This window comes from Actinomyces israelii DSM 43320 (genome assembly GCF_000711965.1).
GTDB lineage: Bacteria > Actinomycetota > Actinomycetes > Actinomycetales > Actinomycetaceae > Actinomyces > Actinomyces israelii.
The window spans coordinates 1-56,243 of record NZ_JONS01000020.1 but is presented as its reverse complement, the minus strand read 5'-3'; the positions used below and the strand labels follow the sequence as shown (position 1 = coordinate 56,243).

56 protein-coding genes, 2 pseudogenes and 1 riboswitch (1 of these 59 running past the window's edge) are annotated in these 56,243 nt (G+C 73.2%); of the genes and pseudogenes, 26 read left to right on the top strand and 32 right to left on the bottom strand.

Features of this window, described 5'->3' with window-relative positions; all coding sequences use genetic code 11:
* The 4 genes from O145_RS08660 to O145_RS08645 all read right to left on the bottom strand — a co-directional run.
* Positions 1–766, bottom strand: the 5' portion of a protein-coding gene (locus tag O145_RS08660) for an MsnO8 family LLM class oxidoreductase (RefSeq protein ID WP_043562276.1). The gene continues 317 nt to the left of window position 1, outside the view; the window shows 766 of its 1,083 coding nt (coding positions 1–766); the start codon lies at positions 764–766; the stop codon falls past the left edge of the window.
* Between the two features lie 62 nt (positions 767–828).
* Positions 829–1,848 (bottom strand): bile acid:sodium symporter family protein, encoded by a 1,020-nt coding sequence (locus O145_RS08655; RefSeq protein WP_052374882.1) that lies wholly within the window; start codon positions 1,846–1,848, stop codon positions 829–831.
* A gap of 139 nt (positions 1,849–1,987) precedes the next feature.
* Positions 1,988–2,590, bottom strand: coding sequence for a biotin transporter BioY (locus O145_RS08650; RefSeq protein WP_229118458.1), 603 nt, complete (start codon positions 2,588–2,590; stop codon positions 1,988–1,990).
* A 79-nt stretch (positions 2,591–2,669) separates the two neighbouring features.
* Positions 2,670–3,689, bottom strand: a complete 1,020-nt coding sequence (locus tag O145_RS08645) for an alpha/beta fold hydrolase (protein ID WP_043562274.1) — start codon at positions 3,687–3,689, stop codon at positions 2,670–2,672.
* A gap of 68 nt (positions 3,690–3,757) precedes the next feature.
* On the opposite strand from O145_RS08645, the gene O145_RS08640 reads away from it, so the two are divergent.
* The gene (locus tag O145_RS08640) at positions 3,758–4,837 is read left to right on the top strand and encodes a hypothetical protein (RefSeq protein ID WP_043562273.1); all 1,080 of its coding nucleotides are present in this window, start codon (positions 3,758–3,760) and stop codon (positions 4,835–4,837) included.
* A 42-nt stretch (positions 4,838–4,879) separates the two neighbouring features.
* The gene (locus O145_RS08635) at positions 4,880–5,398 is read left to right on the top strand and encodes an NUDIX hydrolase (RefSeq protein ID WP_043562272.1); all 519 of its coding nucleotides are present in this window, start codon (positions 4,880–4,882) and stop codon (positions 5,396–5,398) included.
* A gap of 79 nt (positions 5,399–5,477) precedes the next feature.
* Here O145_RS08635 and O145_RS08630 read toward each other — a convergent pair whose 3' ends face one another.
* Positions 5,478–6,422: a patatin-like phospholipase family protein gene (locus O145_RS08630; RefSeq protein WP_043562271.1), complete on the bottom strand. Its 945-nt coding sequence runs from the start codon at positions 6,420–6,422 to the stop codon at positions 5,478–5,480.
* A gap of 143 nt (positions 6,423–6,565) precedes the next feature.
* Between O145_RS08630 and O145_RS08625 the strand changes: the two genes are divergently transcribed.
* Positions 6,566–7,693 carry an oxidoreductase gene (locus O145_RS08625; RefSeq protein ID WP_043562270.1) on the top strand — a complete coding sequence of 376 codons (1,128 nt, stop codon included), beginning with the start codon at positions 6,566–6,568 and terminating at the stop codon, positions 7,691–7,693.
* Positions 7,694–7,823: 130 nt separating this feature from the next.
* On the opposite strand, the gene O145_RS08620 is transcribed toward O145_RS08625, so the two are convergent.
* Positions 7,824–9,152: a M18 family aminopeptidase gene (locus tag O145_RS08620; protein WP_043562269.1), complete on the bottom strand. Its 1,329-nt coding sequence runs from the start codon at positions 9,150–9,152 to the stop codon at positions 7,824–7,826.
* A 73-nt stretch (positions 9,153–9,225) separates the two neighbouring features.
* Positions 9,226–9,319, top strand: a riboswitch (TPP riboswitch).
* Here O145_RS08620 and O145_RS08615 point away from each other — a divergent pair.
* The 9 genes from O145_RS08615 (at position 9,310) to O145_RS08575 (ending at position 19,165) form a co-directional block, all read left to right on the top strand.
* Positions 9,310–10,887 carry a bifunctional hydroxymethylpyrimidine kinase/phosphomethylpyrimidine kinase gene (locus O145_RS08615; protein WP_043562268.1) on the top strand — a complete coding sequence of 526 codons (1,578 nt, stop codon included), beginning with the start codon at positions 9,310–9,312 and terminating at the stop codon, positions 10,885–10,887. (Overlaps the previous riboswitch by 10 nt.)
* Positions 10,884–12,323 (top strand): MFS transporter, encoded by a 1,440-nt coding sequence (locus O145_RS08610; protein WP_229118457.1) that lies wholly within the window; start codon positions 10,884–10,886, stop codon positions 12,321–12,323. Before O145_RS08615 ends, O145_RS08610 begins: the two co-directional genes overlap by 4 nt.
* Positions 12,320–13,099 (top strand): hydroxyethylthiazole kinase, encoded by a 780-nt coding sequence (gene thiM, locus O145_RS08605; protein ID WP_043562267.1) that lies wholly within the window; start codon positions 12,320–12,322, stop codon positions 13,097–13,099. The genes O145_RS08610 and thiM overlap by 4 nt, the downstream gene beginning before the upstream one ends.
* Positions 13,096–13,764, top strand: coding sequence for a thiamine phosphate synthase (locus O145_RS08600; RefSeq protein WP_043562266.1), 669 nt, complete (start codon positions 13,096–13,098; stop codon positions 13,762–13,764). Before thiM ends, O145_RS08600 begins: the two co-directional genes overlap by 4 nt.
* Positions 13,765–14,010: 246 nt before the next feature.
* A complete protein-coding gene (locus tag O145_RS08595) occupies positions 14,011–14,955 on the top strand; it encodes a dihydrodipicolinate synthase family protein (protein WP_043562265.1) in 945 nt (314 codons plus the stop codon).
* A gap of 168 nt (positions 14,956–15,123) precedes the next feature.
* Entirely contained in the window at positions 15,124–16,443 is a 1,320-nt protein-coding gene (locus O145_RS08590) for an anaerobic C4-dicarboxylate transporter family protein (RefSeq protein WP_043562264.1), read from the top strand.
* Positions 16,444–16,660: 217 nt separating this feature from the next.
* A complete protein-coding gene (locus tag O145_RS08585; protein ID WP_043562263.1) occupies positions 16,661–17,668 on the top strand; it encodes a LacI family DNA-binding transcriptional regulator in 1,008 nt (335 codons plus the stop codon).
* Positions 17,669–17,735: 67 nt separating this feature from the next.
* The gene (locus tag O145_RS08580; RefSeq protein ID WP_052374881.1) at positions 17,736–18,389 is read left to right on the top strand and encodes an HAD-IA family hydrolase; all 654 of its coding nucleotides are present in this window, start codon (positions 17,736–17,738) and stop codon (positions 18,387–18,389) included.
* A gap of 149 nt (positions 18,390–18,538) precedes the next feature.
* Positions 18,539–19,165 carry a GtrA family protein gene (locus O145_RS08575; protein WP_043562262.1) on the top strand — a complete coding sequence of 209 codons (627 nt, stop codon included), beginning with the start codon at positions 18,539–18,541 and terminating at the stop codon, positions 19,163–19,165.
* Positions 19,166–19,213: 48 nt separating this feature from the next.
* On the opposite strand, the gene O145_RS08570 is transcribed toward O145_RS08575, so the two are convergent.
* On the bottom strand, positions 19,214–19,960 hold the full coding sequence (locus O145_RS08570) for a peptidyl-tRNA hydrolase (RefSeq protein WP_043562261.1): 747 nt from the start codon (positions 19,958–19,960) through the stop codon (positions 19,214–19,216).
* 152 nt (positions 19,961–20,112) lie between these two features.
* On the opposite strand from O145_RS08570, the gene O145_RS08565 reads away from it, so the two are divergent.
* On the top strand, positions 20,113–21,291 hold the full coding sequence (locus O145_RS08565; RefSeq protein WP_084682481.1) for a M48 family metallopeptidase: 1,179 nt from the start codon (positions 20,113–20,115) through the stop codon (positions 21,289–21,291).
* Between the two features lie 34 nt (positions 21,292–21,325).
* On the opposite strand, the gene O145_RS08560 is transcribed toward O145_RS08565, so the two are convergent.
* The 4 genes from O145_RS08560 to O145_RS19145 form a co-directional block, all read right to left on the bottom strand.
* Entirely contained in the window at positions 21,326–21,952 is a 627-nt protein-coding gene (locus O145_RS08560; protein ID WP_043562295.1) for a GNAT family N-acetyltransferase, read from the bottom strand.
* Positions 21,953–21,978: 26 nt separating this feature from the next.
* Complete coding sequence (locus tag O145_RS08555; protein ID WP_043562260.1) at positions 21,979–22,926, bottom strand: CAP domain-containing protein; 948 nt, start codon at positions 22,924–22,926, stop codon at positions 21,979–21,981.
* A 1,162-nt stretch (positions 22,927–24,088) separates the two neighbouring features.
* Positions 24,089–24,610: a hypothetical protein gene (locus O145_RS19150; RefSeq protein WP_229118456.1), complete on the bottom strand. Its 522-nt coding sequence runs from the start codon at positions 24,608–24,610 to the stop codon at positions 24,089–24,091.
* 3 nt (positions 24,611–24,613) lie between these two features.
* Complete coding sequence (locus tag O145_RS19145) at positions 24,614–24,829, bottom strand: hypothetical protein (RefSeq protein WP_229118455.1); 216 nt, start codon at positions 24,827–24,829, stop codon at positions 24,614–24,616.
* Here O145_RS19145 and O145_RS19140 point away from each other — a divergent pair.
* Together O145_RS19140 and O145_RS08545 are read left to right on the top strand one after the other, a co-directional pair.
* A complete protein-coding gene (locus tag O145_RS19140) occupies positions 24,816–25,721 on the top strand; it encodes a MinD/ParA family ATP-binding protein (protein WP_229118454.1) in 906 nt (301 codons plus the stop codon). The genes O145_RS19145 and O145_RS19140 overlap by 14 nt on opposite strands.
* 678 nt (positions 25,722–26,399) lie before the next feature.
* Complete coding sequence (locus O145_RS08545) at positions 26,400–27,425, top strand: hypothetical protein (RefSeq protein WP_043562258.1); 1,026 nt, start codon at positions 26,400–26,402, stop codon at positions 27,423–27,425.
* On the opposite strand, the gene O145_RS08540 is transcribed toward O145_RS08545, so the two are convergent.
* The 3 genes and pseudogenes from O145_RS08540 to O145_RS08530 all read right to left on the bottom strand — a co-directional run bounded on the left by O145_RS08540 (position 27,407) and on the right by O145_RS08530 (position 30,212).
* Entirely contained in the window at positions 27,407–28,474 is a 1,068-nt protein-coding gene (locus O145_RS08540; RefSeq protein WP_043562257.1) for an LLM class flavin-dependent oxidoreductase, read from the bottom strand. The genes O145_RS08545 and O145_RS08540 overlap by 19 nt on opposite strands.
* A gap of 278 nt (positions 28,475–28,752) precedes the next feature.
* Positions 28,753–29,211: pseudogene (locus tag O145_RS19135) on the bottom strand (glutamine synthetase); the annotation flags it as partial.
* Between the two features lie 602 nt (positions 29,212–29,813).
* On the bottom strand, positions 29,814–30,212 hold the full coding sequence (locus tag O145_RS08530; RefSeq protein ID WP_043562256.1) for a PQQ-binding-like beta-propeller repeat protein: 399 nt from the start codon (positions 30,210–30,212) through the stop codon (positions 29,814–29,816).
* Positions 30,213–30,748: 536 nt separating this feature from the next.
* On the opposite strand from O145_RS08530, the gene O145_RS08520 reads away from it, so the two are divergent.
* Both O145_RS08520 and O145_RS16495 read left to right on the top strand, forming a co-directional pair.
* A complete protein-coding gene (locus O145_RS08520) occupies positions 30,749–31,996 on the top strand; it encodes a hypothetical protein (RefSeq protein WP_052374879.1) in 1,248 nt (415 codons plus the stop codon).
* Positions 31,997–33,055: 1,059 nt separating this feature from the next.
* The gene (locus O145_RS16495) at positions 33,056–33,571 is read left to right on the top strand and encodes a lipoprotein LpqH (RefSeq protein WP_052374878.1); all 516 of its coding nucleotides are present in this window, start codon (positions 33,056–33,058) and stop codon (positions 33,569–33,571) included.
* A 402-nt stretch (positions 33,572–33,973) separates the two neighbouring features.
* On the opposite strand, the gene O145_RS08510 is transcribed toward O145_RS16495, so the two are convergent.
* From O145_RS08510 to O145_RS08490, 5 genes are all read right to left on the bottom strand, one after another.
* A complete protein-coding gene (locus O145_RS08510) occupies positions 33,974–35,620 on the bottom strand; it encodes an MDR family MFS transporter (RefSeq protein ID WP_052374877.1) in 1,647 nt (548 codons plus the stop codon).
* A 62-nt stretch (positions 35,621–35,682) separates the two neighbouring features.
* Complete coding sequence (locus O145_RS08505; RefSeq protein WP_229118453.1) at positions 35,683–36,408, bottom strand: TetR/AcrR family transcriptional regulator; 726 nt, start codon at positions 36,406–36,408, stop codon at positions 35,683–35,685.
* 198 nt (positions 36,409–36,606) lie between these two features.
* A complete protein-coding gene (locus tag O145_RS08500; RefSeq protein ID WP_043562254.1) occupies positions 36,607–37,002 on the bottom strand; it encodes a type II toxin-antitoxin system VapC family toxin in 396 nt (131 codons plus the stop codon).
* The gene (locus O145_RS08495) at positions 36,999–37,226 is read right to left on the bottom strand and encodes a FitA-like ribbon-helix-helix domain-containing protein (protein WP_043562253.1); all 228 of its coding nucleotides are present in this window, start codon (positions 37,224–37,226) and stop codon (positions 36,999–37,001) included. The genes O145_RS08500 and O145_RS08495 overlap by 4 nt, the downstream gene beginning before the upstream one ends.
* A gap of 310 nt (positions 37,227–37,536) precedes the next feature.
* Positions 37,537–38,358: a class I SAM-dependent methyltransferase gene (locus tag O145_RS08490; RefSeq protein ID WP_043562252.1), complete on the bottom strand. Its 822-nt coding sequence runs from the start codon at positions 38,356–38,358 to the stop codon at positions 37,537–37,539.
* A 517-nt stretch (positions 38,359–38,875) separates the two neighbouring features.
* Between O145_RS08490 and O145_RS08485 the strand changes: the two genes are divergently transcribed.
* The 3 genes from O145_RS08485 (at position 38,876) to O145_RS08475 (ending at position 42,064) form a co-directional block, all read left to right on the top strand.
* Positions 38,876–40,483, top strand: coding sequence for a succinic semialdehyde dehydrogenase (locus tag O145_RS08485; RefSeq protein WP_084682478.1), 1,608 nt, complete (start codon positions 38,876–38,878; stop codon positions 40,481–40,483).
* Between the two features lie 147 nt (positions 40,484–40,630).
* The gene (locus O145_RS08480; protein WP_043562251.1) at positions 40,631–41,323 is read left to right on the top strand and encodes an MgtC/SapB family protein; all 693 of its coding nucleotides are present in this window, start codon (positions 40,631–40,633) and stop codon (positions 41,321–41,323) included.
* A gap of 114 nt (positions 41,324–41,437) precedes the next feature.
* Positions 41,438–42,064, top strand: coding sequence for an NAD(P)-dependent oxidoreductase (locus tag O145_RS08475; RefSeq protein WP_043562250.1), 627 nt, complete (start codon positions 41,438–41,440; stop codon positions 42,062–42,064).
* A 68-nt stretch (positions 42,065–42,132) separates the two neighbouring features.
* On the opposite strand, the gene O145_RS08470 is transcribed toward O145_RS08475, so the two are convergent.
* A complete protein-coding gene (locus O145_RS08470) occupies positions 42,133–42,528 on the bottom strand; it encodes a VOC family protein (protein ID WP_043562288.1) in 396 nt (131 codons plus the stop codon).
* Positions 42,529–43,168: 640 nt separating this feature from the next.
* Here O145_RS08470 and O145_RS08465 point away from each other — a divergent pair.
* The 3 genes from O145_RS08465 to O145_RS08455 are packed head-to-tail and all read left to right on the top strand — an operon-like array spanning position 43,169 to position 44,483.
* A complete protein-coding gene (locus tag O145_RS08465) occupies positions 43,169–43,723 on the top strand; it encodes a PEP-utilizing enzyme (RefSeq protein WP_043562249.1) in 555 nt (184 codons plus the stop codon).
* 58 nt (positions 43,724–43,781) lie between these two features.
* On the top strand, positions 43,782–44,057 hold the full coding sequence (locus O145_RS08460) for a type II toxin-antitoxin system Phd/YefM family antitoxin (protein ID WP_043562248.1): 276 nt from the start codon (positions 43,782–43,784) through the stop codon (positions 44,055–44,057).
* Positions 44,058–44,060: 3 nt separating this feature from the next.
* Positions 44,061–44,483: a type II toxin-antitoxin system VapC family toxin gene (locus tag O145_RS08455; protein WP_043562247.1), complete on the top strand. Its 423-nt coding sequence runs from the start codon at positions 44,061–44,063 to the stop codon at positions 44,481–44,483.
* Between the two features lie 206 nt (positions 44,484–44,689).
* Here the strand turns inward: O145_RS08455 and O145_RS08450 are convergent, their stop codons facing one another.
* The 7 genes from O145_RS08450 to O145_RS08420 all read right to left on the bottom strand — a co-directional run bounded on the left by O145_RS08450 (position 44,690) and on the right by O145_RS08420 (position 50,602).
* Positions 44,690–45,196, bottom strand: a complete 507-nt coding sequence (locus O145_RS08450) for a hypothetical protein (RefSeq protein ID WP_229118452.1) — start codon at positions 45,194–45,196, stop codon at positions 44,690–44,692.
* A gap of 103 nt (positions 45,197–45,299) precedes the next feature.
* Complete coding sequence (locus O145_RS19130) at positions 45,300–45,500, bottom strand: hypothetical protein (protein ID WP_043562246.1); 201 nt, start codon at positions 45,498–45,500, stop codon at positions 45,300–45,302.
* A 167-nt stretch (positions 45,501–45,667) separates the two neighbouring features.
* Positions 45,668–46,120, bottom strand: coding sequence for a hypothetical protein (locus tag O145_RS19125; protein WP_229118451.1), 453 nt, complete (start codon positions 46,118–46,120; stop codon positions 45,668–45,670).
* A gap of 859 nt (positions 46,121–46,979) precedes the next feature.
* The gene (locus O145_RS08435; protein WP_052374876.1) at positions 46,980–47,912 is read right to left on the bottom strand and encodes a metal ABC transporter permease; all 933 of its coding nucleotides are present in this window, start codon (positions 47,910–47,912) and stop codon (positions 46,980–46,982) included.
* Positions 47,912–48,871, bottom strand: a complete 960-nt coding sequence (locus tag O145_RS08430) for a metal ABC transporter permease (protein WP_229118450.1) — start codon at positions 48,869–48,871, stop codon at positions 47,912–47,914. Before O145_RS08430 ends, O145_RS08435 begins: the two co-directional genes overlap by 1 nt.
* The gene (locus O145_RS08425; RefSeq protein ID WP_229118449.1) at positions 48,868–49,653 is read right to left on the bottom strand and encodes a metal ABC transporter ATP-binding protein; all 786 of its coding nucleotides are present in this window, start codon (positions 49,651–49,653) and stop codon (positions 48,868–48,870) included. Before O145_RS08425 ends, O145_RS08430 begins: the two co-directional genes overlap by 4 nt.
* A 4-nt stretch (positions 49,654–49,657) precedes the next feature.
* Complete coding sequence (locus tag O145_RS08420) at positions 49,658–50,602, bottom strand: metal ABC transporter substrate-binding protein (RefSeq protein ID WP_043562244.1); 945 nt, start codon at positions 50,600–50,602, stop codon at positions 49,658–49,660.
* A gap of 288 nt (positions 50,603–50,890) precedes the next feature.
* Between O145_RS08420 and O145_RS18110 the strand changes: the two genes are divergently transcribed.
* On the top strand, positions 50,891–51,217 hold the full coding sequence (locus tag O145_RS18110; RefSeq protein WP_156966672.1) for a hypothetical protein: 327 nt from the start codon (positions 50,891–50,893) through the stop codon (positions 51,215–51,217).
* Between the two features lie 93 nt (positions 51,218–51,310).
* Here O145_RS18110 and O145_RS08415 read toward each other — a convergent pair whose 3' ends face one another.
* Together O145_RS08415 and O145_RS08410 are read right to left on the bottom strand one after the other, a co-directional pair.
* Positions 51,311–51,832 (bottom strand): hypothetical protein, encoded by a 522-nt coding sequence (locus O145_RS08415; RefSeq protein ID WP_156966671.1) that lies wholly within the window; start codon positions 51,830–51,832, stop codon positions 51,311–51,313.
* Positions 51,829–52,302, bottom strand: a complete 474-nt coding sequence (locus O145_RS08410) for a hypothetical protein (protein ID WP_043562242.1) — start codon at positions 52,300–52,302, stop codon at positions 51,829–51,831. The genes O145_RS08415 and O145_RS08410 overlap by 4 nt, the downstream gene beginning before the upstream one ends.
* 311 nt (positions 52,303–52,613) lie before the next feature.
* Here O145_RS08410 and O145_RS08405 point away from each other — a divergent pair, with 311 nt between their 5' ends.
* A complete protein-coding gene (locus O145_RS08405) occupies positions 52,614–53,990 on the top strand; it encodes a tetratricopeptide repeat protein (protein ID WP_043562241.1) in 1,377 nt (458 codons plus the stop codon).
* An 18-nt stretch (positions 53,991–54,008) separates the two neighbouring features.
* Positions 54,009–54,338 (top strand): annotated as a pseudogene (locus O145_RS08400) (tetratricopeptide repeat protein); the annotation flags it as partial.
* A gap of 150 nt (positions 54,339–54,488) precedes the next feature.
* On the opposite strand, the gene O145_RS08395 reads toward O145_RS08400, so the two are convergent.
* From O145_RS08395 to O145_RS19120, 3 genes are all read right to left on the bottom strand, one after another.
* Complete coding sequence (locus O145_RS08395; protein WP_156966670.1) at positions 54,489–54,956, bottom strand: tetratricopeptide repeat protein; 468 nt, start codon at positions 54,954–54,956, stop codon at positions 54,489–54,491.
* A complete protein-coding gene (locus tag O145_RS18105; RefSeq protein ID WP_156966669.1) occupies positions 54,949–55,113 on the bottom strand; it encodes a hypothetical protein in 165 nt (54 codons plus the stop codon). Before O145_RS18105 ends, O145_RS08395 begins: the two co-directional genes overlap by 8 nt.
* A gap of 559 nt (positions 55,114–55,672) precedes the next feature.
* A complete protein-coding gene (locus tag O145_RS19120) occupies positions 55,673–55,849 on the bottom strand; it encodes a hypothetical protein (protein ID WP_156966829.1) in 177 nt (58 codons plus the stop codon).
* Between the last annotated feature and the right edge of the window lie 394 nt (positions 55,850–56,243).

The following is a 56,243-nucleotide window of genomic DNA, read 5'->3' as shown; positions in this document are numbered from 1 at the left end:
CGACGGCGTTGACGCCCGCGGCCACGTGCGGCCTCCCGTCCCGGGACAGCGGGCGGGCGGCGGCGTCGCCCCCGAAGTGGCCGCGATAGGTGGTGATGGCGGCCTCCGCCTGGGCGGGCGCGAAGTGCGAGGCGACCGCGAAGGGCAGGCCGAGCGTGCCGGCGACGCGCGCGCCGTTGACCGACGAGCCGAGGATCCATGCGGCCGGGTCGGTGCCCTCGCCCGGGATGGCGCGCACGCGGGGCTCCGGGCCGGCGGGGCGGGCGGGCGCCGCCGGCCCGTCCCCGCCCGCGCCCGGGACCGGCGCCAGCGCGCGGTCGGGGATCGCGCCGAGATAGGCCAGGGTCTCCAGGACCTCGTCGGCGAAGCTGGCGGGATCGGCCCGGCGACGGCGCAGGGCCGCCGCGGTCATGCGGTCGGTGCGCGGCGCCCGCCCCAGCCCCAGGCACACCCGCCCGGGGTAGAGCGTGGCCAGCGTGCCGATCTGCTCGGCGATGGCCAGGGGCGCGTGGTTGGGCAGCATAATGCCGCCGCTGGCGACCCCGATGCGGCCGGTGGCGGCCAGGACCTGCCCCATGAGGATGGTGGTCGCCGAGGCGAGGTAGGTGGTGGAGCCGTGGTGCTCGGCGAGCCAGTAGCGGGCGTAGCCGGCCCCGTCGGCGGCGCGGGCCAGGTCCACCATCTCCCGCAGGGCGTCGGCGCGGGTGCGCCCGGCCGAGGCGGGCACGAGGTCGAGGACGGACAGCACGGGGCGCGCGGCGTTCATGGAGGCACTTTACGGCCCGTCGCGCGCGCCCCCGCCGGTCGCGGCCCGCCTTCCGCCCCGCCTCAGCGTCGCGAGGGCAGCGGGGCGGACAGCGCGCCCGCCCGGGCGGCCGCGGGCGACCGGCCGTCCAGGCGGCGGTAGATCGCGGCGAGCACGGCCCCGGACAGGTTGTGCCAGGTGGAGAAGACGGCGCCGGGCAGGGCGGCCGCGGGCGAGAAGTAGGCCACCGCCAGGGTGGCGGCCAGGCCCGAGTTCTGCATGCCGACCTCGATGGAGATGGTCCGGCACACCCGGGCGTCGCGGCCGAGCATCCGGCCGGCGCCGTAGCCGAGCAGGTAGCCCAGCACGTTGTGGCAGGCGACGACGAGGAGGATCAGCAGCCCGGCGGACAGGATCTTCTCGGCGGACTTGGACACGACGGCGAGCACCACGTAGCAGATGCCGAGCACCGAGACCCAGGGCATGGCCGGCAGGACCCTCTCCACCGCCCTGGCGAACAGGATGCGGACGACCAGGCCGCCGACGACGGGGACCAGGACCATCTTGACAATGCTCATGGTCATGGCCCCGGCGTCGACCGGCATGTACTGGCCGGCGAGCCAGCTGGTGAGCAGCGGCGTCATGAGCGGGGCGAGCAGGGTGGAGATGGAGGTCATGGTGACGCTGAGGGCGACATCGCCCTTGGCGAGGTAGGAGATGACGTTGGAGGAGGTGCCGCCCGGCGCGCAGCCGACGAGGATGACGCCGGCGGCGAGCGCCGGGTCGAGCCCGAAGACCTTGGCCAGGATCCAGGCGAGCGTCGGCATGATGACGAACTGGGCGACGACGCCGACCAGGACCGGCAGCGGCCGCCTGGCGACGAGCGCGAAGTCCGGCGGGGTCAGGGTCAGGCCCATGCCGAACATGATGATGCCCAGGGCGATGCTGGTCCACGCCGACAGCGGGGAGAGCCGCGCGGGCGCGACCAGGGAGACCGCGAACGCCGCCAGGATGAGGACGGGGAAGACGGTGACGGCGATGCGGGCGGAGCGGTCCTCGGCGCTCGGGGACTCGGGGGATGTCGGGGATGTCGGGGATGTCATGGCCCTGTCTTACTTCGCACGCCGCTCGCGCGGATGATCCGTCTTGGCAGTCGAACCTGTCGAACCTGTCGAGCCTGTCGGGCCGGCGGGGGCGGCCCGGGCGCGCGGCCGGCGGGGCCAGACTGCGCGCAGCCGCCGGTCAGCGGCGCGAGGGCAGCAGGGCGGCCACGAGCGACTTCAGGGCGTCGCCGACGATGAAGGGCGCCAGGCCCAGCGCGACGGCGGAGCCCCAGGCGACGCCGGTGGCGATCTTGAGCCAGACCAGGCCGGGGACGTAGACGGCCGCGGAGGCGAGCAGCATGAGGCCGATGCGCGCCGGGAGCGGGCGCCGGGCGCCGTCGGCGGTGCGGGTCAGGGCGTACCCGGCGATGACGGCGGCCAGGGCGTAGCCCAGCACGTACCCGAAGGACGCGGTCGCGCCGCTGCTCCACCCCGCCAGGACCGGCGCGCCGGCAGCGCCCGCGGCGGCGTACAGGGCGACCGACCCGAGTGCCCGGCGCGCGCCGAGCAGGCCGCCGACCCCGAGCGCGGCGAGGGTGCCGAGCGTGACCGGCACGGGCGTGAAGGGAAGCGGCAGCGAGATCTGGCCGATGAGGGTGAGCGCGAGGGCGCCTGCCGCGACGAGCCCGGCCTCGCGGGCGAGGGTCGCGGGGAGCGGGCGGGCCGCTGCGCCCGCGGTGCTCTCAGCGCCAGGGGCACTCTCGGCGTCCAGGTCAGCGAAGGAGGATGTGTTCATTGCCATGCCACAACCGTAGGTGAGCACCATCGCCGCAGCATCCCCGATGCGCGCCGGTTCCGGCTGACGGCTCTTGTAGGTTTCCTCAGAGGCGGGCGGAGATCCAGTCGAGCAGGTCCCGGGTGACCTCCTCGCGGTTGGTCTCGTTGAGCACCTCGTGGCGCGCGCCGGGGTACAGCCTCAGGACGACGTCGTGCACGCCCGCGCGCCGGTAGGCGTCGGCCACCTGGCGCGGCCCCCTCCCGGCCGCGCCGACCGGGTCCCGGTCCCCGGAGGCGACCAGGACGGGCAGGTCCCTCGGCGTCGCCCGGTAGACGGCGGGCCTGGCCGCCGCGCCCGGCCCGGCCGCGAGGTCGCGGAAGAAGGCGTTGGAGCACACGAAGCCGCACAGCGGGTCGGCCACGTAGGCGTCCACCTCGGCCTCGTCCCGGCTGAGCCAGTCGACCTCGGTGCGAGCCGGGGCGAAGGGCCTGTTGAACCCGCTGAATCCTCCGAAGGCCAGGGCGTGCAGCAGCCTGCCGGGGGTGGCGGGCCCTCGCAGGCGGCACAGCAGCGCGCCCAGTGCGCCTCCGAGCCGGCCGGCGGCTCCCGGGTCCCCGCCCGTGCCCATGACGATCAGTCCCGCCAGGTCCCGGCCCCGGCGCGCGGCGAGCAGCCGTACCAGGAAGGAGCCCCAGGAGTGGCCCAGCAGGACGACGGGCGCGCCGGGCCACGAGGCGCGCACCGCGTCGAGGACGGCGGATATGTCGGCCAGGACGCGCCCCCAGCCGCCGCGGTCGGCGACGTGCCCGAGGCCGCCGGGCGGGGCGGTCAGGCCGTGGCCGCGGTGGTCGTCGGCGACCACGCCGTAGCCGGCCGCAACCGCCGCGGTCGCGAGGCGCTCGTAGCGCGCCGAGTGCTCGGTCATGCCGTGGACGACCTGGATGACGACCCTCGGCGGCTCGCCGCGGGGCGGGTCCGCCGGCTCGGCGGGCGGCGAGCCGGCGCCCGCGCCGCCCCTGGCGCCGGCGTCCGTGCGCAGCCGGGCGGCGCCGTCGGGCAGCCAGGTGCGCACGGCCAGGCGGGCGCCGTCGTCGGCGGTCATGTGGGTCAGGGCGGTCTGCACGGCGCCAGGGTAGCGGGGAGCCGGGGCTCCGCGGCCCGGGGCCGGGCGGGCGCGGGTAGCCTGCCGGGGTGCGTACCTTCGTGGGCAACGGGAAGCAGGCCCTGGCGCTCATCGCCCGCGCGCTGCGGGCGGGCGGGGTCGGCACCGTCCTGGTGCCGCGCTACCGCTGCGAGACCATGGTGCTGCCCTTCGCGCTGGAGGGGATGAGGGCGCGCCCGGTCGACGTCGGCGCGGACCTGCTGGCCGACCCGCGCGCGCTGCGCGAGGCCCTGGCCCGGGAGCCCGGCGCGGCCGTGCTGCACTGCGAGACCTACGGCAACCGCGGCGGGCGGGAGCTGACGTCGGTGCTCGGCGCCGCCAGGGGGCTCGGCCACCCGGTGGTGCTGGACGCGACGCACTCGGTGGTGGACCGGCTGATCGGCGCCCCGCCCCCGGCCAACGGGTCGCCGGCCGGGGGCGGGGCGGGGCCGGGCGCCGGGGCCCCGGGCTGGGACGCCGTCGTGGCCAGCGCCCGCAAGCTGCTGCCCGTGCCCGACGGCGCCTGGCTGGCCTGGCCGGACGCCTCCCCGCTGGCGGCGCGCCTGGCGCGCGCCGTCGCGACCCTGCCCGGGCGGCGGCCGGCGGACGAGCGCGCCGCAGCGCTCGGGGCCGGGCTCGGCCGCACCCTGGAGGCCATGCGCGCCGCCCGCGGCGGGCGCCGCGAGGAGCTGCGCCTGGAGGCCTGCCGGATCGCCGCCCGGCACGAGGCGGCCATTGAGTCCGCGCTGACCCCCGTGCCCGCGAGCGCGCGGACGGTCGCGCTGCTGGAGGGGCTGGGACCGCGGGGCCTGCGACCGCGGGCGCGGGCGGCCCGCCGTCTGCGGGAGCGCCTGGGCGCGGGCCTGCGGGCGCGGGGCCTGCGGGTCGTCAACCCGGTGTCGGCGGGCTGCGTGGCCCTGGGTGCGGCGGGCCCGGACGGCGGGCCGGCGGGCGCGCTCGGCGCGGTCGAGGAGGCTCTGGCGCGCGCGGGGCTGTGGGGGCCGGTGAGCTGGTCCGACCCGGACGCGGGCGCTCGCGCGTGGCCGAGCGTCGTCACCGTGCCGACCGACGAGCCGGGGCGGGTCGAGGAGCTGGCCGGTCTGGTCGGCGCGGCGCTGGACGAGGACTGAGCCCGGCCCGGGGCACGGCGCGCGAGGCGCTAGCGTGGCCCCATGACCGCCGCCGCCTTCGCCCTCGTCCCGGCCGCCTACCTGCTCATGCTGCGTCACGTGCGGGAGGGCGGTCGGCGGCGCACCAGGGTGCTCCTCCAGCTGCGGCGCAACACCGGCTACATGGACGGCCACTGGGCCTGCGGGGCGGCCGGGCACGTCGAGGCCGGGGAGTCGGTGGTGCAGGCCGTCGTGCGCGAGGCGGCCGAGGAGGTCGGTGTCGGCGTCGCGCCCGGGGACCTGTGGCCGCTGACAGTTGTGCACCGCTCCAACGACGTCGGCGGGGCCGCCCTGGAGCAGCGGGTCGACTTCTTCTTCACGGCCCGCCGCTGGAGCGGGGAGCCGGCGGCGGCCGAGCCGGAGAGGAACGCGGGGCTGCGCTGGTTCGCGCTCGACGAGCTGCCTGAGCGGGTGCCCCCGCACGAGCGGGCCGTTATGGACCTGCTCGCCGCCCAGCTCGACGGCGGCCGGCCGGTCCCGGCGATCACGGCCTTCGGCTTCGCCCCTGCCTCGTCGGGATAGGCATTTTCGGGCGAGGAAGGCGGTGTCACCGTCTGTTTCGTCCGAAGATGTCTGTCCCGCGGACCGCGGCGCCCGGCGCTCAGAGGCCGAGGAAGTCCAGGATGCGCGGCAGCTCCCGGCGCGCCTGGACGAGTCCGGCCTCGTAGGCGCCCACGACCCGGTCGTAGCGCAGCTCGCCGTTGGCGATCGCCATGCGGTCGGGCTGGAAGAGGTGGACGCGGCCCTCGCTGCGCGCCGCCTCGAGCTCCTCCATGGTCCGGTTGTAGTTCGACGGGCGGGAGATGATCCCCTCGGCCACCGCCGGGTAGCGGCGGAAGAGCCGCCGGTAGGTGCCGGGGCGCTTCTCCTCGGGCTTGCGGTACCCGGCCGGGCGGGTGGAGACCACCAGCATGCGCTCGTATCCGTCCGCCGCGGCGGCGTCGGTGGCGAAGCCGCCCGTGGGCCCCAGGGCGCCGTCGAGGTAGGGGGCGCCGTCGATGTGGACGATCGGCATGAGCACGGGCATGGACGACGACGCCTGGCAGCGCGGCAGGAGATCGGCCATCTCGTCCATGTCCTCCAGCCCCCAGTAGACCTCCTCGCCGGTGTCGCAGCGGAAGGAGCCGATGCGCACGGTCGCCTCGGTGCTGCTGAAGGCGGGCCAGTCGAAGGGGATGGTCTCGTCGGGGGCGGAGGTGTGCCGGTAGATGTACTCGGAGTTGAAGTAGCCCTGGCGGCGGACGAAGCTGCCCCACCCGCCGGTGCGCGGGTCCGTGGTCAGCCCGACGAAGGCCTCGCGCGTGCGCCACAGGTCCCGCGAGACCATGTTGACGGTGTTGGTGCAGCCCGCCGAGATCCCGCCGACCCACGGGAAGAACAGGCCCGCCTCCAGCAGGACCTGGACGAGGGCGGCGGTGTAGGTCCCCCGCATGCCGCCCCCCTCGAAGACGAGGGCGACGCCGTTCACGCGGCGGGTGATCGGGGCCGGGGCGTGGCCGGGCTGTCCGTAGGGGACGGGGCGAAGGCGTAGCGGCGCGGTAGTCATGGTGGGCTCAGGCTATCGCCGCCGGCCCGGTCACGGCCGGGCCGTCCAGCACTCGTCGCCCCCGCGGACGGGCGCCGTCGTCGGCGGGGAGAAGGGGCGGCGCGGGGTACCGCGCGGGGCTCCCGGCGCGTAGCGTGCCTCTCATGACACCGTCAACGACGCCGACCATCCTGACGCCTCTGACCATGCGCGGCCTGACCGCGCGCAACCGCCTGTGGCTGCCACCCATGTGCATGTACTCCGTCGACGCCCGCGACGGCGTCGCCACCGACTGGCACGTCCTGCACTACGCCACGCGCGCCACGGGAGGCTTCGGCACCGTGATCGTGGAGGCCACGGCGGTGACCCCCAACGGCCGCCTGTCGCCCTTCGACCTGGGGCTGTGGGACGACGCTCAGGTCGCCGGGCACCGCCGCATCGTCGAGGCAGTCCACGCCGCCGGCGCCCTGGCCGGCGTCCAGCTCGGCCACGGCGGGCGCAAGGCGGGCACTCCCCCGTGGCGCCCCGGCGGCGGCTCGGGGGCGCGCACCGCCACCATCGAGGGCTGGGACCTGGTGGGCCCCAGCGCCATCGCCTACCCGAAGCACGCCGAGCCGCACGCGCTCACCGAGGAGGAGGTCCGCGCGACGACGGCCGCCTTCGCCGCGGCCGCGCGCCGCGCCGTCGCAGCCGGCTACGACGTCGTCGAGCTGCACGGGGCCCACGGCTACCTCATCCACGAGTTCCTCTCCCCGCTGTCCAACACCCGCGACGACGCCTACGGCGGGTCCGCCGAGGGCCGGCGCCGCTTCGCCCTCGAGACCGCGGCCGCCGTGCGCGAGGCGGTCGGGGAGGACGCGGTCCTGGACATCCGCCTGTCAGCGACCGACTGGACCGAGGGCGGCCTGACCGGCGAGGACACCGCCGCCCTCGCGCCCCTGCTCGTGGCAGCGGGCGTGGACGTTCTGCACGTCTCGAGCGGGGCGAACGTGCCGGCCCGGGTGCCCGTGGGGCCCGGCTACCAGGTGCCCCTGGCCGCGCAGGTCAAGGCGGCCGTGGCGGGGACGACGACACCGGGCGGCGGCGAGCCGGTGGTCGTGACGGTCGGCGTCATCACCGAGGCCGCCCAGGCCGAGCAGATCGTCGGCACCGGGCAGGCCGACGCCGTCGCCGTGGGCCGCCCGGCCCTGCGCGAGCCGTACCTGCCGGTGCGCTGGGCCCACGACCTGGGCGTCAACGACTGGAAGGCGGCCGGGCTGCCGGTGCAGTACTGGCGCGGCGCCTGGCGCTGACACCCGTCGCCCCCTTCGCCGAGATCGGTTCAGTTCCGCACTGAGATCGGTTCACGGACCGATCTCGAGCCGGAGTACGACCGATCTCGGCGAAGGGGGCCGAGGCGAGAACAGGGCGGGGAGGGCCGGCTCACGCCCCCAGCCAGAAGGCCCGCATGGCCCGGGCCAGCCAGGGGCCGTCGGCGACGCCGCACATCTCCCGCTGGGAGTGCATGGACAGCAGGGCCTGGCCGACGTCCACCGTGGTGATCCCCAGCCGCGTGGCGGTGATGGGGCCGATGGTCGTCCCGCAGGGGACGGCGTTGTTGGACACGAAGTTCTGCACGGGCACGCCTGCGGCGTCGCAGGCGCGAAGCCACACGGCGGTGCCGACGGCGTCGGTGGCGTAGCGCTGCTGGGCGTTGATCTTGATCAGCGGCCCCCGGTTGAGGGCGGGCCTGACCGCCGGGTCGTGCAGGTGGGGGTAGCCGGGGTGGACGGCGTGCCCGGCGTCGGCCGACACGCAGACCGAGCGGGCGAGCATAGCCGCCCGGGCGTCGCCGTCAACGCCGAGCGCCCCGGCCAGGCGCCCCAGGACCGTCTCGAGGAAGGGGCCGCCCGCCCCCGAGCGGGTCTGGGAGCCGACCTCCTCGTGGTCGTTGGCGACCAGGACGATCGGCTCGCCGGTCTCGCCGCCGCGGGCGACGGCCTCCAGGGCCGCCAGGGCCGCGTGGACGGAGGAGAGGTTGTCCAGCCGCGAGGAGGCGAGGAGCTCGCCGTGGCGCCCGAAGCGGGCGGGCGGCTCGGTGGGGAAGGTGAGGACGTCGTGGAAGGCGAGCTGGTCGGGGTCGATTCCGGCGAGCCCGCACAGGTAGCGCTCCGGGTCGTCGGGGCGGGCGCCGTCGTCGGCCAGGCCCCACAGCGGCAGCAGGTGGGCCTGCCTGTCGAGGCGGAGGGAGTCGTTGACGCTGCGGTCCAGGTGCGGGGCGACCTGGGCCACGCGCGCGACCGGGCCGGTGCGCACCAGGTGGACGGCGCCGTCGCGGGTGACCAGCCGCCCGGCCAGGCCGAGCTCGCGGTCCAGGAAGGAGTTGAGCAGCGGGCCGCCGTAGACCTCGACGTTGAGGACCTGGAGGCCGTCGCGCACCATGGCGGCCCCTGGCTTGAGCCTCAGGGCCGGGGAGTCGGTGTGGGCGCCGATGATCCGGAAGCCCGCACGCCCCCCGCACCGCTCGGGCAGGATCCAGGCGATGATCGCGCCGTCGCGCACGACGTAGCCGCGGCGCGGCGGCCCGGCGTCCCAGGGCCGGGTCTCGTCGACGGCGTCCAGGCCGACGGCGCCCAGGCGCGCAGCCGCCTCGGCGGCCGCGTGGTAGCTGGTCGGGGAGGCGGTGACGAAGTCAGCCAGGCCGGCGGTGTAGGCGTCGTCGTCGCACAGGGTGTCATCCGGGGCGGCGGGGCGGGGCGATGTGGTCGGCATGGGCCCAGTGTGGCACTCGGGCTCATGAGCCCGTCAGTCCCGCGCGCGAGCCCGCCCGGGTGTGCCACAATCGGCGGTGGACACGGGGTGCGCCGTCCGGCGCTGAGATCACACCCGTGGAACCTGATCTAGTTCGCACTAGCGAAGGGATGTCCGCATGACACCAACGCGCCCCGCCCTGCCCAGGGTCCTGTCCATCGCCGGCACCGACCCCTCCGGCGGCGCCGGAACCGCCGCCGACACCAAGTCGATCAGTGCCGCCGGCGGATTCGCCATGACCGCCGTGACCTGCCTGGTCGCCCAGAACACCACCGGGGTCCAGGCCATCCACACCCCGCCGGCCGACTTCCTGAGCCGGCAGCTGCGATCCGTGTCCGACGACGTCGAGCTCGACGCCGTCAAGACCGGCATGCTGGGCACCACCGAGATCATCGCGACGGTCTGCGCCTGGCTCGACGAGCACCCGCCGGCCGTGCTCGTCGTCGACCCCGTCATGGTGGCCACCTCCGGCGACCGCCTCCTGGAGCCCGAGGCCAAGGAGGCGATGCGCCGCTTCTGCGAGCGCGCCACCGTCATCACCCCCAACGTCCCCGAGCTGGCCGTGCTGCTGGACGCCGAGCAGGCCCGCACCCCGCAGGAGGCGGTCGACCAGGCCCTGGGGTGGGCGCGGCGCACGGGTGTGCCGGTCGTGGTCAAGACCGGCCACCTGGGCGGCGAGGAGGTCCTCAACATGTGGGTCGACGACGACGGCGTGCGCGCGACCGCGAGCGCGCCCCGGGTCCGGACCGCCTCCACCCACGGGACCGGGTGCTCCCTGGCCTCGGCGCTGGCCACCCGCCTGGGCGCCGGGGATAGCCCCGAGGACGCGCTGACCTGGACCACGCAGTGGCTCCACGAGGCCGTCGCCCACGGGGCCGCCCTGCGGGTCGGCGCCGGGCACGGCCCGGTCGACCACTTCCACCGCGCCCGCCGCCTGGCGGACGCCGGCCTGGCCGACCCCTGGGCGGAGGTCGGCGAGGTGCCGGCCGAGCTGCACAGCCCCGGGGACCTCGCGCCCGGGATCGTCCCGGCGCCGCTGCGCATCGCCGCCGCCGGGCCGTGGACCGAGGCGCTGTGGCGGGCCTCCAGCGACATCGCCCGGGACATCAGCGCCGGTGACTTCGTGGCGGGCCTGGTGGACGCCACCCTGCCGGTCGCCGCGTTCGACCACTACCTGGCCCAGGACGCCCTCTACCTGGAGGAGTACTCCCGGGCCCTGGCCCTGCTGGCCGCGCGCGCCCAGCGCACGCAGGACGCGATCTTCTGGGTCCGCGCCGCCGACACGGTCCTCAGCGCGGAGAGCGAGCTGCACCGCACCTGGCTGGCCGGGCGCCCCCGCGCCGAGGCCGGCCCGGTCACCCGCGCCTACACCGACTTCCTCGTCGCCCGCGCCGCCGTGTCCCCCTACGTGGTGGGCGCCGGCGCGGTACTCCCCTGCCACTGGCTGTACGCCGAGATCGGCGCCGCGGTGCCGCAGGTCGACCCCGGTCACCGGTTCGCAGCCTGGCTGTCGACCTACCACGACCCCGCCTTCGCCGCGGCCGCGGCACAGGCCGTTGCGGCGGTGGAGGCCGCGATGGAGGCGGCCACGCCCGCCGAGCGCGCCCGGGCGGCGCGGGCCTACCTGCTGGCGAGCCGGCACGAGCTGGAGTTCTTCGACCAGGCCCTGCGCCTGAGGGCGGGCGGCTCGCGGTGAGCGCCCGGGCCCCCGGCGCGACCAGCGCCGTCGTCGGGACCGGCACTACCGGCACCGCCGGTGCCGCCGATGCCGCCGGTGCCGCCGGCACCGCCAGCGCTGACGATGCTGACGACGTCGGGCCCGGTGCGCCCCCTGCGCACCTGCCGCCCGAGGGCCGCGCCGCGCTGCGGGCGGGCGTGGTGGGCAACTGGATCGACAACATCCACGTCTTCCTGCCGCTGGTCGCCCTGTCCCCGGCCCTGGAGAAGGTGGCGGGCCCGACGGCGGGAGCCTCCGCGGGGGCGCTCGTGGTCATCGCCATGCTCCTGGGGCGCCCCGTGGGCGGGGTGGTGCTCGGCAGGGTCGCCGACCGCCTGGGGCGCACCCGCACCACTCGCCTGGCCATCGCCGGGACGGCCGGGTGCAGCCTGGCCATCGCGTGCGTGCCCACCCATGAGGCGCTCGGCGCGGCGACCCTGGTTCTCATCCTGCTGCTGCGCCTGGCGGGCGGCGTGCTCGTGGCCGGGGAGTACTCGGCGGCGATCCCCCTGGCCATGGAGTGGTCCGCGCCCCGGCGACGGGGCCTGATGAGCGGGCTCATCCTGTCCATGGCTCCTCTAGCCCAGGCCTCCATCGCCTTCGGGACCATGGGCCTGCTGATCCTCCTGGGACCCGAGCGCTACGCCGCCTGGGGCTGGCGGGCGCTGTTCGCCCTCGGGGCCCTGCTGTCGGCGGGCATGCTCCTGTACTACTCCCGCCAGGTCGTCGACGCCCCCTGCTTCCACCGGCGTCGGAGCGCGGAGGCGGGCGGCCGGCGCCTGCGCTCCCTGCTGGCGGGGGCCTGGCGGCGCTCCTTCTGGCAGGCCTTCACCATGATGAGCGGGCTGTGGCTGCTCACCAGCGCCACCGTCCTCATCCTCACCGCGCGCCTGGCCTCCGACGCCGGCCTGCCGACCAGAACGGTCGGTCTGGTCATGGGGGTGGCCTCGCTGGCTCAGGCGGCCGCCATGGCCGGGGCCGGCCACCTGTCCACGCTGGTGGGGCGCCGTCGGCTCCTGATCGCGTGGGGGCTGGTGGCGGCCGCCGTCGCCCCCTGGGTGTGGCGGGCCGTCCTCGGCGCCCCCGGTGCCGGGCGAGCGGCGCTGCTGGCCGCGCTGCTCCAGGTGATCACGGTGTCCGCCTACGGCCCGGTGGCGGCCTACCTGTCCGAGCGCTTCCCCGTCCAGGTGCGCTCGACCGGCTACGGCAGCGCCTACAGCCTGTCCCTGGTGGCGCCGGCGCTCTACCCCTTCTACCTGCCGCTTCTGGAGCACCTGGCGGGTCGCACCGGAGCGGTGCTGGTCCTCGTGGTGTGCGGCGGCCTCCTGGTGGTCGTGGGGGCCGCCCTCGGCCCGGCCCTGGGGCCGGGCGCGGTGTCCCGTGAGCTCGACGACGTGGCGGGGGGCGGCCGGTGAGCAGTCCCGCGAATGATCCGGACCTGGAGCGGGTGCGCCCCGTCCTGGACGCCGTGCGTGGGCGCGCGCCGCTGGTCCACTGCCTGAGCGCGGCGGTGTCCATGGAGATCGTGGCCGACGGGCTGCTGGCGGCGGGGGCCCGCCCCATGATGACCGAGACGGCCGCCGAAGCGCCCCACATGGTGCCCCTGGCGGACGCCCTGCTGATCAACCTGGGCACCCTGTCCACCGACGGCGCGGAGGGCATCCCGGCAACCGTCGAGGCGGCACGGGGGCTCGGCCTGCCGTGGGTGCTGGACCCGGCCGCCGTCGGGGCCGCGCCGGTGCGCACCGCGCTGGCCCGCCGGCTGCTGGGGCGGCGGCCCGCCGTGGTGCGCGCCAACGCCTCGGAGGTGCTGTCCCTGGCGGGCGGGGCCGGCGGGCGCGGGGCGGACTCGACCGCCGCCCCCGAGGACGCGGCGCAGGCCGCTCGCCAGATCAGCGCCCTCACCGGTGGGGCCGTGGCGGTCTCCGGCGCCGCCGACCTGCTGCTCGACACCCGTCGCGAGCTGCGCGTGGCGCGCGGCACGCCGCTGCTGACCCGGGTGACCGGGACGGGCTGCCTGCTGGGCGCGCTGACGGCGGCCTGCCTGGGGGCCGGGTCGGCGCCCCTGGAGGCCGCCCGCGCTGCCGCCGTGTGGATGGGGGCGGCCGGTGAGCTCGCTGAGGAGCGGGCGCCGCGGCCCGGCAGCTTCCGGGTGGCGCTCGCCGACGCCCTGGACGAGGTGGGGCGGTGAGCGGCCCGCGGGCAGCCGGGGCGCTGGACCTGCGCTGCTACCTGGTGACCGCCGGGAGCTCGCGTCGCACGGTCGAGGTGGCGGCGGCAGCGGCGGGCGCAGGGGCGGGGATCGTGCAGGTGCGGGCCAAGGACCTCAGCGCCGCCGGCCTCCTGGAGCTGACCCTGGCGGTGGCGCGGGCGGTCGGGCGGGCGAGCGCGGCCACGCGCGTGGTCGTGGACGACCGCTGCGACATCGCCTTCGCGGCCATGCGCGCCGGGGCCAACGTCCACGGCGTGCACCTGGGCCAGGACGACCTGCCGGTGGCCGACGCGCGGGCCCTGCTCGGCCCGCGGGCCGTGATCGGGCTGACCACCGGGACCCTGGAGCTGGTGCGCGCCGCCCAGGAGGTCGCAGGCCTCATCGACTACGTGGGGGCCGGCCCCTTCCGCCCCACGCCGACGAAGGACTCGGGCCGCCCCGCCCTGGGCGCGGCGGGCTACCCGCCGCTGGTGGCGGCCACGAGCCTGCCCGTGGTGGCCATCGGTGACGTCAGGCCTGCGGACGCCCGGGCCCTGGCGGGTACCGGCGTCGCCGGGGTGGCGCTGGTGCGGGCCATTATGAACGCGCCGGACCCGGCCGGAGCGGTCCACGAGGTCCTCCGGGGCTTCGCCGCCCGCCCCTGACCGGGGGCGGGACGGGCCCGACGTCTCCCCTCGTCGAGATCGGTCGCATTCCGCGTCGAGATCGGTAGATCTCCGCGCCGAGATCGGTCGCGTCCCGCGCCGGCCGCACCCGTGCTCCCAACAACAAGGACCTGGGTCCTATGGACTGCCCAACGGATGCACCCTAGACTTGCAATCGTTCCCGGGAACGTTCGCACAACTTCTCGGACCCCGCACCGCCACCGATTGCAAGGAAGCGAGACAGCCATGACCGTCCCCGCCCCCGACCTCCGCGGCCTCAACCCGGCCCCCGTCACCCCCTTCACCCCCGACGGCGAGATCGACTTCGCCGCCATCAAGCGGCTGGGCTCCTGGCTCGGCACCTTCCCCGAGGTCACCTCCCTGGTCGTCCTCGGGCACGCAGGTGAGGGCACCTTCCTCACCCAGGCCGAGCAGGTCGCCGTCATCGAGGCCTTCGTCGCCTCGACCGACGGGCGCGTCCCCGTCGTCGCCGGCATCACCGGGGAAGGCACCCGGGTCGCCGTCGAGGAGGCCCAGCGCGCCGTCGACGCCGGCGCCACCGCCGGCCTCATCTACCCCTCGCACGGGTGGCTGCGCTTCGGCTTCCAGCCCGGCGCCCCGCAGGACCGCTACAGGGCGATCTACGAGGAGACCGGCCTCAACGAGATCCTCTTCCAGTACCCGGACGTCACCAAGTGCTCCTACGACCTGGACACCCAGCTCGCCATCGCCGCCCTGCCCGGCGTGCACTACACGAAGAACGGCGTGCGCAACATGAAGCGCTGGGACACCGAGATCCCCGCCCTGCGCGAGGCCTTCCCGGAGCTGACCATCATGAGCTGCCACGACGAGTACCTGCTCCACACCGTCTTCGACGTCGACGGCCTCCTGGTCGGCTACGGCAACATCGCCCCCGAGCTGCTCGTCAAGCTGCTCAAGGCGGGTCAGGCGCACGACTACGACGCCGCCCGGGCCGTCCACAACCAGCTCTTCCCGGTCACCAGGACCGTGTACCACCGCGGCTCGCACATGGAGGGCACCGTCGCCCTCAAGGAGGCGCTCGTCGCACGGGGCGTGCTGGACACCGCCACCGTCCGCTCTCCGCTGCGCCCGCTCGCCGCCGGCGCCCACGAGGAGATCGCCGCCGCCCTGGCCTCCGCCGGTCTGGGCGAGGCGCAGGTGCCCGCCTGACCCCGCCCGGGGCCGGTCCGGTCTCGCGGCCGCGGCCCGCACGCGGGCCCGCCCGGGGCGGCGCGCGAGGATCGCGCCGCCCCGCCGGGCCCGCGCCCCGGGACTCCGCAGTCGCGCGGGACCCGCCTCTCAACCACCTGACCACCACGCCCCACAACGGAGTCGGCCGTGATTCTCATCCAGTTCCTCGTCTTCCTCCTGTTCATCATTCTCGGAGCCCGTCTGGGCGGGATCGGCGTCGCCTTCGCGGGAGGCGCCGGGGTCGTCGTCCTCGGACTGCTGGGGGCCGCGCCCGGAGACCTGCCAATGCAGGTCATCGTCTTCATCATGGTGGTCATCTACGCCGCCTCGGCGATGCAGGTCGCGGGCGGCCTGGACCACCTCGTCAACCTCACCGACCGCCTCCTGCGCGCCCACCCCAAGTACCTCGCCGTCCTGGCCCCGCTGGTGACCTACCTGCTCACCCTGGCCGCCTCCACCGGCCAGGTCTCCTTCGCCACCATGCCGGTCATCGTCGAGGTCGCCAAGGAGAACAACATCCGCCCCACGCGCTCCCTGTCGGTGGGCGTGGCCGGGTCCCTCCTGGGCATCACCGCCTCGCCGATCTCGGCCGCCGTCGTCTTCCTGTCCACCGAGCTCGAGGAGGACGGCACCGGCTGGACCTTCATCGACCTGATCGCCGTGTCGATCCCCGCGACCTTCCTGGGAACCATGACGACCGCCGTGCTCTTCATGCTGTGGGACAAGGCCCGCGGCAACGACAGGCTGGACTCCGTCGAGGAGTACCGGCGGCGCCTGGACGCGGGAGAGGTCACGGCCCCCAGGCACGAGGTGCGCGAGCTGCGCCCGGGCGCCAGGCTCTCGGTCCTCATCTTCGTCATCGCCCTGCTGATCGTCCTGTCCTACTCGATCCTCACCTCGGAGAAGATCGGGGTCATCGCCGACCCGGTCATGGACGCCGGGCAGTGCCGCATCTCGGTCATGCTCGCCGCCGCCGGGGCGATCCTCGTCCTGTGCCGCGCCAGCCCCAAGGCCATCCCCTCCGCCTCGATCTTCAGGACCGGCATGAACGCCTGCGCCTGCATCCTGGGGGTCGCCTGGCTCAGCACGACCTTCATGACCGCCAACAAGGACTGGATCCAGGCCCACCTCGGCCAGGCCCTGTCCGGCAAGCCGTGGCTGTTCGCCATCCTGGTCGTCGTCGCCTCCTCCCTGCTGTACTCGCAGGCGGCCTCCACCAAGGCGCTGTTCCCGACGGCGCTGGCCATCGGCGTGGCCCCCGCCACTGTCATCGCCTGCTTCCCCGCCACCTCCGCCCTGTTCATACTGCCGACCTACCCGACCCTGCTGGCCGCCGTCGAGCTCGACGACACCGGCTCCACCCGGCTGGGCACGAGGTTCTTCGACCACCCCTTCCTCATCCCGGGCCTCGTGGCCACCGGGCTGAGCGTCGTCTTCGGCTTCCTCCTGGCGGCACTCCTCATGTGAGCGCACCGCCCCCACGGGAAGCGGTCCGGATAGTGAGGCGGAGCGATACCAGTACCTCGATCGGCACCACCCCCGCGGGAAGCGGTCCGGGTCCTCGGGCGCGGCGCGTCCGAGGACCCGGACCTCCGCCCGCGCCGCCTCCGGACGCAATCGCGCACTGCCGCACGATACAGTGCCGCCCGTGGACCGCCGCCGGTCCGGATGGAGGTGCTCGCCCGTGAAGGCCACGACGCTCAAGGACGTCGCCGCAGCGGCCGGTGTCTCGGTGTCCACGGCCTCGCGGGTCCTGGACGAGCGGCTCCCCGCCTCCCGGTCGGCTACCGCGGTGCGTGTGCGCGAGGCGGCCGCCAGGCTCGGCTACCGGCGGGACGCCGCGGCCTCGGCGCTGCGCCGCGGGGACACGGGCACGGTCGGGGTGCTCGTCCCCCGGCTGTCCGACACCGTCATGGCGATGCTCTTCGAGGCGGTCTTCGCCGACGCCGCCTCCCGCGGCCTGTTCGCCCTGGTGTCGGTGTGCGGCGACGACCCCGACCGGGAGCGCGCCGCCGTCGACTCCCTCCTGGCGCGGCGCGTCGACGGCCTGGTCCTGGCCACTGCCCGCCTGGACGACCCGCTGCCCGCCTCCCTGCGGGACCAGCAGGTCCCCCACGTCCTGGCCGTGCGCACCGACGCCGAGTCCCCCTCCTCGGTCTGCGACGACGAGCTCGGCGGCTACCTCGCCACCCGGCACCTGATCGACCTGGGCCACACCGAGATCGCCGTCATGCCCGGACCGGACTTCGCCTCGACCTCCCGGCGCCGCCTGGCCGGATTCGGCCGGGCCATGGCCGACGAGGGGCTGGAGGCGCCCGCGGACCGCATCCGCCACTGCGGCTTCGGCTTCCAGGAGGGGCGCCGCACCGCCTCCGAGATCCTGTCGGCCTCGCCGGGGACCACCGCGATCTTCGCCGCCAACGACCAGCTGGCCCTGGGCGCGCTGGCGGCGGCGGACGCGCTGGGCCGCCGCGTGCCGGAGGGCCTCAGCGTCGTCGGCTACAACGACACGCCCCTGGCCTCGCAGCTCCCCGTGCCCCTGACCACGGTCCGCGTGCCCTTCGACATCATCGCCTCTGGCGCGCTCGACCTGCTCGTCGCGCAGACGCAGGGCGCCGCACCGGCCAGGCCCGGCCCCCGCACGGCGATTCCCACGCTCATCCCCCGCCGCTCGGCGAGCAGGCAGCGCTGAGGGGCCCGGCGCGCCGCAGGAAGGCGGGCTGGGGCGCCGGCCGCCCGCAGTAGGGCAGGATGGGCGCGTGAGTACCGACGCCGCTTCCGAGCCCCCGCCCGCACCGCCCCTGCCGCCGTCGGGCACGACGGCGGTGCGCGCCGTGCTCCTGGACGCCGACGGCGTCCTCCAGCTCATCGGCACCCCCTGGTACCGGGCGCTGTCCGCCGGCGGCGGGGAGCCCTTCGCCAAGGCGCTCCTGTCCCGGGAGGGGCCGGCGCTGTCGGGCAGGGAGAGCCTGCGGGACCTGCTGGAACGGCTGGTCGTCGAGCTGGACCTGGCCAGGGGCGCTGACGAGCTCATGGCCCTGTGGCGCCAGGCGACGCCGGACCCGCCCGCCTGGCAGCTGGTCCGCGAGCTGCGGGCCGCGGGCTACCTCACCGTCCTGGCCACCAACCAGCACGAGGAGCGCCGCGAGTGGATGCGCACCGCGCTGGGATACGACGGCCTGTGCGACGTGGACGCCTACTCCTGCCTCCTGGGCGCGGCCAAGCCCGACCCGGATTACTTCCGCGCCGCCCTGGCGATGGCGGGCGTCAGCACCGGCGAGGCGCTCTTCGTGGACGACAGCGCCGAGAACATCGCCGCGGCCGCGGCGCTGGGCCTGCGCACCCTGCACCACCCCACCGACGCCGGCGGCCGGGTGCTGCGACGCGGGGTGGTCGAGGCGCTGAGCGCCTGACGGGACGGTCACCGGGCGCCGGCCTCCTTCTGAGGAAGGAGACCAACACGACGTCTTTCTCATCCTGTAGAAACTTGTACGGCACGTCTTGTCGCGAAAGACTCGACTCATAGGTGTACTCGACTCATAAGACACCCCGAGAGGACAATATGACCACACAGGATGCAGCTGGACCCGCAGCCCGGTTCTGCGCCCCGAAGCGCAGGGTCACAATGCCTGCACGCTCCGCCGCATCCGCCCGAGAACGCATCTCCGACAGGCTCGACGAGCGCTTCAACAACCCCTCGCGCCGCGCCCCGCGAGCCTTCCTCCACGTCATCAGCCGCATCCACAGGCTCCTCCCCCGCAGGCTGCGCGGACGCGTGCCCGTGACCTTCATCGGCTACGCCCTCATCAACGGCTCGGCCTTCCTCATCGACATCAGTTTCCTGTGGCTCTTCTTCGACAAGCTTCACTGGTTCTACCCGCTGGCCGTCACCCTGGGATACATGATCGCCGGGGCGTACTCGCTGCTGCTCAACCGGTGGCTGAACTTCCAGGCCCACGGCCATCTCGCCGCGCAGGGCTCGCGCTACATGATCGGGCTCGCGAGCCAGTACGTCATCTTCATCCTCGGCCTGTCCTCCTTCCTGCACTGGATCGGGGTGAACGCCGAGCTGGCCCGCGTCATCTCGGCCTGCTGCGAGGGCGTCTATCTCTACACCCTCATGAAGCTCTGGGTCTTCCGGGGCACTCCCGAGCCCGACGACGAGCCCGGAGCCCCCGAGCCCGCCTGAGCCCCGCCCGGGCGCGGACCGATCTCGGCACAACCGGCCGGCCCAGCCTCACCACCGGGCCCGCGCCGTCTCCCGCGGCCCGTCGAGCTCGGTGAAGCCGGCGTCCACGACCGAGACCGGCCGGGACGCGGCCTCCCAGGCCTCCGACGGCGGGAAGGAGACCCGTACCCGGTAGTCATGCGCCGCCCAGGCGGAGCGGACCGCCTCGGGCATGGCCGGGCTCTGCCAGGCGAGCTGGGCGGCGTGGGCGACCTGCGCGCACAGCTTGCCGCTGGTCATCTCCTCCAGGGACGTGACCTCGACCGTCACCAGCGCCGAGGAGGAGACGGACTCCCCGGTCAGCTCGATGCCCGTCGCCGCCCCATCGTCGCGGCGGGCGGCCTCGGCGATGGCGGCCGGCGGGGGCGGCAGCTCGTCGCCGTGGGGGAAGTGGGTGCCCTCGACCTGCGTCTTGGCCAGCGGCGGGGGCAGCGGCCGCACCGGGCCGGGGACGAAGGCGCGGGCGGCGGCAGTGCCCCAGCCGGCGGGGCCGTCCTGGAAGACGGTGACACCCGCCAGCTCCTGGACCTCCTCCCAGCGCCGCCCGCGGGCGCGGCGCACGAGCTTGCGGATGCGCCTGCTCCTCCAGCGCTCGACGGCGTCGTGCCAGGCCCCGCCGGGCGCGGCGGGCGGCGAGGCGAGCAGGGCGACGACGGCGCGGGCCGCGGCCTCGGCGACGTCGATGCGGCGCGGCGGGCGGACCTTGTCGTAGCGGACGGCGATCTGCATGCCCCAGGGGGTCTCGTGGTCGCTCACGCCCCGACCCTACCGACCCGCCCGGCCGTGCTCTCCGCGCCCACCGCCAAAGGCCGGCGACCCGGGCCTCATCCGCGGGGAGGAGCCGCCGGCCGGGGGCGTCATCCCTCCGACGCACGCCCGTCGCGGCCGGCACCCCTATGGTCGGGCCCATGACGTCTTCGCTCCCCGCCCCCGGGCGCCCCCGGCTGCTCAACGGCGCCACCGTCCACGGCCCGGCCGGCATACGCCGCCTGCGCCACCGCGCCGAGATGCCCCTGCTGTGGGCGAGCGCGGCCGTCAGCGCCGCGGCACTCGCCGCCTGGCTGGCGCTGGTGATCTGGCTCGCTGTCGTGCCCGCCCCGACCGGGGCGGCCAAGCAGGTGCGCGACTTCTTCGTCGGCGGGAACGCGATGACGGGCGCCCAGGTGCTGCTGGCCGTCCCGCTGCTGCCGCTGGGCGTGTGGGGCGCACGTGCGCTCCTGTACGCGCGGATGCGCGCCTCCTCGGTGCAGATGAGCCCGACCCAGTTCCCCGAGGGCTACCGGATGGTGGTGGAGGCCGCCGAGCGCTTCGGGCTGCGCCGCGTCCCCGACGCCTATGTGGTCCTGGGCAACGGCAGGATCAACGCCTTCGCCGCCGGGCACGGCTTCCGCCGCTTCGTGGCCGTCTACTCCGACCTGTTCGAGGTCGGCGGGTCGGCGCGCGACCCGGAGGCCCTGCGCTTCGTCATCTCCCACGAGGTCGGCCACCTCGCCGCCGGACACGTCTCCTTCTGGCGCGTCCTGGTCTTCCAGGTCGTCTACTCCGTGCCGCTGCTGGGCAAGGCGCTGTCGCGCGCCCAGGAGTACACGGCGGACAACCACGGCTACGACGCCGCCCCCGCCGGCGTGCCGGGCGTCATGGGGCTGCTCGGCGCCGGCAAGTACCTGGGCGCGCAGGTCAACCTGCACGCGACCGCGGACCGCGCCGCACACGAGAGGGGGCTCTGGGTGCACGCCGTGCAGTGGACCTCGACCCACCCGACCCTGACCTGGAGAGCGCACGCGCTGCGGGACCGCAGCCGCCCGGGGCGCCTCATGGTGCGCCCCAAGACGGCCTGGTACCCGCCGATCAGCCCGGTGGGCCGGGACCGCAGCCGGAGCTGGCCCGCCCCCGCCGAGGTGCTCGCCCGCATGGACGACGGCAGCGGCCTGCGGGTGCCGGGCGCCGAGGAGCAGTTCGGCCGATACCCAGGCCTGTCCTACGCCGTGGGCCGCGACGAGCTGCGCCTGGCGGACCCGACCCCGTCCGGGCCGCCCCGCCCCGGTCCCGCCGGGGCCGGGGCCGGGGCCGACGGACCGGTCGGCTGACGAGGGGCGGGCGGAGCGGTGACCCGCCGCCCGCTCACCCCGCCCGGCGCAGCAGGACGCCCCTCCCGCCCTCGAAGGTGACAGCGCCGAAGGCCCTCAGCTGAGCAACCTTCTCGAAGCCGACCACCAGGTGCAGGCCGATGGAGGCGTGGTTGGAGGCGTTGACGACGCTGTACAGGTCCGCGGCGGGCCCTCGGGCCCGCACGGCGCCGGCCACCGCGGTCAGGAGCACGCGCCCGACGCCACGACAGCGCGCCACGGAGTCGACGACGAGTCCCGAGACCATCCAAGCCTCAGTGTCATCGTCCGGCTCCGGCAGCGAGGCGCGCAGCCTCTCGGGCAGCGGGAAGGCGCCCGACAGCGCGACGGGCGCGAGCAGGTCGTCGTCGAGGTCCCCAGGGCCCGCCACCTGGCCGTGCGCGGGGCCCTCCTCGCCCGTAGGGCCCTCCTCGCCCGCGGCCTCCGCGGCGGGAAGGAGGGCCAGGAGGAGCACCGGGAGGGAGGCGATCATGTGGGGCGCCCGCTCCCGGGCCTCCTCCACCGAGGTTCCCCGCAGCGTCAGGAGCCGGGCGACGCGTGCGGCGTCGCCCGGCTCGGCCGGGCGGACGAGGACTCCAGCGGCAGACGCGCCGTGCGGCGGCGTGGGTGCGAAGTCGTTCACCGGCCCAGTCTTGCGCATGTGCGCGGTCAGCGGCGCCGCCGGCGCAGGAAGAGCAGCACCAGTCCGGCCACGATGGCGATCAGGGCGACCACGCCGCCGATCAGGCTGGCTCCGGTGACCGGCAGGGTCAGCAGGGCCGGCTTGGCGACGGCGGGCGTCGTCGCGGCGACCGCGATGACCGGGTCGGCGGCGGGGGCGCTCGCGTCCGCGGCGCCGGCGGGATCCTCCTCGGCCCCGGGCGCCGGGGCGGCCTCCTCGGAGGGGACGGCGGGATCGGCCTGCGGGGACTGCTCCTCGGCCCCCGGCTCGGCCGGGGCGGACGACGGCTCGACGGCCCCGTCGTTCGCGGCGGTCGGCGTGGGCGCGGCGGACTCACCGCCGGGCTGCGCGGACGGGGCCGGGCTCGCCGCGCCGTCCGTCGGGGTCAGGCCGACGGCGGCCGGGTCAGGGTAGACGGCGAAGTCCTGGGTGGCGTACCAGGAGCCCGTCTCCGAGTCGTAGGCGACGCCGATGCCCACGGCGTTGACGGCGGGCTCGACCATGTTGGCGTAGTGGCTCGGGGAGTCGCGCCACAGCGCGAACAGCTGGTCCCCGATGTCGCTGCCGTCGAGGTCGCCCAGCACGGCGACGTTCTCCGAGGCCGAGGTCCACCCGGCCGGGTACTGGTCGGCGAAGGCCGCGTTGTGGGTCATGGACCTTTGCGCCGCCATTTGCTCGGACCACCTCTGGGCGACCGAGTCGAGCTGGGTGTAGCGGGTCACGGGCGACAGGCCCTGCTGGGCCCGCAGCTCGTTGATCCTGCGCAGGATCGTGTCCGCGTAGCCGGCTCCCTCCGCGGTGGCCTCCGCCGGCGCCGCCACGACGGCGGGCTCCTGTGCAGCCCCGGCGGCCGCAGGGGCGGCCTGCGCGGCCGGCACGGCGACGAGGGGTATGACGGCGAGCATCACGAAGGCGAGGGAACGTGGGGTCTTCATGGAACTGTCTCCTGTCAGTCAGAGGCGTGACGACGCCTCCAACCTCATCACGGCACCCGAATCACGACTATGTAACTGCTCTCTTGTTCACTGAGAGCATATACCTATGTTAGAAATCGATTTGTCTTACATGCCGTGGATGCGGCGTACGACGACGGCCGTGCCGACTGCGTCGCCGGCGCCGGCAGCGCCCCGAATCGGCGCCGCTGCGCGCGGGCAGCAGGCCGATCAGCCCGGCGGCCAGACGAACCGGCCGCCGCGCCCGGTCGCCTCCGCCGCCGACGGGGGTGACTATCACCTCGCTCCCCCTCAGGGTCCGCGCAGGCTCGCGGGCGCGCGTCGACATCAGGCCCTCGAAGGTCCCGACGAGGATCTTTGCGCGGTGAGCTGGCGCCCGTCGGCCGCCGGGGCCCTGGCTGACCCCGACCGCCGCCCAGGGGTTTTCGGGCCGGGGCCCGTCGAAGCGCCGCAGCGAGGGGGACTGGGAGATGGCGTAGCCGGCCCCGGTGCCGGCGAGCGCAGTCATCTTGAGGGCGCCAACGCTCCTCCAGCCGGTCCGCACCCGCTTCCGACCGTCATCGGCCCGTCCGGGTGAGAGCACCGGAGTGCCGCAGGCCTCCGGCCGGGCGCCGCCCGGGACGATCATCGGAGCACCGGCGATCACCGGGCGCGACTAACCATTTCGATCGGGGCGCGCCGAGACTCGCGGGTGTCATCAAGGAGACAAAATCGTTACTTTTGTATTCCTCGCGGTACGCTCCACTCGTGACGACCGTGAGTAAGGGCAGGCGCAGGGTCCCCGCAGCGCTCCAGCACTGATCGGACCGCCGGGCGCCCGTCCTCGCTGCCGCGCCGTCGCAGCAAGGAACTCGGCTCCCCTGAGGCCTCCACAATCACGCACCATCACGCGCTTACAGGTAGCGCCCGCTACGAAGGACACGCACATGAGCACCGCAACAGAGTGGCCTCGAGCCGAGGTCTTGCTGAGCGCCGAGGGCCACGCGCACGTCATTTTCGAGGGCATCGAGGCGGACCTGAGCAAGTCGACCCCGAAAGAGGCCCGTGCCGCCGTTGTCACGCACCTGTCCCATCGCGCCAGGACGCTCGGGCACCCGATCTCCACCACCATCACCGAGCCCGCGGGAAGCTGGCGCATTGCCGTCTACCCGGACGGCACCATCATCACCGAGGGCGCGCTGACCCCGACTCCGACGCCGGCCCAGACGAGGGTCAGGCCGTCGGTCACGACGAGGTCCTCCTCCCCGCCGCCGGTGCGCCGCAGGCAGCGGGCCGCACCCGCTCCGGAGTCCGACACCCCCGCGACCGCGGGCATCCGGCTGCCCCCCGGGCTTCTGCCCCGGGCCGCCTCCGCCGAGGGCCGTACCGCGCCGCGCCGACACCGCGCCGCGCCTGCGCCCGAGCCGCCCGCGGTGTCGGCCCCGTCACCGGATGCGCCGGCCGAGTCCCCCTCGCCGCCGATCACGTCGCGCTCCCGAGCGGCCGCGCCCTCCGCGCGGCCCGTGGTGGCGCCCCTGCCGACGCGCTCGGCGCCCTCGCCCTCCCGGCCTGTGGCGCCCCCGCCGGCGCGGCCCGTGGTGGCGCCCCTGCCGACGCGCTCGGCGCCCTCGCCCTCGCCCCCCACCCGGTCGGAGACGTCGCCGTCGTCGTCCGCGATGCTGGACACGCCCTACTCCAATTTGGCCGTACCGCCGTCGCCCTCGATCGCTCCGCCGGAGACATCGGCGGTCTCACCCGAGACCCTGGCGACGCCGTACTCCGCATCGCTGGCGTCACCGGCATCGGCCGCGGCGGCCATGCAGCCCCCGATGGCGGCGACGCCGGCCTCGCCCTCCGCCGCACCACCGGACGCGCGCGGGCAGGCGCGCTCAATGTCGCTGCTCACCGAGGCCACCAATGAGGCGCCCGCCGCCACCGGCCTGCGCGGGGCCCTCAACCAGCTCGGGCTGCACCTGGCGCCCGCCTCGCGGGAGCGCGCCGAGCGGGCCGACGCCGCCGCCGTCGCCCAGCACTGGGCGGGGCCGCGCACCATCGCCGTCGTCAACGGCAAGGGCGGCGCCGGCAAGACGCCGACGGCGATCCTGCTGTCCGCGGTCTTCGCCCGCTACGGCGGCGCCGGGGTGGTCGCCTACGACAACAACTCCACGCGCGGCACGCTGGGGTGGCGCACCCAGCAGGGCCCGCACGACGCCACCGTCATCGACCTGCTGCCCCACGTGGACCACCTCCTGTCCCCCCAGGCCCAGGCCGCCGAGATATCCGGGTTCGTCCACCACCAGCGCGAGGACCGCTATGACGTCCTGCGCAGCCGGCCCGAGGTCCTCGCGGACGCCAAGCCCGGGGACGCGGACACCTTCGACGCCGTCCACGCAGTCCTGACCAAGTACTACCGCCTCGTGGTCGTCGACTCCGGCAACGACGAGTCCAGCCCGCAGTGGCGCGCCATGATCGCGCGGGCCGACGCTATTGTCGTGCCCACCACCACGCGCCCCGACCACGCCGAGTCCGCCCGCCTCCTGCTGGCCGAGCTCGCCGGCACCGACGACCACGCCGCCCTCCTGGCCGAGAACGCCCTGGTCGTCGTCTCCCAGGGCTCCAAGGCCGAGCCCTCTCCCGCCCATCTCGTCTCGACCTTCCAGGGGATCGCGCGCGCCGCTGTCGGCATCCCCTACGACCCCTCCATGGCCGGCAGGCCCCTCATCCTCGACTCGCTCAACCCGACCACCCGCCGCGCCTGGCTCAGGACGGGCACCGCCCTGGCCGCGGGGCTCGCCTAGATCCAGCTGCGAGACTGCGGGGAAAGAGGCGTAGCAAGCGCTGGGACACCAGATGAGTGATTCCAGGGGTGGTGGCTCTGTCCGGTCCTCATGCGGTTCTCATGTCCGTGCCGCCGGGGAGCGTCTTTTTCGTCGGACCGGTTCAAGGGGGCGGGCGGCCTCCCCCGTCGGCTCTCCGGGGACCTCGCGGGACTCTCGGGAGCCGCTGCCCTCCGCCGCGCCCACCCCTGAGCGGGAGATCCTGGGACGCGAGCTGGGCGACGCCGGTCGCACGAGCCCTCAGGGCCGACCGGGCCCCGCCGCTCCAGGCGCGGCCGTACAGAGACGAGCGCCCGGGCTCGATCATCCAGACGCTTGAGCCCGGGGGCGCGGGGCAGGTCGGGCCGATTGCGCGTCCGACTGCACCCGCTCGCGGCCCCGTCGGAATCAATCGTCCAGCAGGCGAGCAGTCCAGGCTGTGACGTCGAGATCGGTCCACGAACCGATCTCGACGAAAGGGGAAAGAGGACGGGGCCCGCGGCGCCTGCGGTCAGGAGCCTCTCCCGGGGCTCCACAGGGGCAGCTGGGCAGCCGTTGCCCACAGGACTCGAACCGCCTCGTCGCGCACCGAGCGGACCGGTCGTTAGCGTGCAATCACATGCTGCGCATCTGGTCGCGCAGCCCTGCCGAGGAGTCACCATGCCCACCACCAACCGCCGTCGTCCCCGTTCCCGCTCCCACCCCCGCCCGACCACCCCGGCCCAGAGGCTTCACACCGGCGCGGCCTTCGGGCCGGCCAACGCCCCCGGCGCCACGGAGAACACCTTCGAGGAGACCACCCTGCTCGAGATCGCCCTGGCGATGCGGGGCAAGCTCGCAGCCCGCGGAATCACCACCGAGCTGGCCGGCGGCGCGGCCGGCCCGGAGCTGCACGGCACCGGCGCCTACGAGGGCATGATCCTGTACCTGGACATGACGGCCTTCGAGCTGGCGAGTCACGACAGGTCGGCCTGGGACGAGATCCTGGACGTGCGGGTCGCCCAGGCGGTCACCATGACCAGCAGCGTCAAGAAGCCGCTGAGCACGCCCGAGGAGTGGCGCGCCGCCGTGCGCACCCGGCTGGTCGACCCGGCCAAGGCGTCCCCCTGGGGGGAGCCTGTCCAGCGCCCCTTCGCCGGGAACCTCGTCCTGGGCCTGTACCGGCGCTTCTCCCATGGGGTCGCGCCGATCTTCCCCGGGCTCCTGGAGGACTGCCCACTGAGTACCGACGAGCTGTTCGAGACCGGCCAGCGCAACACGGACGAGGCGCCGCTGGTCCACTCCGGTCCGATCGGCGCCGGGGCGTGGGCCCTGCACGGCGAGGGCTTCTTCACGGCGTCCAAGGCGGCGAACCTGGGAAGGGTCCTGGAGGAGATCGACGTCGACACGAGCGCCGGAGCGCTCTTCGCCGTCCCGCACAAGCACGCGCTGGGGCTGCACCCGGTGGACCGGCAGGACCCGGAGTGGGCGCTGCGGTCGATGGCGCTGTTCATCTACGACGAGGTCGCCCAGCACATCGATCCGCTGCTGTCCGCGTTCATCTTCTACCGCGCCCCCGACGGCGAGGTCGAGGCGGTCGCGCTGCCCGAGCTGGCCGAGGTGCCCGAGGACGGGACGCGAACGATCCTGTCCCTGCCGGCACCCCGTTTCGACGCGATCCTCGAGGCTCAGCCCTCCAGCGCGTAGCCCGTCACCGGCCCGGCTGTGCTGGGCTGCCAGCCCAGGGCCGGTGCGACGTGCTCGGCGAAGGACTGGAGGATGTGGAGGTTGTAGTCCACGCCGAGTTGGCTGGGGATGGTGAGCATGAGGGTATCGGCGGCCTGCAGGGCCTCGTCGTGCGCCAGCTGCTCGATGAGGACGTCGGGCTCGGCGGCGTAGGTGCGCCCGAAGGTCGACCGCAGGCCGTCGATGACGCCGACGTAGTCGCGGGAGTCCTTCCCACGCAGGGCGAAGAGCTTGCGGTCGGTCTCGGAGACGACCGGGAAGATCGAGCGGGAGACGCTCACGCGCGGGGTCCAGTCGTGGCCCGCCCGACGCCATGCCTCGCGGTAGCGGCGGATCTGCTCGGCCTGGAGCGCGGCCAGACCCTCGCCGGTGGCCTCGGTCAGCAGGGTGGAGCTCATGAGGTTCAGTCCCTGACGGGCCGTCCACTCGGCCGTCTCGCGCGATCCCGCCCCCCACCACAGACGGCGGTCCACGCCGGGCGAGTGCGGCTCGATACGCAGGCGGGCGGAGGCGCCTGGCGCCATCCCGTTGCTTGTGTCGAGGTCGGCCTGCGGGACGCCGCGCACGGCGTCGAGGAGCTGGGCGGTGTGGGCGTGGGCGAGGTCGGTCCCGCGCTCGTCGCTGCCGGCGGCGTAGCCGAAGGCCTCCCAGCCGCGCCTGGCCTGCTCCGGCGATCCGCGCGAGATGCCGATGGCGATGCGTCGGTCGGTGAGCAGGTCGAGGGAGGCGATCTCCTCGGCCAGGTGGAGCGGGTTCTCGTAGCGCATGTCGATGACGCCGGTGCCGACCTCGATGCGCCCGGTGCGGGCGCCGGCCGCCGCCAGCAGCGGCACGGGCGAGGCGGCCTGGCGGGCGAAGTGGTGGACGCGCCAGTAGGCGCCGTTGACGCCGATCTCGTCGGCGCCGACGGCGATCTCGACGGCGTCGTGGAGCGCTCGGCGCGCGTCCGGGTCGCCGGGACCGCGACCGTGCCCGTAGTGTCCGAAGCTGAGGAATCCAAATGCCTTCATACAGCGTTCAACTATCTGGGTGGCGCCAGCATTCCCGACGGCGGTGCGCGAGGCTCATCGCTCCTCCGGGTCCTCGGCAGCTCCGGCCGGGCGGCCCGTGGGCGGGCAGCGCCGCGGGGGCGGGTGATGGGGATGGCGGTGATCGAGGCGAGCAGCGGGTCCGTGGGCGGGCAGCGCCGCGGCCGCCGTCGGGAAAGGCCCGCATGGCCGGTGCGACCTCGACGGCGGGCAGGCTCCGCCGCGCAACCGCGTGCGCGAGCAGCAACCCGCCCACAGTCCAGCGGTACCCGCACCAGCACCGAGCGGTTGCCCCTCCCCCAGCAGATCGACGTCGGCGCCTCCTGGTGCGGGACCAGCCGCAGGAAGGAGACGGGCGCGGTGTTGCCGAAGGCGGTCAGCGACGCGGCGTGGGACAGGTAGCCGCCGATGACGCGGCGGGCGGTACCGGTCAGTCCCGCTCCCTGCGAGAACTGGTTGACGCCGTCCTTCATGAGGCGGGTGTGGAAGTGCATGCCTGAGCCGGCCTGGGCGACGGCGATCTTCGGGGAGAAGGACACCTCGATGCCGTGAGCGCGGGCGACCTCGTGGTAGCAGCGCTGCTCCTCGACCTCGAAGAGCTCGTCGACCGACGAGAACGGGTAGTACCCAGGCTCGCCGAGCGTCTCCAGGCGGCAGCCGGTCTCGGCGCGCAGCGTCTCCTGCGCCTTGCGCAGGAGACGCTGCGGGGCGCTGACCAGTTGAGCATGGGGATGCCCTGCTCAGTGACGAATAGGAGAACGGTGTCGATCGCGCCGGGGCGCCGGAGGCGACGACGTCGGCCGCAGCGGCGAAAAAGGCCCGCTTCTGCCAGCAATGCCCCACCAGGCCAAGCCTCCTCAGAGCCGCTCTCGCCCGGCCGCGCCTCCTGTTCTGCGGCGCGGACCGCCCGTCGGGAGTCGGATGGCGCTCCGGCCCTGCGCTCTCCGCCTCCTTCATCGAGATCGGTTCGAGCCGCCCGCCGGGGCCGCCGGGCGCCGCTGCACCCGGACAGTGATCGTCCTGTGCGCTCTTAACTCCCCGCACCGCCCAGCCGGTACTGCGGAACCACGGAATCACGCCGATTCCCGTCATGTCCGAGACCGCCGAACGGTATAAAAGCGTGTAGGGCAACCACTTGTCCCACCCCGGAATCAGTCATCTCGACGGCTGACTCCGATCCAGCAGGGGCCCGCCAGGCCCCGTGGACCGATCTCGAGTCGGAGTACTACCGATCTCGCCGCGGAAGCGAACCGATCTTGGCGAGGGGGCGGGGGCCGCTGGCGCCAGGCGAGGAGCGCCCAGCCCGCCCACCGCCCCGGAATCAATCACCTGGCTCCGTCAGCCCTCTTTCTCCCGTAAATGAGAACCCGCGACTCCGAGTAAAGGACCAGGGAGATGCTGTCCTTCCAGCAGCCTCCCTCGACGCCCTTCTTCTCATCGACTTATTGTCCCAGCGCATGTCCGCGGGAGCCTCCAGGCTCCACAGCTCTTCCCCCTTATCCACGCTCCTGGCGGCCACCCGCCCATCGGCGCCGCGGAGCATGACGACGCCGCACTTCGCCCGCCATTCCTCACCTCCGATATCAGCGTCCCACATCATCTTTCCCGACTCGCCCGCGCCGTCGTCCTCCCGATCCGAGACCATGCGCCCCGCGGAGACCAGGACCTCACGCTCCTCCCTTGTGGTCGACAAACCCAGCCCCTCCTGACACTTGACCACACCCTCATCCATTCCGAGCCCATCGGTCCGGAGTCGGGACCACGCAGTAAGGCCGCGGCCCGCTCAGCGGCGCCCGTTACCTTGTTGGTGGTTCCCGGTGGTAGGTGCCGGGGGCTGGGCCGCCGGACTCGCCCGCCGCTCACGGCCACTCCCTTTCCTATCTCGAGTTCTACGTGCCGTTGTGATCGAGATACCCCTCGACCAGCCCGATCACGCTATAGAAAGCATGCGCGTCAAGGATAGTGCCCCCCATATGCGGCCGGGCCCGGCAGCGCCGCGACCGGAACGGCGGCACGTCAGGGATCACCGCGTCCCCGGGAACACTCTGCCCCTCGGCGCCTACGACGATCTTTACTAGACTGACAAGACGGAATCGGCCGACGCATGCTCCTAACGAGGCGAGTTTCATGCTTCCACCTAGTCAGCGAGAAACCAGTGGCACCGACAGCATGGGCGAGTCCCCGGCGGTCGCAGCGGGCAGTCCCCGGCCGGGGAGCTCCGCGCCTCGCAGCGGACTCCGCGTCCGCCACGCAGAGATGCGTCCCAACATCAGGATCGCCCTGTGGTGCGGGATCATCGCGATCCCGCTGAGTCTGGCGCCCTTCGCCTCGGTCCTCATCGGTTCGGCAATACCCGGCAGCGACGTCCTCGGGTGGGCGGCGGTCGGGCTGACATACCTCGCCCCGATGCTCATGGTGATCGGCGTCCTCGCCTTCGCGCTCGAGTACGGCCCGCTGCCGAGAGTCCACACGTTTCTGACGGCCGTGGCCGCGGCGGCCGCGCTGGGCCTCGGCGCCGCCGCGCGAGCCGCATGGCTGGCCGGCTTCGATGCCGCCGACATCGGCCAACCCGCCCCGGCCCTCAGCCGCCTCTTCCTGGCGCTCTTCCTGGCGTCCTGCGCGGCGGGGGCGATCGCGGTCGCAATCGCCCTTGACGGCCTCATCGGCGAGCAGCTGCGTCTGGTAGCGCGCACGGTCATTGGGATCGGAGCGGGCCTGGCCATGGTGCCGCTCGTCGGGATCACAATAATGATGACCCCGTTCGCGGTCACGGGCGCCTCCGCCACACTCGTGGTCCTCGCCACCCTCTACAGGCCGCGCCCGCCCTTCCCGCCGGCCGCACCGCCCGCCCCGTTGCCAGCGTCGCCCGTCGGGACGGCGCCGTCCCCGTCGTCCTGTGCGCTGCGGCCCACAGGACGGCTGCGGATGGTCCGCGCCGCGAGCCCCGCGGGCCCCGAGTCCCCCGCGACGCGTCGATTCGTGCGGGCGCTGGGCGCCTGCGCAGCCGTTCTCGGGCTGGTGGCGGTCGGCTGCGTCCTCAAGGACCTGATCGCGACGTCAGGAGAGGGGTCGCGCCTTCTGGCAGCGGCCATGAGGATCGGGCTCCTCGCCTTCCTGCCGCTGCTCGCAGCGGTCGGGCTGCGCCTCTCGGGGCGCTCGCCGTACGCGCCCGTACACACCTGGGGGCCGGTCGCGCTGGCGGGCTTGGCCGCCGCCGTGGCGGCAACCGCTTTCCGGGGTGCGCCCCTCCTCGACCGGCCCGCCCCGACGGCGGCCGTCTCGGCCGTCTGCGTCGGGGCCGCAGTCACCTGGGTGATCATCCGCAGGGCGCCCCTGCCCGCGGCGCCGCGCATCGCCCTGGGGGTGGTCGCGGGACCGACCTGCGTGGCGCTGGCGATGCCCGCCCTCCCCGCCCTGGCGATTGTTCCCCTGGTCGGCGGGCTCATGATCGTGTGCCGGCGCGCGTCGCGCCCCGCCCGCGCAGACGCATCGGCCCGGCCGTAGGCCGGTCCAACGGTCCGGCGCGACGGACAGCGGCCCGGCCGCGCTCAGGTCATGGGCATCGGGCCGCGAGGGCGCTCGCGCCGACGGGATCCGCCGCCGCGGGCCAGGCGCGCCCCATCGGGCGCGCCGGAGGGGCCCCGACGTCGGCGACTCGCGGCGGGCCCTGCCCGCGACCATGGCACCGCACCGGCGCGCTGCGAGAGAAACGCCGGCGAGCACGGGTTCCCGTCACTCGGTCACGGCGGGCCCACGCGCCTGGGATCACGCGTCGGCCGGAACCTCCATGGCGCTGCGGGGCTGCTCGGAGTCGGCGCTCCCGGCATCACCGGCGTCGTCCTCGCTGCCCCCGCCCCCCGGCGGGCTCGGTGGGCCCCGTCCCCGGCCGCGGGCGCGTCCCCGCCGTCGGGTCCCACGGCCGCCTCGGCCTCGGCGGCCCGGGACACCGGCGCCGTCGGCCGCTGCGCCGTGGGCGGCGTCGGCACGCCGGTCACCGGGGCGGCGGAGGGCTCGGGGCCGCGGGGGCGGAGGAGGCGGGCGCGGTCGGCTTCGCCGCGGAGGTGGCGGACGGCGCCTGCGAAGTGGAGGTCGTGCTGCCCGTCGGGGTGAGGCCGGCGGTGGCCATCTACTCGGACCACGCCCAGGCGACGGCGTCGATCCGGGCGTACCGGGTGAGGGGGCGAGCCCCAGCCCGGCGCGCAGCTCGTTGACCCTAGCCAGGATGGCATCGGCGTAGGCAGCCCCGTCCGCGCTGATCGCGGCCGGGCTGACCGCGGTGCCGACCATGACGACCAGACCCTGCTGCGCGGGAACCGCAGAGGCTGCCACCAGGGGCACGGCAGCGGCGGCCAGCGCCAGCGGGCTGGGGCCCTCATCGGTCGTTCTCTCGAGTCGGAGCCTAGTTGCGGTAGCCCATTCGGGGCTCACCGGTCACGGCGAGATAACAATCAGTGCTGGTTGACCGGGTGCGGACAGAAGTACCCATTGAGCCCGGGCGCGCGCACCGCCGATCATCGGTCCTGCCACCACTGGAACCGGGCCCCGGATGAGGAAACAGCCACCATGAACATCATGACGGTCAAGACCATCACGACCCTGTCCGCCGCGGCCGCTCTCACGCTCGGCCTGGGCGCCTGCAGCCATCACGACAGGGGGCGGGCCGGCGACTCCTCCTCCGCGACGGGCGCCACGGCCGGCAGCGCGCCGAGCGCCGGCGGGCCCGCGGGGGCCGAGAGCGGCTCCTACAGCGCCTCGATCGACGGCGAGCCCTACACCGTCGACAACCCCATCATCACCTGCGACAAGGACGGCGACGCCATGGTCCTTGATGTCAGCTCCCGGTACCCCGGTGGCGCCGGGGACATCATGGTGGTCATCGACGACGGCTCCGTCAGCCTGGTCACCATGGGCGCGACGAGCGGTCGGGGGATCAGGTACCTCGACGGGGGCCCCGGCAGCGTCAGCGCCACGGTCAGCGGCTCGACCTACACCATCACGGGCGAGGCCCGGTACGTGGACCTGGATGACCCCACAGCCTCCGGGAGCAAGCCCTTCGACGTGACGATCACCTGCCCCTGACACGCCCGCAGCCCGAGCCCCGGTCCGGTCACCCCACGTGGAAGTACCGGGCCACCAGGTCCTCGACCCGGGCGCGGGCCCGGCGGTCTCCTCGCGCCGCACCTCGTCACCCGGGGCGGTGAGCCGCTCGACCCGGAAGTCGATGAGGCTGGACGGGAAGACGCCGAGCGCCTCGAGTCCCCGCGCTGGGCGACCGGCCGCTCGGCGACGTGGGCCGTGGCTCGTGTGCTGGCGCCGGCCGCCGCTTCCGCGAGGGCCCTGAGCTGCCGCCCCTGGGGTGTGGTGCGTGCGATGGTGTTGGGGAGGCGGTTCGGGGTACTTGTGACGTCGGAGGGGGCGGTGCGCACACTGGACTGCCGGGAGGCGGCGCCATCCGTGCTCGCCTCCGCCTCCTCAGCCCTGCTACGGCAGCTCCTTCGAACTGCGGGCCGTCGCCACGGCCGCCTCGGCCTCGGCGACCTGCTCCATTCCGGTCTTGCGGGACAGCGGCACCTCCGGCAGGAGGAGCGCGATGACCGCGGTGGCCACGAACAGGGGGATCATCCAGCCGAAGATCGGCAGCAGGGCGTCCGCGTAGGAGCTCGCGACGGCGTCGTGCAGCGCTGCCGGCAGCTGGCCCACCAGGGCGGGCGTGAGAGAGGAGGTGTCCTGCCCCTGGAACTGGGCCAGCGCCGCGACCACCGCCGGGTCCGAGCTGCGGGCCAGCGCCCCGATCTGTTCGGTCAGGCCGGCCGTCAGTCCCGAGGAGAAGGCCGCGCCGATGATCGAGGCGCCCAGCGCCACCGCCACCTCGCGGAAGAAGTTGTTGCCGCTGGTCGCTGTGCCCAGGTGCCGGGCGGGGACGGCGTTCTGGACGACGGTGATCAGGAGCTGGAAGAACAGGCCAATGCCCGCGCCCATGACGAGGGTGGCGGCCGAGACCTGCCACACGGGGGTCGACGTCGTCAGCCTGGAGAGCCAGAAGACGGCTCCGGCCGCGATGAGCGCGCCGGCCACGGGGTAGACCCGGTAGCGGTTGCGGCGCGCCACCAGGACGCCGGAGAGAATCGAGGCCGCCAGCATGCCGATGGTCATGGGCACCAGGAGCAGCCCGGAGGCGGTGGCCGAGTAGCCGTAGACCATCTGCAGGTAGGTGGGCAGATAGCTCATGACGCCGATCATCCCGCCCATGGCGAGCATGCCCACGACCGTGGCCACGACGAAGGTCCTGTTGCTCAGGATCGCCCACGGCAGGATCGGCTCGGCGGCGCGCGTCTCCACCAGAGCGAAGAGCGCCCAGCAGGCCAGGCCCGCCGCTCCCAGGGCGATAATGACCGGGCTGGTCCATTCGAGCTGGTTGCCGCCCCAGGTGGCCATGAGGACGATGGCCACGGCGCCGGCGTTCATGAGGGCCAGGCCCCACCAGTCGATCCTCTCCGTCAGCGGGCGGGCGGGCAGGCGCAGCACGAGGGCGACGGCGGCGAAGGCCAGGACGCCCAGCGGCAGGTTGATCCAGAAGGTCCACCGCCAGGAGACCGAGTCGGTGAGCCAGCCGCCCACGATCGGGCCCAGGATGGAGGCGATGCCGAACATGGCGCCCATGGGGGCCATGTAGGTGCCGCGCACGCGCGGCGGGATGATGTCGCCGGTGATCGCCTGGGAGGAGATCATGAGGCCGCCGCCGCCCAGGCCCTGGAGGGCGCGGTAGACGATGAGCTGGGTCATCGAGGCGGCGGTGCCGCACAGGGCCGAGCCGACCAGGAACAGTCCGATGGCCACCAGGAAGAGGCTCTTGCGCCCCACGAGGTCGCCGAGCTTGCCGTAGACGGGCATGGCCACGGTGATGGCCAGGGTGTAGGCGGTCAGGATCCAGGCCATGTGGGCGGCGCCGCCGAGGTCGCCCACGATGGTGGGCAGGGCGGTGCCGACGATGGTCTGGTCCATGGCGGACAGGAACATGACGACCAGGAGGGAGGAGTAGACCGCCCAGAAGCGGCGGTCGGGGCGGAAGTCGCTTCCCGGGCTGGCGGGGTTCGCGCCGGTCTCCGGCGCCGTAGCGGTGTGAGTCACGGGTAGTGCCTTTTCGGGTTGAGGAGAGTTGAGAGGGTCTGGAGGGCGGGGGACGACGGCGGTCACCCGGGCGGGCTCGGCATCCGGCCCTCGGCCCCGGACACGGCCAGGACCTCGCCCATGGCCGCAGTCACGGCGCGGACGGCGTCGGCCAGGCCGGGGCGCGCCCCGTCGTCCGCACCGGCAGGGGGCCGCGGCTCGGCGCCCGAAACGCCGTCGGCGCCGCCCGGGCCACCAGGACCGCCGCAGGCGGGGGCTCCGCAGGCGGAGGCCCACAGGCGGACCGCGCCCTTCTGCACCGCGACGCACAGGCCGACGACGGCGATCACCCGGGCGTCGGTGACCGGCAGGCCGAGGCGCCGGCCGGCGGCCTCCTCCAGGACGCGCTCGACCGCCTCGAAGCGCTCTTGAACGGCGCGCTCGACCTCCGGGTTGTCGCGCACGACCTCGGGGAAGGCCAGGAGCCAGTCCTGGTCGGGCTCCAGGGACTGCGCCCCTGAGGTCAGGAGGTCGGCAAGGTCCTCCAGCAGCGGCCCGTCCCCGCTCGCGAAGGCCTCGACCGCCTCGGGCTCGGGGGCGTCCGGGCCGATGAGGAGCAGGTCGGCCTTGGAGGAGAAGTGGTTGAAGACGGTGCGCCGTGAGACCCCGGCGAGGGCGGCGACGTCATCGACCGTCATGGCGGTGTAGCCGCACTCACGGACCAGGGCGAGTGCGGCCGCCCGGATGGCGGCGCGGGTGCGCCGGGCACGGGCGGCGCGCAGGTCGGTTCGAGTCACGACCTCAATCATGCACTGAGTGCACACTTGCACCAAGTGCACCTACCGAGAGGTCGGTCACGCGGCGACCGATCGTCGGAGCCACCCGCGCTCGTCTCCGCGCCTCCGCGCCCGGGGCGCCGAGCGTCGCACCCGTAGCAGCACCGCCCTCACCTACTGACGCCGCTGGCGGCGGCAAGCCCGAGCATCGCGCCCGCAGCAGCGCCACCCTCACTGACCATGGTTGGGGTACACCAGGATCGTGGCGTGGTGCCCGCCGGCGTCCAGCTTCTTGTCGCAGGTGACGACCGGGACGCCCAGGCCCTCCGCGAGCGCCAGGTAGGTGGCGTCGTAGCTGGTGTACCGATTGCGCAGCGCCCACACCCGGTCGGACAGGAGCGCCGCCTCGTACCGCGTGATGGTCAGGTCCGCGTAGAGGCGACAGGCCTCCTCCGCGTCGGCGAGAGCCAGGGCCCCTCCCAGGACCATGCCGCGCAGGGCGGAGAGCACCTCGACGTCCAGCAGGTGCGGTGCGGCCAGGTCTCCCGCCATGGCGTCCAGAAGCGTCGGATCGACCTCACGGCCGACCAGCGCCTCCACCACCGCGGAGGCATCGACGACGATCATCCGCGCCCCACCCTCACCGCCGCCACGACCTGAGCCGTGCTGGGGCCATCGGCTCGGTTCTGCGTCCGCAGGCGCTGCACGACCTGCGCGTTCGTGGGGCGCGACACGATGAGGGCGAGCTGCGCGGCGACGTAGGCGGACAGGGAGACTCCCTCGGCGGCCGCCCGCGCCTTGAGCTCCTCGGTCACGTCCTCGGGCACGTCCCGAACGTAAAGCGTCGCCACGCCTCCATGCTAGCACTCTGCAATCAGGCGATTCGCGGCGAGGCCCCGCCGCCGTCCCGCCCGACCGGCGCCGGCCTCCCCGCACCCCTCACCGAGATCGGTCGTACTCCGGCTCGAGACCGGCAGGTCTCCGCACCGAGATCGGCCAAGGGCAGCAGGAGGGCCAGGAGCACCCGCACCACCCGCCCGCTCCCCTGACCGGCATCCCCCCTGGCTCTGGGCGCAGCCACCGAGACGCCGGCAGCACAGGCGGAGGCGCGCGTGCGCAGCCTCAACGCACCGCCGCACCCGGCCCCCGCGCATGGGGGCGTCAGCCCGTCGCGGCCGGGGCGAAGTCGACGACGACCTCGTACAGGCCCCTGCTCGCCCTCAGGCCGGCGAAGCCGTCGCGCACCTCCTGCGGCAGCGCACCCGGGTCGGGGGCGTAGGAGGACAGGTCGAAGTCGACCCGGACGTCGGCGACGGCCCGGCTCCAGGTCTGCGGCGCGTACGGGTCGGCCACGCGGAAGGGCATGGGGGCGGCGTCGATCCCGCGTTCCCGCACAGCCTGCTCGCTGGCGGCGACGAGCTCGGGGGACTCGGCGTCGTAGACGAGGCGCCCGCCCGGGAAGCGCCGGGCCATGGCATCGACGAGCCCGGCCACCTGGGCGTTCTCCAGGAAGTAGAAGACCCCGGAGGCGACGGCGATCAGTCCGCCGCCGGCGTCGACCCGGTCCATCCAGGCGTGGTCGGTCAGGGAGGCCGGCAGGTCGCGCTCGCGCTCGTGGGGCTCCATCCAGGTGGAGCGGAGCCGAAGGACCTCGGGGAAGTCGAGGTTGTAGACGGTCGCGCCGCCGTTGTCGACGTCGTCGATGAGGCGGTCGAGCCCGCAGCCCAGGTCAACGACAGCGGCCGCCGGGCGGTCCTGCAGGTAGCGGCGGATCTCGGTGACGGCGGCCAGGTGGCGCAGGGCGTAGATGGACGCGGGCATCTCCCCCATGTCCCTGTCCTGAATGTCGGGACGGACCGCCGCGGCCAGTGAGACGGCCCGCTCGGACCACGGGTCGCGGAAGCAGGTCGGCCAGGTGCGCGCGGCCCGGGCGCGCCCCAGCAGGGGGAGGAAGAGCGTCTCCTGGACGCCGGCGTCAATCATGCCCGCACCTTAGGTGATTGACGACGGAGTACGGGAGAGGGCCGCACCGGTGGCGGTGTCCCTCTCATCGAGATCGGTTCGAGGCGGTCGTTCGGCGCCCGCCTGGCGCCTGCTGTGCGCCGGGGCTCTCAAGAAGGTGGCTCCCACGCGCTTTCAACGCTCGCACCTCACTCCCGCCCATGACAGAACCGCGGAATCGCGCCGACTCCCACGGCGCCGTGGGAGTCGGCCGCCCTGGAGGCGCATGGAGCCGTCACTTCTCCCGTGCCCGAGCCGGTCGCCGAGATGACTGGCTCCGGGGCAGTCGGAGGCGCCCGGTTCGCGCTCCGCCGGACTCACCGGACCGATCTCGACGCGGAAGCGAACCGATCTCGACGAGGGGGGAAGGATCGCGGGCCCGCCCGGCGCGCCCTGGGCCATCGGGACCAAGCATCGAGCGAATGCGGCGCGACCGCGCCCCTGAAGAGCCGGTCGCCTACAGTGGAGCCAGGACAATACCCGGAGGAAGGAGGCGCCCGTGACAGTGCCAGCAGCGCGTCCGCCCAGGGCCGCGGACGGCGGCCGTCGGGACTGCGACGCCCGCGGCAGGGCGGCGCTGCGGGCCCTCGGGCTGGACGACGGTGCGGCCCTCGCCGGGGACGTCATCGACGTCGTCTCACCCCTGACCGGCTCGCCCATCGGCCGAGTCCCCCGTCTCGGCCCCGACGACGTCGTCCGGGCCGCCCGGCGGGCCCGCGCCGCCCAGGAGCAGTGGGCGCGCACGCCCGTGCGCGAGCGCTCCCAGGTGCTGCTCGCCCTCCACGACCTGGTCCTGAGGCTGCGCGGCCCGCTCCTCGACCTCGTCCAGTGGGAGTCGGGCAAGGCCCGCGCCCACGCCTTCGAGGAGCTGGCCGACACCGCCATGACGGCCCGCTACTACGCCCGCACCGGCGCCCGCCACCTCGCCGCCGAGCGGCGCCGCGGGGCGGTGCCGGGGCTGACCGGGGTGGCCGTCCACCACCGGCCCGTGGGCGTCGTCGGCATGATCTCGCCGTGGAACTACCCCCTGACCCTGGCCGCCTCCGACGCCGTCGCGGCGCTCATGGCGGGCAACGCCGTCGTCCTCAAACCGGACTCGGCCACCCCGTTCACGGCCCTGGCCGTGCGCTCCCTGCTCGTGCGCGCCGGGGCCGACCCAGGCCTCCTCCAGGTCGTCACCGGGGCGGGCACCGCGCTCGGGGCCCCGCTCATCGACGCCGTCGACGCCCTCATGTTCACCGGCTCCGCGGACACCGGCTCGGCGGTGGTCTCCCGGGCTGGGGCGCGCCTCATACCCGTCTCCGCCGAGCTCGGCGGGAAGAACCCGCTCATTGTGCGCGCCGACGCCCCCCTGGCCCGCACCGTGCGCGGCACCGTCAGGGCCTGCTTCTCCAACGCCGGCCAGCTGTGCGTCTCCATCGAGCGCGTCTACGTCCACCGGGACGTGTGGGACCGGTTCGTCCCCGCCCTCGTGCGGGCCACTGGCGCCCTGCGCGTGGGCGCCACCATGGGCTGGGAGACCGACATGGGCCCGCTCATCAGCGCCGAGCACCGGGCCAGGGTCGCGGCGCACGTGGACGACGCCGTCGCCAGGGGCGCCACGGTCCTCACCGGCGGGCGCGCCCTGGAGGAGATCGGCCCCACCGCCTATGCCCCCACGCTCCTGGCCGGCGTCACCGGGGACATGGAGGTCCACTCCGCCGAGACCTTCGGGCCGGTGGCGGCGCTGTACCGCGTGAGCGGGGACGAGGAGGCCGTGTGGGCGGCCAACGCCTCCCCCTACGGGCTCAACGCCTCGGTGTGGACCGCCGACCCGCGCGCCGGCGCCGCGCTGGCCGGACGCATCCGCGCCGGGACCGTCAACGTCAACGAGGGCTACGCGGCGGCGTGGGGCTCCACGGCCGCCCCCATGGGCGGGATGGGCGCCTCGGGGCTCGGGCGCCGCCACGGCCCCGAGGGCATCCTCAAGTACACCCAGTCCCAGACGATCGCCGTCCAGCGCCTCATGCCCCTCCAGGCGCCGCCGGGCGTCGGCGGGGAGCGGTGGGCGGCGGCGCTGACCGCCTGGCTGCGCCTGGCCCGGCGCCTGCCCGGGCTGGACCGGTAGCCGCGGCGCCGTCGTCGGACACCACCCGTATGCGCCGCCGCGGCCGCTACCGGCCTCCCCCGGCCCGCCGAGCGGCAGCGGACCGGAGCCCGTGCGCGTAGGCTCGTCATATTGAGCGTTGTCATAAAGCCGCGAGAGTAGGCCCAGATGGAGCTGTTCGCCGTGCCGTCCGCCAGGGAGATCGTTCCCGCCCTCTTCGTTGTGCTCCTGTGCGGCCTCATCGGGCTGGAGCGGGAGGTGCACCGCAAGGACGCGGGCATCCGGACCCATATTCTCGTCGGGCTGGGGAGCTGCCTGTTCACCCTGGTGTCGCTGTACGGCGTCCCGGCGGCGCTCACGGGCAATATGCGCTGGGACGCGTCGCGCATCGCGGCCCAGGTGGTCTCGGGGATCGGCTTCATCGGGGCGGGAGTCATCTTCTTCGAGCACGACAGCGTGCGGGGCCTGACGACGGCGAGCGCCATCTGGGTGGCGGCCGCCGTCGGGATGTCGTGCGGGGCCGGGATGATCGCCGTCGCCGCCCTGATCGTCGGGCTGTACTTCGTCACCACCCTCGCGCTGGCGCCCATCACCCGCCGGCTGCTCCACCGGGGAGCCGAGGGCCGGCTGCGGATCACCTACACCGACGGGAGGGGAATCCTGCGGACGCTCCTGCTCAGGGCCACCGACCTGGACTTCGAGACCATGGTGACGGCCAGCCGTCAGATCGTGCGCAGGGACTGGAGGGGCGCCGTCATCGACCTGCGGGTCAGCGGCAGGAAGGACATCTCCTTACTCGTGGCCGCCCTGTCCATGGTGGAGGGGGTGACGGAGGTCGAGGTGCTCGACGACGAGCGCTGAGCCCTGCTGCGGACGTGCGCGCCTGGCGAGGGCGGGCGCCGTCGGACAACCGCTCGCCCCCAGGGACGATCATTTAGACTGGGCACGGCTCGCATCCGGCTAAGGAGCATGATTATGAAGGTGCTGATCCTCGGCGCCACCGGCCCGACCGGCGGCCACGTCCTGGCAAGCGCCCTGGAGGCGGGTGACGCCGTGTCCGTCCTGGCGCGCCGCCCCGAGGCGCTGACCGAGGTCGGGGACCGGATCACGGTCCTCCAGGGGGACGCCACCTCGGTCGACGACGTCGCCCGCGCCGTGGAGGGCCGGGACGCGGTCATCGCCGCCCTCGGGCGCGGGGGCTCGCTGCGCGCGGAGGGTCTTTTCACAAGCGCCGCCAGGGCCGTCGCCGAGGCGATGGGCCGGGCGGGCGTGAAGCGGCTGGTCTGGCTGTCCTCCTACGGCGTTGGCGAGACGATCCGGACCGCGTCGCTGCCGCAGCGCCTCATATACCGCACCATCCTGCGCGACATCTATGCGGACAAGGCGGCGTCCGAGCAGATCCTGCGAGCCAGCGACCTGGAGCTGACGATCGTCTATCCCACCACCCTGACGAACGACCCGGCGAAGGGCGCCTACCGCGCGGCCGAGAGCATCCCCATGAGGGGGATGCCGCGCATCAGCCGGGCCGACGTCGGCCGCTTCATGCGCAAGGCGGCTCACGATCCCGAGTGGATCTGCCGGGACGCGGTCATCACCGACTGAGCGGGGCCGCGCCCGCGCCATCCGCCGGCGTGTGGCGGAGGAGCGGGAAACCACCCTCTTGGGCGGCCTCAGGTTCCGGCGGCCCCGTCGTAGAAGGCGAGCTCGACGAGGTTCCGGTCGGGGTCGCGCACGTAGAGGCTCCGGACGGGCCCGCGAGCGCCGGCGCGTTCCACGGGGCCGAGCTCGACGGGCACGCCGCAGGCCGCCAGGTGCGCGGCCGCGGCGTCGATCCCGCCGACGGCGACCAGGCACAGGTCCGCGCTGCCGGGCACGGGGCGGTCGGCGTGCGGGGCGATCGGGGCCCGGGCGGCGTGGAGGTCGATCTTCTGGTCGCCCAGCCGCAGCGCGGTCCGCCCCTGACCGAAGGCGATGACCTCCATCCCCAGGACGCGCGAGTAGAAGTCGACGGCGGCCTCGATGGAGGCGACGGTGAGGACGAGGTGGTCGATGCCGGTGACGCGCACGGGATGATTGTCCCCCGCGAGTCCCGCGGTGAGGTGCTCCCGCACCAGATCGGCGGGACGAGGAGCGCGGCGGGGACGGTCCCGATCAGGTGCGAGCGGGCCGCTCCAGCCGGAAGTGCCTGTCGAGGTGATCGGTCTCCCGGTTGCGCGTGTCTCCGACCAGTCGGAATCCCGCGGCCTCCAGCACGCGCTGACTCGTGGTGTCGTCAACATGGACTCGGGCCGTGATCGCCTCGAGCCCGGTTGGGCTGCCGGGCGTGCCGGACGCCTCAATGTCAGCGGAGGCTCGTCACGTGAATGTGCTTTTCTCCTGCTCTTCTGGAGATGGGTGTCAGAAGAACAAGGTGGGCGCTGTGGGCGCCACCCGTGTCCAGTTATCTCAGAACGGGGCCTGTCAGGGGCCCAGGAGCGCGACTCGAGCAGCGCCCCCAGCATGCCATCGGTCCGAGACCCCAATGGCGCTCCGTCGCCGTCAAGGAGCGAGGCAGGGGTGAGACCGAGCAGTCCTGCGGCGAGCGCCGGATCGGCGAGGTGGTGCTTGGGAGCGCGTCCGAGGCGAGTCAGCAGGCTGCCGCCCGACTCCCACGCCGGGACCGGGTCGAACAGACACAGTGATGTCAGCACGTTCCGGTAGGCCTCGGTGGTCGAGTTCGAAGAGCTGGGCGCCGGCGTCCGCCGGCTGGCGCTGGGGGCGGGGCGGCGCATGGCGGGGGCCGGGCTGATCGCCGAGCCTCGGCAGGTCCGCTGCCTCACCCTCGACGAGCTGCTGGACTGGCTGCGCACGGGTGCCGTCGACGTCGAGAGGCGCGTCCGGGCCCGGCCGCGCGCGCAGACGGTGTGGAACGAGGGCCGGCAGACCGAGTCCGCCCCCGGCGACGGGCTGATGGGGGCCGCAGCCAGCCCAGGCGCGGTGACCAGCCCGGCACGGGTGGTCGCCGGGCCCGCCGACCTCAAGCGGCTGAGGGAGGGAGACATCCTGGTGTGCCGGGCGACCGACCCGGCCTGGACCCCGCTGTTCGCCCTGGCCACGGGGGTTGTGGCCGAGACCGGCGGCCGCCTCTCGCACGCGGCCGTTGTCGCCAGGGAGTACGGGGTCCCGGCCGTGCTGGGGGCGCCGGGGGTGAGCGCGCGCATCGCCGACGGCGCACGGATCAGCGTGGACGGGACGGCGGGGCGGGCGGCGGATCTTTCATGACAGGAATGCGCTGGACCGCACCATCCACGATGTCGGACACGAGTAGTACACTCGAGCCATGCGTACAGTGACCAAGCGGGAGCTCAACCAGAACACGGCTTCCGTCCTCCGGCAGGTCACGGCTGCTGGGGACGTCATCGTCACCGAGCGGGGAGTGCCTCGTTGGCGACTCAGCATCTTCACCGACGACGGTCCTCTGTCCCGCCTGGAGCGAGCCGGCCTGTACACGCCCCCGGCAACGGAGCCAACGCCCTGGCCCGCCGCACCGGCCGGACCGTCCTACACCGCGGACCAGGTGGCCGCCCTGCTCGAGGACTCGCGAGGGGACCACTGAACAGTGGGGATCATCTACCTGGACTCCTCGGTCGCCCTGTACGCGGTTCTCGACGTTCCCCAGCGGTCGGCGCTCCACAGCTGGATGGCGACGTCGGGAGCGCTCCACGTGTCATCACGTCTGCTGCGCACCGAGGTCGTCCGGGTCCTGCGTCGCGAGGACATTCCTGTGTCCCAGGCCGCCCCTCTGCTCGATCGAGTCGGCCTGCTGGATGTCACACGAGAGGTTCACCGCGTCGCCGAAGACATCAGGCCTCACGTCAAGACCCTCGACGCCCTGCACCTGGCGACCGCGGTGACGCTGAAAGAGACTCTGGATACGCCTCTCACCATCGCCACCCACGACAAGACGATGACATCTGTCGCCCATCAGCTGGGCCTCGGGACGGTTGATCCTGTCACGCCCGGCAACCCACCCCAGGGCTGAAGACTGCACCTCGCCCGGGCCCGGCAGCCTCCGCGGCTCCAGCGGCTCCCCTTCGTCGAGATCGGTTCACTTCCGCGCCGAGATCGGTTCACTTCCGCGTTGAGATCGGTCCGCGAGGCCTTGCGGGCGCCCGCCGGTCGCCTCTGGCGCCCCGGAGCCGGTCATCTCGGTGACTGTCCCAGGGCTGGGCGCGCAGGCGCGAGCGGTCAGCCCACCGTCGTGACGATCCTGGTGACCTGGCGCGGCGGTCCCTGACGCTGAGCGGTGCTCCCCGAGGCCACCAGCCCGGCGCCGTCGTCGGCGAACCGGTACTCGTGAGCGGTGCGCGACCAGTCCCACCGCTCCACCGGTCGCCGCCTGATCTGCGTGAGCCACTCGCAGGCTCTGACGGCCTGCTCCGTGAGCGGACCGGTGAACGTCCTCCGCAAGATCGTGCGGCTGCGGGACTCAAGGTTGAAGAGCTGGTTGTGGAGACGACCGACGGTGGTGCGCGCCCCATCGAAGTAGGCGCCGACGGTCAGCACCACGCACTCGTCCGCGATCAGGTCGAACCAGGCCAGGCACCGCCCATCCGCAGAGGGGCTGTCCATGCCCTGGTACCAGTCATCGGGTGCCAGGCAGAGCCCTCTGAGGTCCGCGGGCAGAGCAGCACGCACGACCGCAATCCATGCGGCCTCAACCGGCGCCAGTTGTTCAGTTGCTTCAACGCTCACGGGCGAAGTCTACTGTTCCCTGATCGCCGCAGTCTCACCCTCGACGTGCGATCGGCAGTCGGAAGCGGCCGCCCGGCCGCGCGACCCCTGAGGCGCGGGCGGGTCAGTGGCCGATATCTCCTCGGCGTCCTGCTGGAGTCAGGGCCCCGGCGAGCTGGCGGAAGTAGTTGTACCGGGCCCATGATCCGCGATCGCCGATCACATAGAGGCGGCGCCTGGCACGGCTGGCGGCGACATTGACGAGGTTGACGGTCTCCGACGCCCAGGCCTTGGCGCCGGGCCTGTCGGGAGCGCCGCCGAGCACGAGGAGGACGACGGATGCCTCGCGCCCCTGCGCCGTGTGGATCGTGCCGGCGCGGAGCCCAGGGCATTCCTCCGACAGCCTTTGAGCGCATCCGCAACCGGACGGAAAGGCGAGGTCGCAACGACATCGGACAACGAGATGCTCTGACCCCGAAGATAACCGAACCTCTATTTCAGCCGTTCGACCTGGTTCTCCTGAAGGTGGGTCCCATTTCTCGGCGCAGACTCGTCGCACCACTGGCTCGGCGCGATTCTCGGACCCGCGGGGCCGTCGGAACCATCGGCACGACGAGGAAGAACAGCTGCCACGCCGCGCGACGCTTCTCCGCCTGCAACGGGGTGCTGGCCCGCCTCGATCTCCTGGTCACCGGGCTCGATGGCGGGAACATCGGGCACGGCACCGCCAATGTCGACATCGGCCCGACCATGCGGCGGGCCCTGGCCCTGGTGCTGCGCGGCGCGCTGCTGGCCTTCGCCATCCGGTGCGGCATTACGGCCCGTTGGGCAGTATCGCTGTGCCAGGCCGTCGGGCACCTCGGCGACGACCTGCTGGCGCAGCTCCTCGCCGAGCGCGGGGCGAGATTCGCCGCCGAGTACATCGGCCGGGAGCCCAACGGCCACGGCGCCGTCGGGCGGCGGCGCGGCGGCCTCTGGATCCGGGTCGTCCGCGAGCCGGGGAGCCGCCCCGCCAGCCGGACTACGTCGTCATATGGATGGCTGCTGGCGCTATCCGCCCTAACCGGTACCGGGGAAGAGAGCCGGGACCCGGAACCCTTCAAAGCCGAACTGGAGGGACATCTGGATCTCGCCGTCGAGTTGCTCCTGGCCCCGCAGGGGTCTCTCGGCGGCCCACTGCGCCTGCCCCTGCTTCCCCGCGAACACCGCACTGGGGCGCACCCCCTGGAAGGAGTGGGACAAGGCAGCCTCGCTTCCCCGCGAACACCGCATCGGGCTCTGCCTGGCCGGGCTGGAGTCCGCACCGCAATTCACCGAGCGCACCGGCTGGGGGCGTCTTCTCCCGGATCTGGATTCCCGCGGGCGCCAAGGAGCCGGTGGCGGCGTCGTCATACCTGGCGGGCTCAGTGCTGGCCGCCGTCGAGCCCGGGGAGGCCCCCAGCGTGGGGCCGGCCTCCAGCCCCGCCACGGCATGGCCGCCGTCGAGCCCGGGGAGGCCCCGGCCACGGCACCGGAGCAGCCTGGGCTCCGGGCGGTCACCGAGTGCCCCGGGAGCTCTGAGGCGGTGAGGCTGGCCCGGGAGGCGGTAGGGCGGTTGTCCCGGGCGGGCAAGTCCGATCCGGCCGGGAAGAGATCGCCCCGGTAGGATGGCAGGGCGTGGGCTCCCTCGTCTCCGCGCAGAGGAAGAGCGGCGAGCGGGCTCGGCGGCTGCGCGCCCTGATCGTGGACTCGGCGGCCGGCCTCGTAGGCCTCGATCTCGGCGAGAGGCGCGAGGCCCGGCCCCGCGCAATGGCACCGCACCCGCTCAGCCCTCCCAGGAGGCCGCGGGAGACGACGGCGCCCCGGACCCCGGTTCCGCGGCCCCCTCCCCCGCTCCCGCCGCGAGCCGAGGGCGGCGCCTGGTGACCAGCATGACCGCGAGGAACACCAGGGCGTCCACGACGGCCATGGTCGAGGATGTCGCCAGGTCCGCCTGGAGCGCCACCCAGAAGCCCAGCAGCGCCGAGAGTGCCGCGATCACCAGGCTCAGGAGGATCGTCCCGGGCAGGGTGCGGGCCAGCAGCAGCGCCGTCGCCGGGGGGATTGTCATGAGGGCCACCACCAGGATCGCCCCGGCCGCGTCGAAGGCGACCACCACCGTCAGGGAGACCAGCGCCATGAGCCCCAGGTCCGTGCTCCGCACCGGCAGCCCCATGGTGCGGGCGGTGACGCGGTCGAAGGTGGAGAGCTTGAGGGTGCGGAAGCAGACCAGCACGTAGACGGCGGTGACGGCGAGCACGGCCAGCAGCCGCCACATGGTGCGCGGCCCCAGGTCGACGGCGCCGTCGGCGACCAGCACGTGCTCGGGGGCCAGCGCCATGAGGTTGAGGTCCCCGGTCAGCACCGTGTCCTCGCTGATGTGCACCTTGGACAGGGTGGTGGACAGCAGGATGACCCCCAGTGCGAACAGTGCCGGGAAGACCAGCCCCTGGTCGGCGTCGCCGGTGACCAGCCCGCCGGCCCGCAGGCGCTCGGCGCCCAGGACCACGAGCAGCCCCGTGGCGGAGGCCGCCACCACCATGAGGGGCGAGTGGGTGGTGCCCGACAGGATCGCCCCGATGACGATCCCGGGCAGGACCGCGTGCGACATGGCCTCCACGAGCATCGCCTGGTGGCGCAGCACCAGGAAGGTTCCGGGAAGGGCGCAGGTGACGGCGGTGACGACCGCCAGGAGCGCGACAGCGGCGATGAACGGCATCAGGCCACCTCCCCCTTCGCCTGAGCCAGGAGCCGACGGCGCTGGGCACGCAGGGCCCGGCGCCGCTGCAGCACGGAGCGCTCCGGGGCGGCCAGCAGCGAGACGGCGAGCACCGCCGCCAGCACCAGCACGACGACAGGGCCGGTGGGAACCTTGCCGAGGTTGACCGCCAGGCCGGAGCCCACAGCCCCGGACAGGGCGCCGATCACGCCGGAGAGGGTCACCATCGACCACAGCCGGTGCGTCCACTGGCGGGCCGCGGCCGCGGGCATAATGGCGAAGGCGATCATGAGGATGAGCCCGACGGCCTTAATGCCGATCACCACGGCGACCGTGGCCGTGCCCAGGAGCAGGGGGCTGAGGACGGAGGGGGAGAACCCCATGGTGCGGCACAGGGTCGGGTCGAAGGTGAAGACCTTGAGCTCCTTCCAGGCCAGGAGGACCACCAGCAGGGCCGCAGTGCCGAAACCGCCGATGGTCGCCAGGTCGGCGCTGGTGAGGGTGGAGGCATTGCCGAACATGTAGTGGCTGATGCCGCCCCGGTTGGGCAGGGAGGAGTGGACGATAATGCGCAGCAGCACCATGCCGGAGCCGTAGAACAGCGCCAGGCAGATGGTCATGGCGGCGTCCATGCCCACCCGCGAGTGGCGGGCGATCCAGTTGGCCAGCAGGACGGCGCAGGTCGAGGCGATGATCGAGCCGATGGTCAGCACCAGTATGGATCGACCGTCCACGCTCAGCACGGCGGTGGCCACGATGAAGGAGCCGGCCACCCCCAGGGTCGCCGCGTGGCCAATAATGTCGGAGACCAGGGACTGCTTGTGCAGGTAGAGGAATGAGCCCAGGGCCCCGGAGGCAGCGCCAACCGCGGCGGTCCCCATGAGCATGGTGCGGAAGGTGTAGCTCGACAGCATCTGGCCGAGCCCGACCGCCTCGGGCAGAACGGCGGTAGCGCTCACTCGTCCTCCTGAGGGTTCAGGGCCTCGTCGACCAGCCCGTAGGCCCGGTGCAGGTGCTCAGTGGTGAAGGACTCCTCCAGCGTCCCCGCACTGACCAGGGACCCCTCTGACAGGAGCAGAGAGTGGGTGCACAGGCGCCGCACCGTGGACAGGTCGTGGTGGACGATGACAATGGTCTTGCCCTCCTGCCGCAGGGAGTCCAGCACGCCGGCGATGGCCCGCTCCGAGGCGACGTCGACACCGGCGAAAGGCTCGTCCATAAGGTAGAGGTCGGGCTCCTGGGCAAGGGTGCGCGCCACGAAGGTGCGCTGCTTCTGCCCTCCGGAGAGCTGGGAGATCTGCCGTTCGGCCAGGTCGGGGATGCCGGCCGCCTCCAGGGCCTTATCGACGACGGCGCGCTGGGCCGCCCCGGGGCGGCGCCACCAGCCGAGGCGCCCGTAGGTGCCCATGGAGACGACGTCACGCACCGTGGTGGGGAAGTCCCAGTCGACCTCGGCGGTCTGGGGCATATAGGCCACGCGGCGACGGGAGCGCGCGAGGTCCCGGCCGAAAAGGCTGACGTCGCCCGACAGGGTGGGGACCAGCCCCATGACCGCCTTCAGGAGCGTGGACTTCCCGGCGCCGTTGGGCCCCAGGATCGCCATGACGGCGCCGGGTGGCACGCTCACGGTGACGTTCTTCACCGCCAGGCGGTCGTGGTAGGCCACACTCAGGCCGGTCACCTGGCAGGGGATGTTCTCGTCGTGCATGGAGATGCTCAGCGGAGTGCGCGGGTCGATCACCGGCTCACTTGGTGGCCAGGGCGGCGACGATGGCCTCGGCGTTGTACGCGAAGACGCCCAGGTAGGTGTCCACGGGGGCCTGCTCGCCCAGGGAGTCGGCGTACAGCGGCTTGTCGGAGACCTCCACGTTCCAGCCCTTGGCCACCACCGCCTCCTTGAGGTGGTTGATGGCCTCGGGGTTTTTGAGGTTGTCCTGGAAGATGGTGGGGACCTTCTTCTCCGCGATGAAGGCGGCGAGCTCATCGATCTCGCTGGCGGAGATCTCGGACTCCGAGGAGACGAAATCGGTGGCGCGAATCTCGATGTCATAGGTCTTCCCCAGGTAGTTGAAGGCGTCGTGGCCGGTGACCAGCACGCGCCGCTCCTTGGGAATGGTGTCGAACTTGGTCTGGGCGTCGGTCTTGGCCTGGTCGATCTGCGCGTTGTAGGACTCGCCGTTGGCCTTGTAGGTGTCGGCGTTGGCCGAGTCGATCTCGGCGATCTTCTCCGCGCAGGCGGTGACGACGTACTTCCAGTTGTCGGGCGAGTTCCACACGTGCGGGTCGTGGCCCGCGATCTTGCCATCCTCCTCCCAGGGCAGGAGCATGTCCTCGGGGATGGCCTCGGCGGCGGCGACCTGCTTGTCGCCGAGCTGGTCGAGCTGGTCCATCATCTTGTGCTCCATGTCGTGGCCGGTCCACAGCACGACGTCGGCCTGCTCAATAGCCTGGGTGTCGCTGGTGGTCAGCTCCTGGGTGTGGGGGTCCCCTCCGGGGCCGACGAGCACGGTGATGGTTGCGTCGGGGGCGATGTTCTTCGCCGCGTCGCCGAGGTAGCCGGTGGTGGCCACGATCGTCAGGCCCCCGGAGTCCTTGGCGCCGCCCTTCGAGCCGCTCGTGGAGCAGGCGGCGAGGGCAGCCCCGGCCAGGGCGGTGGCCGAGACGATTGCGGAACGACGAGAGATCAGCATTGAGGTCCTCCGAGTAGTCGTGAAGTAAAGCGAGGGCAACCTTAGCCGCACAAAGACGATAACGACAATGGTCCTCACGCCCGGAGGTGTGGGGCGTTGGCAACAAGTTGCACGCGCGTCATGCTGGCGCACGACTGGCCGCGGCGCGCGCCGGCAGGCGCTCACAGCGCGAGAAGGCCGGACCCCAGGGCAACCGTCGGAGTCATGCGGCTCCTCTGGGAGGCGCGGGCGCGCCGGGGCGGATGTCCACGATCACGACCGAACCGAATAGTTGTCGCGGCAGGACTCGTGGACCGCGTCCGCGAGGCGCCGAGCCGTGACGCCCGCCTCGTCCTCGCGCAGGAGTATCGCGCGCATCTCCTGAGAGTCAACGGCCCCGTGGACTCCGTCCGAGCACAGCATGTACCGGGTCATCACCGTCTCCGCGTGCGGGAGCTCCAGCCAGTGGATGTCGAGCGCCCGGGGAGGGCCGCCGAGGGACTGGGTGACGACATTCTCGCTGAGAGCCGGGTCGTGGTCGTCGACACTGATCTGGCTGACGTAGCTGACGACGTCGCGGTAGTCGGGACGGTGACGCTGGAGCCAGTCAACGAGGAGCCCCGCGCGTCTGTTTGACGGACAGGGGCCGGGGCGCTCCTGGTCAGGCGGTGACGCGAGCGGGCCGAGATCCCGCCTGAGGGGTGCAAGGGCTCTGCCGAAAGGCGGCTCTCACGCAGGCTTTCTGGCGGCCGGGCGCCTGGGCAGCAGGCGGGCGATCGCGAATGCCTTAATCAGGTGCGGGGATGCCTGACAGGCCGGCCTCCGACCATTGGGCCTTGAGAGGGGCGGCGAGCTCGCCAGACCCGTTGCCTTCGGCCGCTCAGGCAGGCTCTGCACCGGCGGCCGAGCCGACAGAGTCGAGCGGACCCGCCTATCGGACGCCTTGTCGTCCCGACCCCACCAGGCGGTCCGGCCCGGCAGCAGCGCGGAGGAGGCGAGCCGTGAGAGGGCCGCGCGGGCGCCGTCGTCGGCCCGTCTGCGCAGGATGACCAGGGCGATCAGGGTCGCAGCCCCGAGGACCGGCCCCAGGACCGGCACCGGCAGGAGAGAGACCCCGACGGCCGCGTCGCGGGCGAGCCTGAGCCCATCATGGCCTCCGGCCCGCTCAAGCGGAAACCGCGCCAGAGCCAGGACCAGGACCAGCTGGAGAATGCACAGCCCCGCCCGGAGGGCCGTGGGAAGATCCATCATCGCGGCCTCCTGCACGTCGGCCCGTTGTCGACCTCGGCCACGAGGATCTCCACAGCCGGCAGGAGAACCAGGTCGTGGAAGGAGCGGATCAGGGTCAGCCGGGCCCGGGCGGCCTCCGATCCGGCGTCGGCGCGTCCCGGCCCTCGCCCCCGCCCCGGTCCGCCACCGAGCAGGGAGGCAAGGCGGCTGAGAGGACCGTGCTCCTTCACGGCCAGCATCCACCCCGTGTTGAGCCTCGACCCGACGGGGTCGGCGCGGACCTCGAAGACATGGGGCGGGCGGCGCCGCCCGCCGTCGCGGAACCGGACGGGGGCCTGGAGCCGCAGCCGGCCGCCCGAGTCGACGACGTCGAAGCCCAGGCCGAGCCCGCTGCGGCGCTCCAGCTCCAGGACCGTGCCGAGAAAGGACTCGGCGAGGTGGGACGCCCCTGGGATCATCAGGTCGTCCTCGTCAACGGGGACCGTGCGCATGGCAGCACTCCTTGCGGTGACGGCCCGCCCCGGCGACGGGCCTCACTACATCTGACGGAAGCGGTCCCCACCGTCGCCGTAGATCACCCCGCCGCCCCAGGTCCTCCGCACGCCCGGCCTGCCCGGCGCGGAACTTCCTTCCCTGCGCCCGGCCCGTCCGGCGCGGAACCTTCTTCCCTGTGCCCGGCCCGCCCGGCGCCCTGACCGGGTGCAGCCGTGCCAGCAGCATCCGACCGGTGCAGGGGGCTGCCTCGGTCGCGCACAATGTGCTGAAATACGGCTCAGCAGGTGACCACCGTGGGGAGGCGACGATGACGGGTGAGCAGGACGAAGAGCCACGGCGCGCGGCGTACGACGCGTTCACCGCGGCCCACAGCCTTGGAGCCGAGGGGCGTCACGAGGAGGCCGTGACCGCCTACCGGCGGGCCCTGGATCTTTATCACGGTCTGCCGGACAGCGAGCAGCAGCAGGCCAACTGCCTGCACGACATCGGCGTCGCCCTCCGCGCGATGGGAAACGACGAAGAGGCTGTGGCCGCCTACCGGCAGGCCGCGGACCTTTACCGCTGCCTGTCGGGCAACGAGCGCGACCAGGCCGACTGCCTGTACCACGTCGCCGATATCCTGGACACGACAGGGCGACAAGAAGAGGCTGCGTCCGATTACCGGCGGGCCCTGGATCTCTATCGCGGCCTGCCGGACTGCGAGCACAATCAGGCCAGATGCCTGCGCAACATCGGCGTCGCCCTGTATGCAGCAGGACACTATGAGGACGCTATGACCGCTTACCGGGAGGAGCTGGATCTTTATCGCGGCCTGCCGGACAGCGAGCAGCAGGCCAGCTGCCTGTACAACATCGCCATAACCCTGGGCGACATGGGCCGGCACGAGGAGGCCGTGGCCGCCTACCGGCGGGCCCTGGACCTCTATCGCGGCCTGCCGGATACCGAGTACGATCAGGCCGACTGCCTGAACGACATCGCCAATATCCTCAGGAAGACAGAGCAGCACGAGGAGGCCGTGGCCGCCTGCCGGCAGGCCCTGGACCTCTATCGCAGCCTGCCGGGCACCGAGCAGCAGCAGGCCAACACCCTGTTCAATGTTGGCCTCGTTCTGGGAGATACCGACCGCGAGGAGGAAGCGCTAACCGCCTGCCGGCAGGCCCGGGACCTCTATCGCGGCCTGCCGGACAGCGAGCAGCAGCAGGCCAGCTGCCTGTACAACATCGGCGTCGCCCTGTATGCAGCAGGACGCTATGAGGACGCTATGACCGCCAACCAGCAGGAGCTGGATCTCTACCGCGGTCTGCAGGACGGCGAGCAGCAGGCCAACTGCCTGCGCAATACCGCAGTCATCCTCCGCACGATGGGAGATGATGAGGAGGCCGTGGCCGCTTACCGGAAGGCCCTGAGCCTCTATCGTGGCCTGCCGGACAGCGAGCAGGACCAGGCCGACTGCCTGGCCAATATCGTCAGTCTCCTGGAAAAGGCAGGGCAGCGTAAAGAGGCTCTGGCGATCTACCGGCAGGCCCTGGACCTCTATCGCAGCCTGCCGGACAGCGAGCAGCAGCAGGCCAACTGCCTGTACAACACTGGCAACGTTCTACACAAGACGGAACGCCACGAAGAGGCCCTGACCGCCTATCACAGCGCCTTAAAACTCGACCGCAGCCTGCCGGACAATGAGTAGCAGCAAGCAGAGTGCCTTTTTAATATCGGCAACTCCCTGTACGCGATGGAACGCCACGAGGAGGCCCTGGCCTCCTATCAAGATGCGTTCACCCTCTTTCGCCAGGTGGGCGACACCCCGCACCAGGCCATCTGTCTGATCAATATTGCCAATGCCTTGTACGCGGCGGGACGGCACGAAGGATCGCTCGCCTCTCTTCGAGAGGCACTCGGGGTCTATCGGCAGGCGGACGGCACCGAGCAGGATCAGGCTGACTGCCTGAATCTCATCGGCGACCTCCTGAACCATATGGGGCGCCACAAGGAGGCCCAGGACGCCTATCAACAGGCACAAGATCACCATCGTTAGTCCAACCGTTCTCCAGATCGGCAAGACGAAGCGCCACCATCCCAGGAAGCAGTGGGATTCTTGCCCGAGGCGGACGACACCGAGCACCTGGAAGCCTATCGGGAGGCCCTAGCACCCGGCATCTCTGGAGAGACCGCTGCGGGCAGCCGATTACCGCGCATCCTCTTCATGCGACCTCATCGCGTCCCGAAGCTCTCTCATGCCCTCCTCCAGGCAGTCGCCCTGGTCCTCTTGACCATCTCCGACCCGCCGGTAGACCTCCAGGGCCTCTCCCCATGAAGCGAGCGCCTCCGCGTATCGGTCCAGCATCACCTGAACTGTGCCGATATTGACCAGGCAGACAACTTGTCGGCCCTCAGCCCCTTTGAGCCGCCGGTAAACCTCGAGAGCCTTGCAATACGACTCACGTGCCCCCTCGAATCGGCCGTCCCGATACAGGACGCTGCCGACACGGAGCAGGCAGTCACCCCGGTCCTGATCGACGTTCGGCAATTTGCGGTAGATGTCCAGCGCCTCCCGGTACTCGGTCAGAGCCTCTTCGAACCGCCCCAGTACCCCCAGCGCCCAGCCGGCATTAACGTGGCACCCGGCCATCTTGGTATGGCTGGAGTTAAACAAGATCGGTGTGTGGTGGTGTGACTGGGATGTGCTCGAAGTCGTAGTCGAAGGTGCGGTTGGTGATGTAGGCGGTGAAGGCCGCGAAGGTGTTCTCCATCTTCCTGGTCGTCAGGCCCGGTGCCCCGAGGAACGACCTGCTCGCCTTCGCCCGGTCCACGGACAGCCTTGTCCTCTTCCCCCTGGGAAGCCACATGCGTCTTGTCGCGGCCTCGTGCTCCACGCGGACCTCGTCGACGGCACCAGGCTTCCCAGCCGTCCTGGAGCAGATCGTTGACCTGGCCTCGGACCTCGGCCATCCGCCTGGCGGCGCCCCTCTCTTGTCGCGGCGCCCCCTGGACGGGTCGGGGAGCCTGAGGCTCATGCCCGACAAGGCACATGAGCAGCAGGTCAGGAGGAGTCCGACCTGTACCGGGCACCGAACCTGATCGGACGCGACATCCTCAAGAAGCCGTGGGCGCCCCAGAAGCCGGCCCCGGCGCCCGCCCCCGAGAGCGGCTTCGATGGCGGCTCACCAGGAACCTCCTCCACCTCGTCCCTTCTGCGCCCGCTTGAGCTTTGCCGCGCTCTCGCCCACGGCACGCCCGACCACCACGAGGACTCAGCCCGCCCCTGCCGCCACCGCGACAGCCACTCGCGCACCGCCTCGGCCCACCCGACCACCTCCGCGACAGTATCCAGGCCGACACCGCGGGCAGCGCGCACAACCGCCTCCGCCCTCAATTCTCACAAGCCTGCAGGGTGCCCGAACGCTTCTTCCACCCGATGAGGATATCCCGCTCCTCGTCCATCATGTCGATCTGCACGAGGCAGTCCTGCGCCAGATGCTCCGCAGACGCCAGCCAGGAATCCCACAGCAACCGCCCCAGAATACCATCTTGTTTAATCCCAGCCATAGAAGGCAGTCAGTCTGGCCTTCCTTCACACCAGCCCGCCGGTAGATCCCATAGGCCTCGCGAAAAGCCGTAAGAGCCTTATCAGACTGCCCTGAATAGAAAAAGTCGAATCCCTCATCGAATACCAGTCCGGCCGCCTTCAGCACATCCTCGTCTTCGTCATCGACCATCTTTCCCTCCCGCCGTCGGCCGCCCGGCTGTGCAGCAGGCGCTAACCGCGCATCCCGCCGACCCATTCGCTCCAAGGCTACGACGGCAGCGCCGTCGGTCCTCAGTACGGCCCACGGTCACCTCGGCCGCCTGTGCCACGGCCCTGACTCCGAGCGCCACGAGCGACTCGAAGAGCCGACCGGCCATGTGCGCGCCACCGGGACCGAGAAGCGCGAACTCGGAC

Coding starts and splice junctions, on each gene's coding strand:
- O145_RS08625 (WP_043562270.1), top strand. CDS start 6,566: ATGACACCGTCAACGACGCCGACCATCCTGACGCCTCTGACCATGCGC.
- O145_RS08460 (WP_043562248.1), top strand. CDS start 43,782: ATGCGTACAGTGACCAAGCGGGAGCTCAACCAGAACACGGCTTCCGTC.
- O145_RS08540 (WP_043562257.1), bottom strand. CDS start 28,474: ATGAAGGCATTTGGATTCCTCAGCTTCGGACACTACGGGCACGGTCGC.
- O145_RS19120 (WP_156966829.1), bottom strand. CDS start 55,849: ATGGCTGGGATTAAACAAGATGGTATTCTGGGGCGGTTGCTGTGGGAT.
- O145_RS08505 (WP_229118453.1), bottom strand. CDS start 36,408: ATGATTGAGGTCGTGACTCGAACCGACCTGCGCGCCGCCCGTGCCCGG.
- O145_RS08545 (WP_043562258.1), top strand. CDS start 26,400: ATGCCCACCACCAACCGCCGTCGTCCCCGTTCCCGCTCCCACCCCCGC.
- O145_RS08480 (WP_043562251.1), top strand. CDS start 40,631: ATGGAGCTGTTCGCCGTGCCGTCCGCCAGGGAGATCGTTCCCGCCCTC.
- O145_RS08615 (WP_043562268.1), top strand. CDS start 9,310: ATGACACCAACGCGCCCCGCCCTGCCCAGGGTCCTGTCCATCGCCGGC.
- O145_RS08565 (WP_084682481.1), top strand. CDS start 20,113: ATGACGTCTTCGCTCCCCGCCCCCGGGCGCCCCCGGCTGCTCAACGGC.
- O145_RS08500 (WP_043562254.1), bottom strand. CDS start 37,002: ATGATCGTCGTCGATGCCTCCGCGGTGGTGGAGGCGCTGGTCGGCCGT.
- O145_RS08655 (WP_052374882.1), bottom strand. CDS start 1,848: ATGACATCCCCGACATCCCCGACATCCCCCGAGTCCCCGAGCGCCGAG.
- O145_RS08635 (WP_043562272.1), top strand. CDS start 4,880: ATGACCGCCGCCGCCTTCGCCCTCGTCCCGGCCGCCTACCTGCTCATG.
- O145_RS08555 (WP_043562260.1), bottom strand. CDS start 22,926: ATGAAGACCCCACGTTCCCTCGCCTTCGTGATGCTCGCCGTCATACCC.
- O145_RS08520 (WP_052374879.1), top strand. CDS start 30,749: ATGCGTCCCAACATCAGGATCGCCCTGTGGTGCGGGATCATCGCGATC.
- O145_RS08415 (WP_156966671.1), bottom strand. CDS start 51,832: ATGATGGATCTTCCCACGGCCCTCCGGGCGGGGCTGTGCATTCTCCAG.
- O145_RS08475 (WP_043562250.1), top strand. CDS start 41,438: ATGAAGGTGCTGATCCTCGGCGCCACCGGCCCGACCGGCGGCCACGTC.
- O145_RS16495 (WP_052374878.1), top strand. CDS start 33,056: ATGAACATCATGACGGTCAAGACCATCACGACCCTGTCCGCCGCGGCC.
- O145_RS08405 (WP_043562241.1), top strand. CDS start 52,614: ATGACGGGTGAGCAGGACGAAGAGCCACGGCGCGCGGCGTACGACGCG.
- O145_RS08630 (WP_043562271.1), bottom strand. CDS start 6,422: ATGACTACCGCGCCGCTACGCCTTCGCCCCGTCCCCTACGGACAGCCC.
- O145_RS19140 (WP_229118454.1), top strand. CDS start 24,816: ATGTCGCTGCTCACCGAGGCCACCAATGAGGCGCCCGCCGCCACCGGC.
- O145_RS08435 (WP_052374876.1), bottom strand. CDS start 47,912: ATGCCGTTCATCGCCGCTGTCGCGCTCCTGGCGGTCGTCACCGCCGTC.
- O145_RS08420 (WP_043562244.1), bottom strand. CDS start 50,602: ATGCTGATCTCTCGTCGTTCCGCAATCGTCTCGGCCACCGCCCTGGCC.
- O145_RS08650 (WP_229118458.1), bottom strand. CDS start 2,590: ATGGCAATGAACACATCCTCCTTCGCTGACCTGGACGCCGAGAGTGCC.
- O145_RS08595 (WP_043562265.1), top strand. CDS start 14,011: ATGACCGTCCCCGCCCCCGACCTCCGCGGCCTCAACCCGGCCCCCGTC.
- O145_RS08410 (WP_043562242.1), bottom strand. CDS start 52,302: ATGCGCACGGTCCCCGTTGACGAGGACGACCTGATGATCCCAGGGGCG.
- O145_RS08620 (WP_043562269.1), bottom strand. CDS start 9,152: ATGCCGACCACATCGCCCCGCCCCGCCGCCCCGGATGACACCCTGTGC.
- O145_RS08490 (WP_043562252.1), bottom strand. CDS start 38,358: ATGATTGACGCCGGCGTCCAGGAGACGCTCTTCCTCCCCCTGCTGGGG.
- O145_RS08575 (WP_043562262.1), top strand. CDS start 18,539: ATGACCACACAGGATGCAGCTGGACCCGCAGCCCGGTTCTGCGCCCCG.